The organism is Streptomyces sp. NPDC002138 (assembly GCF_040296485.1).
In the GTDB taxonomy this organism is placed as follows: Bacteria; Actinomycetota; Actinomycetes; order Streptomycetales; family Streptomycetaceae; genus Streptomyces.
In genome coordinates this window covers 170,240-214,517 of record NZ_JBEOXE010000005.1, presented here as the reverse complement: position 1 = coordinate 214,517, position 44,278 = coordinate 170,240, and the positions used below count along the sequence as shown (strand labels likewise).

Here is a 44,278-nt window from a genome sequence, read left to right as displayed (position 1 = left end):
GGCCCGGCGGCCGCCGGGCCGGACACGCCCGACGCGCCGGGGCCCCGCGGCGCCGACCCGGACTCCGCGGGGTCCCGGGCCGGTGACCCGGGCGGTGGCGCGGCGCGCGGGAGTCTGGAGCACGGGAGTCTGGAGCGGCACCTCGACGAGGCGCTCGCCCTGGTCAGCCGGGCCCCCACGGGCAAGGAGGGGGGCGGGCACCGGGCCACGGCCTGGCCGCGGGCCGGGCAGGAGGCGGCGCGAGCGGGTGCCGGGAGCCCCGTCCGCACCCACCACGCACCCCTCTCCGAGGCCCTCGGCGAGATCCTCGTGACCCCCCTGGACGCGCTGACCGACCTGCCGTCCTTCGACACCTCCGCCATGGACGGCTGGGCCGTCTCCGGACCCGGCCCCTGGACCCTGCGGCTCGGTGCCGGGGTCCTGGCGGGCTCCGACCGGCCGCGCCCCCTCGCCTGCGGTGAGGCCGTACGGATCGCCACCGGCGCCCGGGTCCCGGCCGACACCACCGCCGTGATCCGCAGCGAGCACGCGCACACCGTCGGCGATCCGGGCCGGCTGCACGCCGACCGCCCCGTGGTCACCGGCCAGGACATCCGGCCACGCGCCCAGGAGTGCCGCTCCGGGGACCTGCTGCTGCCCGCGGGAGCCCTGGTCACCCCGGCGGTCCTGGGGCTGGCCGCCGCCGCCGGGTACGACCGGCTCCACACCCGGCCGCGGCCCCGGGTGGAGATCCTGGTGCTGGGCGACGAGCTGCTCACCGAGGGCCGCCCGCACGACGGGCTGATCCGGGACGCCCTGAGCCCCATGCTCGGTCCCTGGCTCACCCGGCTCGGCGCCGACGTCATCGCCACCACCCGCCTCGGCGACGACCCCGAGGGCGCCGAAGCCCTCTACCGGGCCGTCACCGGCTCCGCGGCCGACGTGGTCGTCACCACCGGCGGCACGGCCTCCGGCCCCGTCGACCACGTCCACCCCGTGCTGGCCCGGGCGGGCGCCGAACTGCTGGTGGACGGAGTCGCCGTACGCCCCGGCCATCCCATGCTGCTGGCCCGGCTCGCCGACCGCGCCCCCGACCAGAGCGCCGTCCGGCACCTCGTGGGCCTGCCCGGCAACCCCCTGGCCGCCGTCTCGGGCCTGCTCACCCTCGCCGAACCGCTGCTGCGCGCGCTCGCCGGGCGCCCGCCCCGCCACCGCTACACGGTGCCCGTGCGCGACGACGTACCCGGCCACCCGTACGACACCCGGCTCGTCCCCGTCCTGATCACCGCCGACCACGCGGTGCCGCTGCACTACAACGGCCCGGCGATGCTGCGCGGGATCGCGGCCTCGGACGCGCTGATCGTCGTACCGCCGGGCGGTGTGCGCACCGGGCAGGACGTCGAGGTCCTCGACCTGCCCTGGGCCGCGGGGGGATGTTTCACGTGAAACTTCACGGCCAGGACGCGATGGCGCGCCAGGCGGACGAGAAGCTCGTCTCCCGGCGGATCAAGCTCCCCAAACGCGAGGTCACCAAGCCGCTGCGGCAGGTCACGCGGCGGCTGATGATGGCCCTGTTCGTGCTGTGCCTGACGGTGCTCCTCGTGTACGTCGACCGCGACGGCTATCACGACAACGCCAACGGCAAGGTCGACTTCCTCGACGCCGTCTACTACGCGACCGTGACCCTCTCGACCACCGGTTACGGCGACATCGTCCCCTACAGCGACGGCGCGCGCCTGGTCAACATCCTGCTGATCACGCCCCTGCGCGTGGTGTTCCTGATCATCCTGGTCGGCACCACTCTCGAAGTCCTCACCGAACGGACCCGGGAGGAGTGGCGGCTGAACCGCTGGAGGAAGAACTTGCGCGAGCACACGGTCGTCGTCGGCTTCGGCACCAAGGGCCGCTCGGCCCTGCAGACGCTGCTGGCCACCGGCCTCTCCAAGGAGCAGGTGGTCATCGTCGACCCCAGCGCGAAGGTCATCGACATGGCCAACGCCGAGGGGTTCACCGGCGTGGTCGGCGACGCGACCCGCTCGGACGTCCTGCTGCGCGCCGAACTCCAGAAGGCCCGTCAGGTGGTCATCGCCACCCAGCGCGATGACACGGCGGTCCTGGTCACCCTGACGGCCCGCCAGCTCAATCGCGGCGCAAAGATCGTGGCGGCGGTGCGCGAGGAGGAGAACGCGCCGCTGCTGCGCCAGTCCGGCGCGGACGCCGTCATCACCAGCGCGAGCGCGGCCGGGCGGCTGCTGGGCCTGTCGGTGCTCAGCCCCAGCGCGGGCACCGTGATGGAGGACCTGATCCAGCAGGGCAGCGGCCTGGACCTGATCGAACGGCCCGTCAAGAAGGCCGAGGTCGGCAAGCGGGTCCGGGAGACCGAGGACCTGGTGGTGAGCGTGCTGCGCGGCCACCGGCTGCTCGCGTACGACGACCCGCACGCGAGCCCGCTCCAGCCGACGGACCGGGTGATCGCCATCGTCCGCGCGGCGCCGCCCACCGCGCCTCCGGTGACGCTGGGGCCCGCCGAGTAGGCGTGGAGGCACGCACGCGCCCGAGTAGGCTCCGGCGCATGCAAGCGATCACCATTCCGCAGCCCGGCGGCCCCGAGGCCCTGGTCTGGGCCGATGTACCCGATCCCGTGGCGGCCGAGGGCGAGGTCCTCGTCGAGGTCGCGGCCGGCGCCGTGAACCGGGCCGACGTGCTCCAGCGACAGGGCTTCTACGATCCGCCGCCGGGCGCCTCCCGCTATCCCGGCCTCGAGTGCTCCGGCCGGATCGTCGCGCTCGGCCCGGGGGTGTCCGGCTGGTCGGTGGGCGACGAGGTGTGCGCGCTGCTCTCGGGCGGCGGCTACGCCGAGCGGGTGGCCGTACCCGCGGGTCAGCTGCTGCCCGTCCCGGCGGGCGTGGACCTGGTGTCGGCGGCCGCGCTGCCCGAGGTGGCGTGCACGGTGTGGTCCAACGTGTTCATGGGCCCGGGCAAGCACCTGCGGGCCGGGGAGACGCTGCTCGTGCACGGCGGTTCCAGCGGCATCGGCACCATGGCGATCCAGCTGGCCAAGGCGATCGGCGCCCGGGTCGCGGTGACGGCGGGCGGCCCCGAGAAGCTGGCGCGCTGCGCGGAGCTGGGCGCGGACGTCCTGATCGACTACCGCGAGCAGGACTTCGTGACCGAGGTCCGCGGGGCGACCGGCGGCGCCGGAGCCGACGTGATCCTGGACATCATCGGGGCGAAGTACCTGGCCCGGAACGTGGACGCCCTCGCGATCGGCGGCCGGCTCGCCGTGATCGGACTCCAGGGCGGCGCCAAGGCCGAACTGAACCTCGGCGCGCTGCTGTCGAAGCGGGCGAGCGTCAGCGCGACCTCGCTGCGGGCCCGTCCGCTGGAGGAGAAGGCGGCCATCGTCGCGGCCGTGCGCGAGCACGTCTGGCCGCTGATCGCCGACGGGCGGGTGCGCCCGGTGGTGCACGCCGCCTATCCGATGCGCGAAGCCGCCGAGGCCCACCGGGTCATGGAGTCCAGCGCCCACGTGGGCAAACTCCTGCTGACCCGCTGAGCCCCGGCGGTCGCGGTCCTACAGGCCTCGCAACAGGACCGAAGGGGACTCCACGCAGTCGGCGACGTACCGCAGGAAGCCGCCCGCCGTACCGCCGTCGCACACCCGGTGGTCGAAGGTGAGGGAGAGCTGGACGACCTTGCGCACGGCCAGCTCGCCCTCGTGCACCCAGGGCTTCGGGATGATCCGGCCGACGCCGAGCATGGCCGCCTCCGGGTGGTTGATGATCGGCGTCGAGCCGTCCACCCCGAACACGCCATAGTTGTTGAGCGTGAAGGTGCCACCGGTGAGGTCCGAGGGGGCCAGCCTCCCCGCGCGGGCCAGCTCGGTCAGCCGGCCGAACTCCGCCGACAGGCGCTCCGCGTTCATCGCCTGCGCGTCCTTGACCACGGGGACCATCAGGCCCCGCTCCGTCTGGGCCGCGAAGCCCAGGTGCACGGAGGGCAGCCGGACGATCTCGTTCGCCTCGAGGTCCACCCGGGAGTTCAGCTCCGGGTGGCGGGCGAGCGCCGCCGTGCAGATCCGGGCCAGCAGGGCCAGTACCGAGATCTTCGGTCCGCCCACCGCGTTCATCGCGGCCCGGGCCGCCATCAGTTCCGTCGCGTCGGCGTCCACCCAGCAGGTGGCGTCCGGGATCTCCCGGCGGCTGCGCGACAGCTTCTCCGCGACCGCACCGCGCAGGCCCTTGAGCGGGATCCGCTCCCCCGCGAGGGAGGGTACGGACGCCGGCGCCACCGGGGCCGCCACCGGCTCCGGTGCCCGCAGCGCCGCCTCCACGTCCGCGCGCAGGATCAGCCCCTCGGGGCCCGATCCGCTCAGGGCGCGCAGGTCGACGCCGTTGTCCCGGGCCAGCTTCCGCACCAGGGGCGAGATCACGGCGACGGGCCCGACGGCCACGGGTGCGGCAACGGGTGCGGCCACGGGTGCGGCCACCGCCGCGGGTGCGACGGCGGGGGCCGGGGTCCCCACGACCGTGGTCGCGGCCGCGGCCGCCGGGCGGATCCGGCGTCGCCGCGCCGGCCGTGAGTGGTCCGTCCCGTACCCGACCAGCACGTTCCCCGAGCCCGCGCTCTCCGCGTCGGCGGGGGCCGGATCGGGGCGCGCCGCGGTGGCCGAGCCGACCGCCACCGTGATCAGCGGTGCCCCGACGGGCAGTTCGGTGCCCTCCTCGCCGAAGCGGGCGGTCACCACGCCCCCGTACGGGCAGGGCACCTCGACCATCGCCTTGGCCGTCTCGACCTCGACGACCGGCTGGTCCACGGCGACCACGTCGCCCACCGCCACCAGCCAGCGCACGATCTCGGCCTCGGTCAGTCCCTCACCGAGGTCGGGCAGCTTGAACTCCAGCACCTGAGGCATCAGTTCTCCCACTGCAGGCGGGCCACGGTGTCCAGGATCCGGTCCACGCCGGGCAGGTGGTGCTTCTCCAGCATCGGCGGCGGATACGGGATGTCGAATCCCGTCACCCGCAGCACCGGCGCCTCCAGGTGGTGGAAGCAGCGCTCCATGATCCGGGCCGCGATCTCCGCGCCGGGGCCGCCGAAGCCGTTCGCCTCGTGGACCACCACGGCGCGCCCGGTCCGGCGCACCGCCGCGACCACCGTCTCCTCGTCGAAGGGCACCAGCGAGCGCAGGTCCAGCACCTCCAGGTCCCAGCCCTCCTCGCGGGCCGCCTCGGCCGCCTCCAGGCAGACCGGCAGGGAGGGCCCGTAGGTGATCAGGGTGGCGCTCGTGCCCGCCCGGCGGACCATCGCCTTTCCGATGCCCGGAACCTCCGTGGGCGCCTCGGGCGACCAGTCGGCCTTCGACCAGTAGAGCCGCTTGGGCTCCAGGAAGATCACCGGGTCGTCACTGGCGATCGCCGCGCGCATCAGCCCGTACGCGTCCTCCACGGTCGCCGGGGTCACCACATGCACACCGGGGGTGGCCAGGTAGTAGGCCTCGGAGGAGTCGCTGTGGTGCTCGACCCCGCCGATCCCGCCGCCGTAGGGCACCCGGATGGTGATCGGCATCGGCATCGCGCCGCGCGTGCGGTTGCGCATCTTCGCCACGTGCGAGATGAGCTGCTCGAACGCCGGGTAGGCGAAGGCGTCGAACTGCATCTCGACCACCGGCCGCAGCCCGTACATCGCCATGCCCACCGCGGCGCCCAGGATCCCGGCCTCCGCGAGCGGGGTGTCCGTACAGCGGTCCTCGCCGAACTCCTTCATCAGGCCGTCCGTGATCCGGAAGACCCCGCCCAGGGCGCCGACGTCCTCGCCCATGACGTGCACGGCCGGGTCCTCGGCCATCGCGTCGCGCAGCGCCCGGCCCAGGGCCTGCGCCATGGTCGCGGGCTTCGCCGCCGTCTTCTTCACCGGCTTGGCCGCCACCGTGGTCATCCTTCAGCTCCAGCTTCCAGCTCGGCGCGCAGCATCTCCGCCTGCTCCCGCAGCCGGTCGGTCTGCTCCGCGTAGACGTGCGCGAAGAGGTCCATCGGGTCGAGGACCGGGTCGGCGTTCATTCCCTCGCGCAGCGCGGCCGCCATGACCTCCGCCGCCTCCTTCGCCGCCTCGATGCCCTCGGCGTCCAGCAGGCCGCGGGCGGTCAGCTCGCGCTCCAGCAGATCCACCGGGTCGTGCGCCTTCCAGGCCTCCACCTCGGCGTCGGCGCGGTAGCGGGTGGCGTCGTCGGCGTTGGTGTGCGCCTCGATCCGGTACGTGACGGCCTCGACCAGGGTCGGACCGCCGCCCGCGCGGGCCCTCGCCACGGCCTCGGACAGCACCTCGTGCACGGCCGCGATGTCATTGCCGTCGACCAGCCGGCCCGGCATTCCGTACCCCACTGCCTTGTGGGCCAGCGTCGGGGCGGCGGTCTGCTTGGCGAGCGGGACGGAGATCGCGAAGCCGTTGTTCTGGACGAGGAAGACCACCGGGGCCTTCCAGACGGCCGCGAAGTTCAGCGCCTCGTGGAAGTCGCCCTCGCTGGTGCCGCCGTCGCCGACCATGGCCAGCGCCACCACGTCGTCGCCGCGCAGCCGCGCCGCGTGCGCCAGGCCCACCGCGTGCGGCAGCTGGGTGGCGAGCGGGGTGCACAGCGGGGCTATCCGGTGCTCCCGCGGGTCGTAGCCGGTGTGCCAGTCGCCGCGCAGCAGCGTCAGCGCCTGGACGGGGTCCAGGCCGCGGGCCACGGCCGCGAGGGTGTCGCGGTAGCTGGGGAAGAGCCAGTCCCGGTCCTCCAGGACCAGGGCGGCCGCTATCTCGCAGGCCTCCTGGCCGACGGTCGACGGGTACACCGCGAGCCGGCCCTGCCGGGTCAGCGCGGTCGCCTGCGCGTTGTAACGGCGCCCGCGCACCAGCTCGGCGTAGCACCGGCGCATCAGCTCCGGGTCGAGCTTCTCCGCCGCCGGGGTGCCGAGCACCCGGTACGGCTCGGGGTCCGGGAGCAGCGGGGCGGCATCCGTGCGGGGCCTCCAGGCGGGCGGCGGGGTCGGACGGTGGGACGCACCGGCACCGGGCAGCTCTTGGACCGTCATGGCGGAGTACACCTCCTCGTGGGAAGCGGGCAGGGCGGGCCCCGGGTGTGAGGCCCCTCACCTACCGATTGTTCGGTTTGCCGCGCAATTTGGCTACAGGCACCTCCAGGCTGTGGACAAAGTGGCGCCGGGGCCCTGGGATGGGTGCAGGACGTCCAGGAGAGGGAGGCATCGGGCAATGCCGGATGAACAAATGGCCGGAGCGGGCTGCGCACCGGCCGCCCCCGGGGGCCCGGCCGCGCCCGCGGCGCAGCCCGCGGGTCCGCCGCCCGCGCAGCCCGCGGGTCCGTCGCCGGACCGGTCCGCGGCGCCGCCCCGCCCCCTGGACCCGATCGACCGTTCGATCCTGCGACTGCTCCAATCGGATGGCCGCGCCTCGATACGGTCGGTGGCCGAGCAGGTCCACGTGTCGCGCGCGAACGCCTACGCGCGGATCAACCGGCTGATCGACGACGGGGTCATCCGGGGCTTCACCGCCCGCGTGAACCACGAGCGCGCCGGTCAGGGCGCCTCGGCCTACATCACGCTCAAGATCGTCCAGAACTCCTGGCGGACGGTCCGGGAGCAGCTGCGCGAGCTGCCGGGAGCGGTGCACATCGCCCTGGTCAGCGGGGATTTCGACGTGCTCCTGCTGGTCCACACGCCTGACAACCGCACCCTGCGCGAGCTGGTCCTGACCCGGCTCCAGTCGATCCCCGAGGTGCTCTCGACCCGCACCCTGCTGGTGTTCGAGGAGACGGACCTGCTGGCCCCGGACACGGGCGCGGAGCACGACGGACCGGCCCTCATCCCGGAGGAGTGAGCCGGTCAGCTGCGTGAGGCCGGACGCCGAAGGTCCTAGACGGTGCGCAGGCCGCCGAAGGCCATCCGGGCGACCGCGTCCGCCAGCTGGTCGGCGTCCCCGCCGGAGTGCGGGCGGTACCACTCGACCAGCGAGTTCACCATGCCGAAGAGCAGCCGGGTGGCGAGCCGCGTGTCGACGTCCGACCGCAGGTCCCCCTCGGCCGCGGCCGCCTTCAGCAGATCGGCGACCTGGTGATCGAACTCGCGGCGCCGCTCCAGCGCCCAGCGCTCGGTGCGGGTGTTGCCGCGCACGCGCAGCAGCAGCGTGACGTACGGCAGCTCCGCGACCAGCACCTCCACCGTGCGCCGCGTGACGTACTCGACCCGCTCCACGGCCCGGCCGCGCACCGCGCCCGGCTCCTCCAGGACGGCGAACAGCCCGTCCAGGGCGCGGCTGACGGCCCGGCGCAGGAGCTCTTCCTTGCCCGCGACGTGGTGGTAGATCGAGGACTTGGAGATTCCGGCCGCCTTGGAGAGGTGCTCCATGGAGGTGCCGTCGTACCCGCGCTCGTTGAAGACCTGCACCGCGACCGTCAGCAGGGTCTCCGGCGTGTACGTGTCCCGCCTGGCGGTGGTCATGCCCCGTCCTCCGCGTCGGCGGCGTCCTGCGCGTCGGCCGTGTCCTCCGCGTCGGCGGCGTCCTGCGCGTCGGCGGCGTAGCCCAGCCGGTACAGGGCGAGGGAGGGCGCGTAACGGCCTCCCGGGCAGCGCTCGTCGAGGTGGTGGAGGAGGTCGTAGGCCCAGTCCTGGCCGAGCCTGCCGTGCCACTCCGAGGGCCCGAGCGGGTAGTTGACACCGAGCCGCATCGCGGTGTCGATGTCCTCGGCGGTGGCCGCGCCGCGCGCGACCGCGTCCGCCGTGAGGTCGATGAGCATCGCGACGGTACGGGCGACGATCATGCCCGGTACGTCGCCGATGACGGACACCTTCTTGCCGAGCTTCTGGAACAGGCCGACGGCCTCGGCGAGGGTCTCCTCGGAGGTGTCCTCGCTGGCGGAGAGCGCGATCCGGGTGGCGCCCCGGTAGTCGAGGGCGAGGTCGAAGTAGACGACGTCGGCGAATTCGACCGAGGTCTTGCCGTCGGCGAGGACCAGCTGGCCCTCGCCGGGCAGCTGGATGTACGGGCCCCCGGTCTCGGTGACGGTGACCGCGATCCCGGCCTCCTCCATGAGGTCGACCAGCTCGGCGGCGGGGCCGAGGTCGCCGACGACGCTCACCGCGTCGGGGCAGGCCTGCGGCCCGGCGGTGTGCGGCTCCGGCCGCGGCCGCGCGTCCTCGGCCTTGCCGTACGGGAACCAGCCGTGCCCCGACTTGCGGCCGAGGCGGCCCGACTGGACGAGGCGGCGCTGGGCGAGGGAGGGCGTGAACTTGGGGCTGCGGAAGAAGGACTCCCACACCGAGCGGGTGACGGCCTCGTTGACGTCCTGGCCGATCAGGTCGGTCAGTTCGAAGGGGCCCATCCGGAAGCCGCCGCTCTCGCGCAGCACGGCGTCGATGGTGGCGGGGTCGGCGCCGCGCTCCTCGTACACCGCGAAGGCCTCGGCGTAGAAGGGGCGGGCGATCCGGTTGACGATGAAGCCGGGGGTGTCCGCGCAGCGGACCGGGGTCTTGCCCCAGCCCAGGACGGTCTCGTACGCGCGCCCGGCGGCGGCCGCGTCGGTGGCGAAGCCGCTGACGACCTCCACCAGCGGGAGCAGCGGGGCCGGGTTGAAGAAGTGCAGGCCGAGGAAGCGGCCGGGGTGGGCGAGGCCCGCCGCGAGTTCGGTGACGGAGAGGGAGGAGGTGTTGGTCGCCAGCAGGGCGTCCGGCGAAACCACCTCTTCGAGGGAGGCGAAGAGCGCGCGCTTGACGCCCGCGTCCTCGACGACGGCCTCGATCACCAGGGCGGCCCCGGCGAGGTCGGCGAGCGCGTGGGCCGACCCGATCCGGCCGATCGCGGAGTCCGCGTCGGCTCGATCCAGCCGCCCCTTGGCGGTCATCCGCTCGACCCGGTCCTGTACCGCGGCGCGGCCCGCGCGCGCGGCCGCCTCGTCGATGTCGTAGAGCAGCACCGGGTGACCTGCGAGAAGGGCGACCTGTGCGATGCCCTGGCCCATGGTGCCGGCACCGACGACCGCCACAGTGCGGGAGCGCTCGATTGCTGTCATGACCCGATCCTCCCGCACCGACTTATCCACAGGTCTGCCGGGCCCTCTTGTCCCGACCGATCGTTCGGTTACTCTAACTCCAGTCTGCTCTTCCCCGCCCTTCCTTGCCCGATCCGCTCGCTCGATCGCTTCCGATCCGGGTGAGCGATCCCGCCCGGCTCAACGAGGAGTTGGTCCCAGATGGCCGCCGCGCTCACCGTCCCCCAGCTGTCCGAGAAGCACCGGACCACGCTCGACCAGGCGCTGGCGGCCATCCGTAGCCGTGCCTACTGGTCCCCGCATCCCGAGCACCCCAAGGCCTACGGCGAGAACGCCGCGGCCGAGGGCCTCGCGGCCTTCGAGGCCGTCCGCGGCACCCGCTTCGACCTGGATCAGCCCGGCACCGACGGCTGGGCGGGCGGCGAGGTCTCGCCGTTCGGCCCGGAGCTCGGCGTCGAGTACCCGCACGCCGACCCGGACGTGCTGCTGCCGGCCATGAAGGCGGGCATGGGTGCCTGGCGCGACGCGGGGCCCGAGGTGCGCGCCCTCGTCTGCATCGAGATCCTGGCCCGGATCGGCGCCCGTACGCACGAGTTCGCGCACGCGGTCATGCACACCAGCGGCCAGGCCTTCATGATGGCCTTCCAGGCGGGCGGCCCGCACGCGCAGGACCGCGGCCTGGAGGCCGTGGTCTACGCGTACGAGGAGCAGACCCGGGTCCCGGGGCTGGCGGACTGGTCCAAGCCGCAGGGCAAGAAGGACCCGCTGGAGCTGACCAAGACCTTCACCCCCGTGCCGCGCGGCGTCGCGCTGGTCATCGGCTGCAACACCTTCCCCACCTGGAACGGCTACCCGGGCCTGTTCGCCTCCCTGGCCACCGGCAACCCGGTGCTGGTCAAGCCGCACCCGCGCGCCGTGCTGCCGCTCGCGCTCACCGTGCGGGTGGCGCGCGAGGTCCTCGCCGAGGCGGGCTTCGACCCCAACCTCGTGGCGCTGACCGTCGAGAACCCGGGTGAGGGCATCGCCAAGACCCTCGCGGTCCGCCCCGAGATCAAGCTGATCGACTACACCGGCTCCACCGCCTTCGGCGACTGGCTGGAGGCCAACGCCCGCCAGGCGCAGGTGTACACGGAGAAGGCGGGCGTCAACACCGTCGTCCTCGACTCCACCGACGACTACAAGGGGATGCTGGGCAACCTCGCCTTCTCGCTCTCCCTCTACAGCGGCCAGATGTGCACCACCCCGCAGAACCTGCTGATCCCGCGCGACGGCATCGCGACGGACGCGGGCCACAAGTCCTACGACGAGGTCGTGGCCGACCTGGCCCGCCAGGTCGAGGGCCTGCTGGGCGACGACGGCCGGGCCAACGCGCTGCTGGGCGCGCTGGTCAACCCGGACGTGAAGGCGCGGCTGGAGGCGGCGGCCGGGCTCGGCGAGGTCGCGCTGGCCTCGCGCGAGGTCGCCAACCCGGAGTTCCCGGACGCGGTGGTCCGTACGCCGGTGATGGTCAAGCTGGACGCGGGCAAGGCGGACCCGGAGGCGGCGTACCTCTCCGAGTGCTTCGGGCCGGTCTCCTTCGCGGTGGCCGTGGACTCGACCGCCGACGCGCTGGAGCTGCTGCGGCGCACGGTGCGGGAGAAGGGCGCCATGACGGTCGGCGCCTACACCTCCTCGGCCGACACCGAGCGGGCGATCGAGGAGGTCTGCCTGGAGGAGTCCGCGCAGCTCTCCTTGAACCTGACCGGCGGGGTCTTCGTCAACCAGACCGCCGCCTTCTCCGATTTCCACGGCTCCGGGGGCAACCCGGCCGCTAACGCCGCTCTGTGCGACGGGGCGTTCGTGGCCAACCGCTTCCGGGTCGTGGAGGTGCGCCGCCAGGCCTGAGCGGCTGCCCACTGGTCAGGCCTTCGGGCCGCCCCAGTGAAAGAGGGCCATGGCCACGCTGGTGGCGAGGTTGTAGCTGGAGACCTGCGGGCGCATCGGCAGGGACACCAGGTGATCGGCCCGGGCGCGCAGCTCGGGCGAGATGCCGTGGCGTTCCGAGCCGAAGGCGAGCAGGGCGTCGTCCGGGAGGGTGAGGGCGCGGATGTCCTCGCCCTCCGGGTCGAGCGCGTAGAGCGGCCCGGGCGGCAGCTCCTCCAGCTCCAGCCGGGCCACGGCGGTGGCGTAGTGCAGCCCGGCGCCCGCCCGGACCACGTGCGGGTGCCAGGGGTCGAGATCGCCCCGGGTCACCACCCCGGTGGCGCCGAAGCCCGCCGCGAGGCGGACGACGGCGCCGACGTTGCCGAGGTTGCGGGGGTTGTCCAGGACCACCACGGGCGCGCTGCGGGGCGTCCGGGCGAGCGCCTCGCGCAGGGCGTGCCGGCCGGGGCGTACGGCGAGGGCCGCGACCCCGGTCGGGTGCACGCGGGCGACCAGGTCGCGCAGCGGCGCCTCGCGCACGAGCCCGTCCAGGGCGGCCCGTACGTCCGGGGCCAGTTCGCCGGCCAGCTCCAGCAGCGCCGCGCGGTCCTCGGCGACGGCCAGGGGGATGTCCGCGCCGAAGCGCACGGCGTGCTTGAGCGCGTGGAACCCGTCGAGGAGCACCAGCTCCCCGCTCCCGGCGGCCTCCCGCCAGCTCCGTACCGTCTCCGCCGTCCCGGCCCCGTCTTCGCTGCTCATGCGGACGACCTTACGGCGCGGGCGCGTACGCCTCCGTCGCGGCCGAGGGTTCGGGATCCGCCGCGGCGGCCGGGAGTCCGGCGGTGCGGCCGGTCAGGGCGCGGGCCCGGGCCCCCACCCACACCAGGAACACCGTCGGCAGGAACACGGCGTCGGCGGCGATCATCGCCAGTGAGAAGAACGGCAGCCCGAGCAGCACCGCGATCCCGGCGTGCTCCAGCACCATCACGCAGAGCAGTGCGTTCTTGATCCGCCGGTTGAACAGCGTGAAGGGGAACGCGACCTGGACCGCCACCGTCCCGTACGTCAGCAGCATCACCAGCGTCCCGCCGGACGCCAGCATCCCCGACAGCCCGGGCCAGGGGGTGAAGTAGTCCAGCCGCAGCGGGTAGTACAGGGCGGTGCCGTCCTGCCAGCGCGAGCCCTGGATCTTGTACCAGCCCGCCGTGGCGTAGATCAGGCAGACCTCCGCCATGATCACCAGCAGCCCCGCGTTGTGCACCAGGTTGGCGATCACGTCCAGGGTCGCGCGCCGCTCGTCCCGCGGCTCTCCCCCAGCTACCGCTGGGAGGTGCCCCCGGCGCTCGAGCGTCCACCACAGGCCCTGGACCACCCACAGCGTCGCGAAGGCGGCGAGCCAGCCGGCGCCGGCCCCGTCCGTGAGGGCGGCATACGGCAGCACCAGGCCCAGCAGGACCCACAGCACCGGCCCGGCGGCCCCGGTGGACGCCGACCCGGTCCGGGCCGCGCGCCGCGCGTCCAGCGACCACACCCGCGCGCACCGGGTGAGCACCAGGTAGAGCGCCATGAGGTGGATGACGTTGTCCCCGCCGTCGCCCATGAACACGCTGCGGTTCTGCAGGGACAGCACCCCGGTCATGAACAGCACCGACATCGCCCGGGTGCGCCAGCCGACCAACAGCAGCGCGGCCGACCCGAGCGCGAGCGCGTAGACGATCTCGAACCACAGCGTCGAATCCGACCACATCAGCACGGTGAACGCGTGGTTCGAGCCGATCAGCCGCTCGGCCAGCTGCCAGCTCCAGGGGCCGTCGGGACCGTACAGCTCGCGCCGGTTCGGGAACTCGCGCAACAGGAAGAGCAGCCAGGTCGCGGAGAAGCCGATCCGCACGACGGCGCTCTGGTACGGGCCGAGCGCCTGCCCGGTGACCCGCGCCAGGCCACGGGCCGCGGCCGCGCGCACGGCGGCCGCGCGGGGGCTCACACGCTCGGCACGGTCCACCACGGCAGCTCCCGGTAGTAGGTCTGGGTGTCGGTCTTCTCCGTGCTCCACGGCGGCGCCGCGACCGAGGTCGTCGCGGAGCGCAGCTGGATCCGCAGGATCCGGTCCCCGTCCCGGGCCAGCCGGGCGACCGCGATCCGCTGGAGGTAGGCCTCGGAGAGCGCGCCGCGGTCGCCGTTCGGCTTGTTGTCGTCGTCGTGCGAGCCGGTGAAGAAGTCCCAGGCCCGGCGCAGCTCGTTCTGCTGCGTGTGGCTGGGGAGCGGATTGTGCCGTATGGCCTCGGCGTCCTGGGCGGACAGGTCGCGCCACCCGGTGGTGACCAGGTCCCCGACGGCGGTGCGGACCTGGGCGCGCGCCTCGACGGCGATGTTCTGCTGCAGCGGGTTCGGGGCGAAGAGCTTCCAGTTCTGTTCGAACTCGGGATAGATCCAGTCGTCCACCGTGCGCGCGTGCCGTTTGCTGACCGTGTTGGACGGTGCCACGTGCAGGAACACCATCGCCAGGTGCCAGCAGGCCGTGACGGCGACGGCGCCCAGCGCCAGGGCCGCGATGACCCGGTACGGGGTGGACAGACCGGCGATTCCGGGCGCCCGGGAGGGCTCCGCCGCGGGCGTTTCCGCGGCTTCGCGCTCGTTCGAAACCATCCCGCCCCGATCATCGGCCATCCACAGAGGTTGACACCCTACGGGCCGCCGACTCACCATTGAAGAGAATGAACCGAACGATCGGTCGGTCGGGCGGCAAGGCGACATCGGCAGGGGGCCGTGATGGTGACAGTGACCCCGGAATCGGGGCGGGGCATGGCCCTCGCGGCAGGCCTGACGGCGCAGCTGGTGGCGTCCTTCGAGGCGGCCGTCGCGGCCGAGGAGCGCGTCGAACCGCGCGACTGGATGCCCGACGAGTACCGGGCCTCGCTGGTCCGCCAGATGGCCCAGCACGCCCATTCGGAAATCATCGGCATGCAGCCCGAGGCCAACTGGATCACCCGCGCGCCCTCGCTGCGCCGCAAGGCGATCCTGATGGCCAAGGTGCAGGACGAGGCCGGGCACGGCCTCTACCTCTACAGCGCAGCCGAGACCCTGGGCACGAGCCGCGACGAGCTGCTCGACAAGCTCCACGCGGGCAAGCAGAAGTACTCCTCGATCTTCAACTACCCCACCCTGACCTGGGCCGACGTCGGCGCCATCGGCTGGCTCGTGGACGGCGCGGCGATCACCAACCAGGTGCCGATCTGCCGCTGCTCCTACGGTCCGTACGCCCGGGCCATGGTCCGGATCTGCAAGGAGGAGTCCTTCCACCAGCGCCAGGGGTACGAGCTGCTGCTCGCCCTCTCGCAGGGCACCGAGGCGCAGCACGCCATGGCGCAGGACGCGGTCGACCGCTGGTGGTGGCCCTCCCTGATGATGTTCGGCCCGCCCGACGACGAGTCGGCGCACTCCGCCCAGTCGATGGCCTGGCGGATCAAGCGGCACACCAATGACGAGCTGCGCCAGCGGTTCGTGGACATCGCCGTCCCGCAGGCCGAGTCGCTGGGCCTGACCCTGCCCGACCCGGACCTGAAGTGGAACGAGGAGCGCGGGCACCACGACTTCGGCGCGATCGACTGGTCGGAGTTCTGGGACGTGCTCAAGGGCAACGGCCCCTGCAACGAACAGCGCATAGGCCAGCGCCGCCGGGCGCACGAGGACGGTGCGTGGGTCCGCGACGCGGCCGTGGCCCATGCCGCGAAGCACACCGCACAGAACGAGGAGGCACGGGTATGACGCAGAACTGGCCGCTGTGGGAGGTGTTCGTGCGCTCGCGCCGCGGGCTCTCGCACACGCACGCGGGGAGCCTGCACGCCCCCGACGCGGAGATGGCGCTGCGCAATGCCCGCGATCTCTACACCCGGCGGGGCGAGGGCATCTCGATCTGGGTGGTCCCCTCGACGGCGGTGACCGCGTCCTCGCCGGACGAGCGGGACCCGTTCTTCGCCTCGGCCGCGGACAAGCCGTACCGCCACCCCACCTTCTACGACATCCCGGAGGGGGTGCGTCACCTGTGACCACCACGTCGCAGCGGCCCGGCACGTCAGCGTCGGACCTGTCCCCGGCTGACGCGTCCCAGCCGGACGCCGTGTACGCCGCCGCCCTCGCCCTGGGCGACGACGCGCTGATCCTCTCCCACCGCCTCGGCGAGTGGGCGGGCCACGCGCCCGTCCTGGAGGAGGAGGTCGCGCTGGCGAACATCGCCCTCGACCTGCTCGGCCAGGCCCGCGTCCTGCTCTCCATGGCGGGTGACGAGGACGAGCTGGCGTTCCTGCGCGAGGAGCGCGCCTTCCGCAACCTCCAGCTGGTCGAGCAGCCGAACGGCGACTTCGCCCACACCATCGTCCGCCAGCTCTTCTTCTCCCTCCACCAGCAGCTGCTCTTCACCGAGCTGGCCGCCGGGGACGGACCCTTCGCGCCGCTCGCGGCCAAGGCCGTCAAGGAGATCGCCTACCACCGCGACCACGCCGAGCAGTGGACCCTGCGGCTCGGCGACGGCACCGAGGAGAGCGGGCGCAGGATGCGGACCGCCCTGGACGCCCTGTGGAAGTTCACCGGCGAGATGTTCCAGCCGGTGGCCGGCCTGGAGGTGGACTGGTCCGCCCTGGAGGGCCGCTGGCTGGCCGCTCTGGGCGAGGTGCTGGAGCGGGCGGGCCTCGCGCTGCCCGAGGGGCCGCGCACCGGGGCCTGGGCCGCCGGAGCCGGCCGCCAGGGCCTGCACACCGAGACGTTCGGGCGGATGCTCGCGGAGATGCAGCACCTGCACCGCAGCCACCCGGGGGCGTCGTGGTGACCGCGACCCGCCTGGAGGAGGAGCTGGCGGCGCTCGCGGGCTCCGTTCCCGACCCCGAGCTGCCCGTGCTCACCCTGGCCGAGCTGGGCGTGATGCGCGGCGTGCGGATGGCCGAGGACGGGAGCGCCGAGGTCACCCTCACCCCGACCTACACCGGGTGCCCGGCGATCGAGGCCATGGCCGCCGACATCGAGCGCGTCCTGCACGGCCACGGCATCGCCGAGGTGAGCGTGCGGACCGTGCTCTCCCCCGCCTGGTCCACCGACGACATCAGCGCCGAAGGCCGCCGCAAGCTGGCCGAGTTCGGCATCGCCCCGCCCCGGCCGCACGCGGCGGGCGGACCGGTGTCCCTCAGCCTGTCGGTCCGCTGCCCGCAGTGCGGGTCCACCGACACCGAGCTGCTCAGCCGTTTCTCCTCCACCGCGTGCAAAGCCTTGCGGCGCTGCGTCTCCTGCCGCGAGCCGTTCGACCACTTCAAGGAGCTGTAGATGACCGCGGCCCGGCACGGCGCGTTCCACCCGCTGACGGTGATCGAGGTCGAGAGGCTCACCGACGACTCGGTCGCGCTCACCCTGCGGGTGCCGCCGGAGCTGCGCGAGGAGTACCGGCACGCCCCGGGCCAGCACCTGACCCTGCGCCGCCGCCCGGCCGATGGCCCGGAGGTCCGGCGCACGTATTCGATCTGCTCGGCCGCCCCGGCCGCCGACGTCCCGGGCCCGCAGTGGCTGCGGGTCGGGGTGCGGCTGGTGGAGGGCGGCGAGTTCTCCACCTTCGCCCACAAGGAGATCGCCGCCGGGGACGTGCTCGAGGTGATGGTCCCGGCCGGCCGCTTCGTGCTGGATCCGGCCGCGGCGCCGGCCGCCGCGCACTACGCGGCCGTCGTCGGCGGCAGCGGGATCACCCCGGTGCTGTCGATCGCCGCGACGCTGCTCGCCGCCCGGCCCGACGCCCGGTTCTGCCTGGTGCGCAGTGACCGTACGGCGGCCTCGACGATGTTCCTGGAGGAGGTCGCCGACCTCAAGGACCGTCATCCCGAGCGGTTCCAGCTGGTCACCGTCCTGTCCCGGGAGGAGCAGGAGGCCGGGCTGCCGTCCGGGCGGCTGGACGAGGAGCGGCTGACGGCGCTGCTGCCCGCGCTGCTGCCGGTCGGCGAGGTCGCGGGCTGGTTCCTGTGCGGGCCGTACGGCCTGGTCCAGGGCGCGGAGCGGGCGCTGGGCGCGCTCGGTGTCGCCCGGACCCGGATCCACGAGGAGATCTTCCACGTCGAGGACGCCCCCGCCACCGCGGTGGCGGCTCCCGCCGGTCCGGGCGGGGCGGCCGCGCTCAGCCGGGTCACGGCCCGGCTCGACGGCCGCTCCGGCACGTGGCCCGTCCAGGACGGCGAGTCGCTGCTGGACGCGGTGCTGCGCAACCGCGCGGACGCGCCGTACGCCTGCAAGGGCGGCGTGTGCGGCACCTGCCGGGCGTTCCTCGTGACGGGCGAGGTCCGGATGGACCGGAACTTCGCCCTGGAGGAAGAGGAGACGGAGGCCGGGTTCGTGCTGGCCTGCCAGTCGCACCCCCTGACGGAGGAAGTGGAGATCGACTTCGACCGCTGAGGCGGCTTCGTGCCGGTACTCCCTCGGGCACTGCCTCCTGTACTCCTGTGCTTTTTCAGGAACGTGTTCTATCTTGACGCACCGTCAGACAGAACACATCCGGTGCGCGCGGGAGGACAGGCAGTGGACTTCACCTTCACCGAGGAGCAGCAGGCCGCGGTCGAGGCGGCGAAGGCCGTCTTCGCGGACGTCGCGCCCGACGGCGTGCCCAGCCCCGCGCTCACTCCGGGCGCCGTGGCCGACGAGTTCGACCGGCCGCTGTGGGCCAGGCTCGCCGCCTCGGACCTGATCGGCCTGGTCCTGGACCCCGCGCACGGCGGGGCGGGGCTCGACGCCATCGCCCTGTGCCTGGTGCTGCGGGAGGCGGCGAGGGTGCTGGCCCGGGTGCCGCTGCTGGAGCACTGCGCCACCGCCATGGCCGTCCAGGCCCACGGCGGCCCGGAGCTCCGCGCCGCCCTGCTGCCGGGAGCCGCGCGGGGCGAGAGCGTCCTGACCGTCGCCGCCCACGGCCGCTCCGGCCACGACCCGGCCGAACTGGCCGTCACCGCCCGCCCGGACGCCGACAGCGCGACCTGGACCCTGGACGGCGTACAGACGGCCGTTCCCTGGGCGCACAGCGCCGACTGGATCGCCGTCCCGGCCCACACCGGCGAGGCGGACGCGGTCATCGCGCTGGTCCCGCGCACCGCCGACGGCCTCGCCCTCGCCGACCAGTTCTCCACCAGCGGCGAGAAGATGGCCGAGCTGACCCTGGACGGCGTACGGGTCCCCGCGAGCCACCTCATCGACGCGCCCGGCGCCTGGGAGCGGCTGCGCCAGCTGCTGGCGACCGGCACCTGCGCCCTGGCTCTCGGGCTGGGCGAGGGCGTCCTGACCATGACCAGCCAGTACACGAGCAAGCGCGAGCAGTTCGGCTTCCCCGTCGCCACCTTCCAGGCGGTCGCGGTACAGGCCGCCGACCGGTACATCGACCTGCGCGCCATGGAGGTCACCCTCTGGCAGGCCGCCTGGCGGCTGGACCGGGCGACCGGCGGCGCGGGCGGCCCGCTGCCGAGCGCCGGCGACGTGGCGGTGGCCAAGATCTGGGCGTCCGACGGGGTCCGCCGGGTCGTCCAGACCGCCCAGCACCTGCACGGCGGCTTCGGCGCCGACACCGACTACCCCCTGCACCGCTACCACGCCTGGGCCAAGCAGCTGGAGCTCCAGCTCGGCCCGGCCGCGGCCCACGAGGAGGCACTGGGCGACCTGCTGGCCGCCCACCCCCTCGCCTGACCGCGGCTCCCGAGCGGGATCAGAGGACGAAGGCCGGGTTCCCGTTGTCCGTCACCATCGGGCGCCCGGCGGCGTCCCAGGCCTGCATCCCGCCGTCGATGTTGACGGCGTCGATCTCCTGACGCACCAGGTACTGGGTGACCTGTGCGGAGCGCCCGCCGACCCGGCACATCACGTGGACCCGCGGAGTGCCCTCGATCGAGTCCATCGCCTCGGTCAGCTCGCCGAAGCGCGCCACGAAGTCGCTCATCGGGATGTGCAGCGCACCCTCGACATGGCCGGCCGCCCATTCGTCGTCCTCACGGACGTCGAGGACAAAGCCTTCGGAGGGCACCGCGGCGGCGTCCACCGAGGGAAGCGGTCCGAAGTTCATAGCTGTCGCCTTCTCTCGTAACAGGGATGCTCAGAACCTATCCGAACCCGACCGGTCACCCGGTGAGCCCGGCCAGCTCCGCCTCGCGCTCGGAGACCTGCCCGAGCAGCTGCTCGGCGATCTCCTCCAGCAGCCGGTCCGGGTCCTCCGGCGCCATCCGCAGCATCGACCCGATCGCGCTGTCCTCCAGCTCCCGGGCCACCACGGCCAGCAGCTCCTTGCGGCGCGCGAGCCACTCCAGCCGGGCGTACAGCTCCTCGGTCTCCGAGGGCCGCTCCTCCTTCGGCGCCGGACCGGCCGCCCATTCCTCGGCCAGCTCGCGCAGCAGCGGCTCGTCGCCCCGCCCGTACGCGGCGTTCACCCGGGCGATGAACTCGTCCCGCCGGGCCCGCTCCGTGTCGTCCTGGGCCAGGTCCGGGTGCGCCTGGCGGACCAGCTCGCGGTAGAGGCGACGGGCCTCCTCGGCCGGGCGGACCCGCTCGGGCGGGCGCACCGGCTGATCGGTGAGCATGGCGCCGGCGTCGTCGGAGATGCCGTCCGCGTCCAGCCAGTCGTGGAACAGCTCGTCCACGCCGGGCATCGGCATGACCAGTGCCCGCGCGTCCTGCGCCTTGCGCAGGTCCTCGGGATCGCCGGTCCGGGCCGCCTTGGCCTCCGCGATCAGCGCGTCGAGCTCGTCGAGCCGCGAGTACATCGGGCCGAGCTTCTGGTGGTGCAGCCGGGAGAAGTTCTCCACCTCCACCCGGAAGGTCTCCACCGCGATCTCGAACTCGATCAGAGCCTGCTCGGCGGCGCGCACGGCCCGTTCCAGGCGCGCCTCGGGACGGTCGTCGGCCGGTGCGACACCCGCCCCGGGGCGCTCGTCGTCGTGGGCCGAGGCGTCCCCGGCAGTCTGCTCGTTCACCCGGCCACCCTACGGCCCGCCCGAAGACCGTGTTTCACGTGAAACATCCCTCAGACGCCCCACTCGGCCGCGACCCGCCCGGACCGCACCGCCGCCACCAGATGCGCGTGATCGGCCTCACTGCGGTCCGCGTAGGCCACCGCGAAGGCGGCCATCGCCTCGTCCAGCTCCTCGTTCTTGCCGCAGTACCCGGCCAGCACCCGCGGGTCGGCGCTGTGCGCGTGCGCCCGCGCCAGCAGCGCGCCGGTCATCCGCCCGTAGTCGTCGATCTGGTCCACGGCGAGCGCCGCCGGGTCGACGCTGCCCTTGCGGTTGCGGAACTGGCGGACCTGGAACGGCCGGCCCTCGACCGTGGTCCAGCCGAGCAGGATGTCGGAGACGACCTGCATCCGCTTCTGCCCGGCCACCACCCGGCGGCCCTCGTGGTCCTCCGGCGGGGCGTCGAAGCCCAGCGCCGACAGGTGCGGCAGGAGCACCGAGGGCCGCGCCTCCTTCACCTGGAGCACCAGCGGCTCGCCCCGGTGGTCCAGCAGCAGCACCACGTAGGAGCGGGTGCCGACGCTGCCGGTGCCCACCACCCGGAAGGCCACGTCGTGGATCGCGTACCGGGCGAGCAGCGGCAGCCGGTCCCCCTGGAGCGTGTGCAGGTACGGACCCAGCGAGGCCGCGACCGCCGCCGCCTCACCGTCGCCGACCCGCCGCAGCACCGGCAGCGCGTCCACGAAGCGGCGGCCGCCGTCGGGGGCGACCTCGGTGGACTTGGCGGCGAACCGCGCGCTGGTGTTGTTACGGGCCTTCTCCGACACCCGCTCCAGCGTCCCCAGCAGATCCCGGGCGTCCGTGTGGGAGACCAGTTCCTCGTCGGCGATGGCGTTCCAGGCGTCCAGCGCCGGGAGCTTGGCCAGCAGCCGCATCGTGCGCCGGTAGGCGCCGACCGTGTCCAGCGCGGCCGCCCGGCAGGTGTCCTCGTCGGCGCCCGCCACCCGTCCGGCCAGCACCAGCGAGGTCGCCAGCCGCTTGAGGTCCCACTCCCAGGGTCCGAAGACCGTCTCGTCGAAGTCGTTGAGGTCGATGACGAGCCGCCCGCGGGCATCGCCGTACAGCCCGAAATTGGCCGCGTGGGCGTCTCCGCAGATCTGCGCCCCCACCCCGGTCACCGGCGTCCCCGCCAGGTCGTGGGCCATCAGCCCGGCCGCCCCGCGCAGGAACGCGAAGGGGTTCGCGGCCATCCGCCCGACCCGGATCGGCGTCAGCTCCGGCACCCGCCCGACGTTGGACTCCTCCACCGCCCGCACCGCGTCCGGCCGGTCGGCCGCGGCCTCGAAGCGCGCGTGCGCGGCCCGCGGCACCCGGGTCCGCAGCGCCTTGCCCTCGGCCCTCGGCGAACCCGCGCCCGCCGCCACCGTCCGCGCCGCGTATCCGGCGACCTCGGGTATCCGCTCGGCGGGCGCCGCCTTCGCCGCGGCCCCGCCCCGGGCCCTGCCGTTCGCCCTGGTCGTCGCCTTCGCCGTCGCCGTCGCCTTCGTCGCGCCCCGGTCCGGTACCGCCGCCATGTGTGCCGCCCCCGCTAGATCACGTGCCCGGCTGAACCGCCGCACGTCTGGATCACTGTTCGTCCGGATCACTGCCCGTCCGGACCACGTCCGGATGGATCACGTCCGTCCGCGGATGACCGTACCGATCGGGACAGAGCCGGGGAAGGGGGGTCAAGGGGTGCGTCAGAGCCCGGCGTCCCGCGCGAGCAGCGCCGCCTGCACCCGGTTCTCACACTCCAGCTTCGCCAGGATCCGGCTGACGTAGGTCTTCACCGTCGCCTCGCTCATGTGCAACCGCCGCCCCGCGTCCGCGTTCGATAGCCCCTCGCCCAGCAACGCCAGTACCCCGCGCTCCCGTTCGCTCAGCGCGGCGACCCGGCGCCGCGCGTCCTCGCCCCGCCCCGCCGCCCGGCCCGAGGCCAGCTGGTCCACGACGTGCCGGGTCGCCGCCGGGGAGAGGTAGGCGTCCCCGGCCGCGGCCGCCCGTACCGCCCCGATCAGCTCGGCCGGCGCGGAGTCCTTCAGCAGGAAGCCCGCGCTGCCCTCGGACAGCGCCCGCAGCACGTTCTCCCGCTCCCCGAAGGTCGTCAGGACCAGCGCGCGCACCGAAGGCACCGCCCGCGCCAGCTCCCCGAGCGCGCTCAGCCCGTCCATGACCGGCATCTGGATGTCCAGCAGCACCACGTCGGGCACGTGGGCGCGCGCCAGCTCCACGGCGTCCCGCCCGTTCGCGGCCTCGGCGACCACCTCGATGTCCGGGGCGGACGTCAGGATCATCCTGATCCCGGCCCGGATGAGCGGCTCGTCGTCGGCGATCACCACTCTGATCACCTTGGCGCTGGCCCCGCTCACCCCGGTCATCCGCTCACCCCAGCCATCCCCGTCGTCCCTACTGCCTGGTCTCGTACGCCTGCTTCTCCACGAGCCTGCCGTCCTTGAAGCAGAACCGGAAAACGCTGTCCGTGTTCAGGTCGGAGTTCCCGGCGGCCAACAGTGCCATGCAGTGCGAACCCTCCGGCACCGGCGGGCCCTTGCTCTCCAGCCCCTCGGTCAGGATGCTGCCCCCGCTGGGCAGCCTCCCGCGCAGTGCGTCCTCCGGCTCGCCCAGCCGGGCCGAGTCGAAGTCGGCCCGGCTGATCGTCACATCGCTGGCGGAACCCACCAGCAGCGCCACGGCGGCCCCGAGCACGATCAGCAGCACCACCAGCGCCGCGACCGCGATCCCGCAGCCCAGGGCGACGCCTCCGGTGCGGCCGCGCCCCCGCGTCAGTTCCCGGTCGACCGCGGCCCAGTCCACCGGCGCGACCGCGCCCCGGAGCAGCGGCGCGCGCAGCTGCTGCCCGAAGTCGTCGGCCACCGCCTCCGCGCCCGTCTCCTGCGCACCGGCCGGTTCCGTCCCGTACGGCAGCACTCCGGCCACCCGGAAGCCGCCGTCCTCGGTGGCTCCGGCGTGCACCATCCCGCCCACGAGCCGGGCCCGCTCGCGCAGCCCCGTCAGCCCCTGGCCGCCCGAGACCACCTCGCCCGGGCCGGAACCGGCCGCCGGACCGTTGGCGATCTCGACCACGAGCGAGTCGTCCTCGTACCGCAGCTCGACCGTGATCACGGCGCCCGGCGCGTGCTTGTAGGCGTTGGTGAGCGACTCCTGGGTGATCCGGTACGCCGCGTGGTCGCAGGCCGCGACGAGCGGCCGCGGCTGCCCCGCGGTGGTCAGCCGTACGTCGGTCCCCGCGGCGCGCGCCGCCTCCACGATCCCGGCGATCCCGGCCACCCCGCGGGCCGCGGGACCCGCCGACTCCTCCACCGGCAGCGGCGCCTCGACCCCGTCCCGCAGGATCCCGACGACCTCCCGCAGCTCGTGCATGGCCGCGACCGAGGCCTGCCGCAGCACGCCCACCGCCTCACGCTGCCGCTCGGTCAGGACCGGATCGACCTCCAGCGCACCGGTGTGCACCGAGATCAGGGCCAGTTGGTGCCCCAGGCTGTCGTGCATGTCCTGGGCGATCCGCTGCCGCTCGCGCAGCCTCGCCTGCCCGGCGACCATCGCCCGCTCGCGCATGAGCTGGGCGTTGCGCTCCTGGAGGGCGCGCAGCAGCGTACGGCGCTGGGACCAGTACCGGCTGGCGAGCGCGGGCATGACGGTCGTCGCCAGGAACATCAGGGTGGCGAAGACGATCACCAGCACGGCCCGGCCCTGGGACCAGTCCTTGAGCACGCTGAACCCGATCGAGGCGACGAAGGCCGCGGTGAAGGCGCCGAAGGCCCGCACGACCCCGCTGACGCGCCGCCCCGCCGACCAGCCGAGCAGGATCGTCACGAGGAACGCCCCGGGCAGATACGCGCCCACCGCCGAGCCCACCACCAGCGTGAGCACCGGCAGCCGGCGGCGCAGCAGGGTGAGCACCAGCACGGACGCGGCGCTGCCCAGCATCCGCAGGGCGGAGCCGTTGTCCAGCTCCTCGACGCCCAGACCGAGCATCACCAGCACGGCCACGAGCACCAGATCGCCCGCCAGTGTCCGCGGGGTCCACGGCTCGGGCCCCCTCAGCCAGTCCAGGCCCGCACGCATCCTCGCCGTCGCATTCACGCCCCGACCCTAGACAGCGCCCGCGCGGCCCGGCCGCTCTCTTTCGTCGCGCCCGCGCCGACGAAAGTCGGTCGGCCGCAGTCCGACGGGAACGACACAAACGAAGAAGCCCCGCAGATCGATGATCTGCGGGGCTTCTCACACGTGGGCGAGGGGGGATTTGAACCCCCACGTCCCGAAGGACACTGGCACCTGAAGCCAGCGCGTCTGCCGTTCCGCCACTCGCCCGAGTAGCTCTCCAGTGGCGTTCCCTTGCGGGCCGTTCCCCTGGCGACATCGGAACATTAGCACGTCGGAGGGGGTGGATTCACATCGCTTTCCCCAGCCGACGGGCACGGTCCCGCCAGCCCCTCCCGGACAGCGCTCCGGGTGCGGGACACTGTCCTCTGAGCGACCCTACGATCCCTTGTGAGGACCGACACTCCTCGGCACGGGCCCGGAGGGGAACCAGCCGAATCCGCCACGCGTGGATACGATCAGTAAGCAGTACAGGGCGACAACGACGGAGGAGGTGCCCCATGGGAGTCCTGAAGCGGTTCGAGCAGCGACTCGAAGGTCTGGTGAACGGCACCTTCGCCAAGGTCTTCAAGTCCGAGGTCCAGCCGGTCGAGATCGCGGGCGCGCTTCAGCGCGAGTGCGACAACAACGCGACCATCTGGAACCGCGAGCGGACCGTCGTCCCCAACGATTTCATCGTGGAGCTGAGCACCGGCGACTACGAGCGGCTCAGTCCCTACTCCGGTCAGCTCGGCGACGAGCTGGCCGGCCTGGTGCGGGACTACGCCAAGCAGCAGCGCTACAGCTTCATGGGACCCATCAAGGTCCACCTGGAGAAGGCGGACGACCTCGACACCGGTCTGTACCGGGTCCGCAGTCGCACGCTCGCCTCCAGCACCTCCCAGCCGCAGGCCGCCCAGGGTCAGGCGCAGGGCCCCGGCCCTGCGCCGGGCCGGGCTCCGGGGGGTGCCGGCGGTTACGGGTATCCCCCCGTCTCCGCCCCGCCCCGGCCGCACAACCCCCCGGGCGAAGCCCCGCGGGGCCCGGGTCCCGGCCCGCAGCCGGGTTCCGGCGGCGCCACGCGCTGCTGGATCGAGATCAACGGCACCCGCCACCAGATCTCGCGCGCCACGCTCGTACTCGGCCGGAGCACCGAGGCCGATGTGCGGATCGACGACCCCGGCGTCTCGCGCCGGCACTGTGAGATCCGGACCGGGACGCCTCCATCGATCCAGGATCTCGGGTCCACCAACGGCATCGTGGTGGACGGGCAGCACACCACCCGCGCTACGCTCCGCGACGGCTCGCGGATCGTCGTGGGCAACACCACCATCATTTACAGGCAAGCCGAAGGGTGAAGCGGGGGCAATGTCAGAGCTGACCCTTACGGTCATGCGGTTGGGTTTCCTGGCCGTTCTGTGGCTGTTCGTCATCGTGGCCGTCCAGGTCATCCGCAGCGACCTCTTCGGAACGAGAGTGACGCAGCGCGGCTCCCGCCGCGGCGGCGACAGTCGCGCGCCGCAGCAACAGCAGCAGTCGGGCGGCGGCCGTCAGGCCGCGCCACCGCAGCAGCGCCAGCGCCGCGGTGCGCCGACCAAGCTGGTCGTGTCCGAGGGCACCCTCACCGGTACGACGGTCGCCCTCCAGGGCCAGACCATCACGCTGGGCCGGGCGCACGACTCCACGATCGTGCTGGACGACGACTACGCCTCCAGCCGCCATGCCAGGATCTATCCCGACCGGGACGGCCAGTGGATCGTCGAGGATCTCGGGTCCACCAACGGCACGTATCTCGACCGGACCCGGCTGACCACCCCGACGCCCATTCCTCCGGGCGCCCCGATCCGCATCGGCAAGACCGTCATCGAGCTGCGGAAGTAGTACGAGAATGAGCGAGCGGAGCGAGCGAGCCGCGGAGGTCCGTCCCCCTGGGGCGACGGACCCGCGCGCGCTCCCGACCGGAGGGTGGGCAGTGTGGCTCGAGACCGGTTGTACCCGGAGGCATCGTCGACTGGGCAGGTGCGCATGAGTCTGTCCCTGCGGTTCGCCGCCGGATCGCACAAGGGCATGATCCGCGAGGGCAACGAGGACTCCGGCTACGCCGGCCCCCGTCTCCTCGCGATCGCCGACGGCATGGGCGGTCAGGCGGCCGGCGAGGTCGCGAGTTCCGAGGTGATCTCCACCCTCGTCCAGCTCGACGACGACGTCCCCGGCTCCGACATCCTGACCTCCCTCGCGACCGCCGTGCAGCGCGCGAACGACCAGCTGCGCGTCATGGTCGAGGAGGACCCCCAGCTGGAGGGCATGGGCACCACGCTCACCGCCCTGCTCTGGACCGGTCAGCGACTCGGCCTGGTCCATGTCGGCGACTCCCGTGCCTACCTGCTCCGCGACGGCCTCCTGACCCAGATCACCCAGGACCACACCTGGGTGCAGCGGCTGGTGGACGAGGGCCGGATCACCGAAGAGGAAGCCACCACCCACCCCCAGCGCTCGCTCCTGATGAGAGCCCTGGGCAGCGGTGAGCACGTGGAACCCGACCTCTCGATCCGCGAGGTCAGGACCGGCGACCGCTACCTCATCTGCTCCGACGGCCTCTCCGGCGTGGTCTCCCACCAGACCCTGGAAGAGACCCTCGCCGACTACCACGGCCCCCACGAGACCGTGCAGGCGCTGATCCAGCTCGCCCTGCGCGGCGGCGGTCCGGACAACATCACCTGCATCGTCGCGGACGTCCTCGACACCGACGCCGGTGACACCCTCGCCGCCCAGCTCAACGACACCCCGGTGGTCGTGGGCGCGGTCGCCGAGAACCAGCACCAGCTCTTCGACGGCGGCAACGCCATGCAGACCCCGGCCGGCCGCGCCTCCGGGCTCGGCCGCCAGGGTTCCCCGCCGCCCGGCGCCTTCGGGCCCCCCGGCAGCGGCGAGGCCCCCGGCTACGGCGCCGCCCCCGACGCGGGCTACGGCGGCGGAGCCGGCGGTCAGTACGGCAGCTTCGGCGAAGCCGACGGGTACGACGGTGACTCCGCCTACGACGACACGTACGACCACCCGCGCAGGCGCCGCAGCAAAGGGCGCAAGTGGACGACCCGTACGCTGATCCTGCTCATCGCGGTCGGCCTGATCGGCGGCGGGCTCTACGCCGCCCACCGCTGGACGCAGACGCAGTACTACGTCGGGGTCAAGGACGATCACGTCGCGCTGTACCGGGGCATCAGCCAGAATCTCGCCTGGATCAAACTCTCGTCGATCGAGACGGACCAGCCGGACATCGAGCTGAAGTACCTGCCGTCCTACAAGCGCAAGCTCGTCGAGGACACCATCAGCGAAGGCAGTCTGGACACCGCCCGCAAGAAGATCGACGAACTCGCCGTACAGGCGTCCGCCTGCAAGAAGGACGAGGCACGGCGCGCCGCCGAGGGGCAGAACAACCAGACACCGGCACCCGGTCCCAGCCTGACTCCCGAGGAGCAGAAGCTGGTCAGCCTGTGCGGGAAGCAGTAGACAGACGCGGGCACAGGGGGCCTGCCACACCATGAGCGTTGTCACCAACACGACCACCATCGGCGCCATCGAGCTGCCGAGCCGGCGCAACACCGAGCTCGCGCTGCTGGCGTTCGCCGTGGTCATCCCGATCTTCGCCTACGCCAACGTGGGCCTCGCGGTGCACGGCAAGCTGCCTCCAGGCATGTTCGCGTACGGGCTCGGGCTCGGCCTGCTGGCCGGCCTGGCCCACCTCGTCGTACGCCGGTACGCCAAGTACGCCGACCCGCTGCTGCTTCCGCTGGGCACCCTGCTCAACGGCCTGGGCCTGGTCTTCATCTGGCGCCTGGACCAGTCCGAGCGGCTCCAGAACCTGGCGAAGCGGCAGTTCGGCGGATTCTCCCCCTCGGCGCCGAACCAGATGTTCTACACGGCGGTCGGCCTCGCCCTGTTCGCCGGCGTCCTGCTGCTGCTCAAGGACCACCGCACGCTCCAGCGGTTCACGTACATCTCGATGGCGGTCTCGCTCGTCCTGCTGATCCTGCCCGTCATCCCGGGCCTGGGAGCCGATGTCTACGGCGCCAAGATCTGGATCAGCCTGGCCGGGTTCTCCATCCAGCCCGGTGAGTTCGCGAAGATCATCATCGCGGTCTTCTTCGCCGGGTACCTGATGGTCAAGCGCGACGCGCTGGCCCTGGCGAGCCGCCGCTTCATGGGGCTCTACCTGCCGCGCGGCCGCGACCTCGGTCCCATCCTGATGATCTGGGCCGTGAGCCTGCTCGTCCTCGTCTTCGAGAACGACCTGGGCACCTCGCTGCTCTTCTTCGGCATGTTCGTGATCATGCTGTACGTCGCCACCGAGCGCACGAGCTGGATCGTCATCGGTCTGCTCATGAGCGTCGTCGGCGCCGTCGTGGTCGGCACCACCGCCAGCCACGTCAAGGTCCGCGTCACCGCCTGGCTCGACCCCTTCGCCTGCTACGCCACTTCCGGCGCCTGCGAGCAGGTCGGCCAGTCCCTGATGAGCTTCGGCTCCGGCGGGGTCCTCGGCACCGGCCTCGGCCAGGGCCACTCCGACCTGATCCTCTTCGCCGCCAATTCCGACTTCATCTTCTCCACCGTCGGCGAAGAGCTCGGGCTGGCCGGCGTGATGGCCTTCCTGCTGCTCTACGGCCTGATCATCGAGCGGGGCGTCCGTACGGCCCTGGCCGCCCGCGACCCCTTCGGCAAGCTCTTCGCGATCGGCCTCTCCGGCGCCTTCGCCATCCAGATCTTCGTCGTCGCGGGTGGCGTCATGGGCCTCATCCCGCTCACCGGCATGACCATGCCCTTCCTCGCGTCCGGCGGTTCCTCCGTCCTCGCGAACTGGGCTCTCATCGGGATCCTCATCCGGATCAGCGACACGGCTCGCCGCCCTGCCCCGGCCCCGGCCCCGTCCCCCGACTCCGAGATGACCCAGGTGGTCCGTCCCTCATGAACAAGCCCCTGCGCCGCATCTCGATCTTCTGCGGGCTGCTCGTCCTCGCCCTGCTGCTGCGGACCAACTGGCTCCAGTACGTGCAGGCCGAGGACCTCAGCACCCGCAAGGAGAACCGCCGGGTCCAGATCGCCCAGTACGCCTCGGAGCGCGGCAACATCATCGTCGGCGGCCAGCCCATCACCGGCTCGGTCACCACCAACGGCAGCGACTACAAGTTCAAGCGCACCTACCTCGACGGACCCATGTGGGCGCCGGTCACCGGGTACGCCTCGCAGGCCTTCGGCTCCAGCCAGCTCGAATCGCTCGAGGACGGCATCCTCACCGGCAACGACGACCGGCTGTTCTTCGACCGCACCATCGGCATGTTCACGGGCGAGAAGAAGCAGGGCGGCAACGTCGTCACGACGCTGAACGCCGACGCCCAGAAGGCCGCCTTCACCGCCCTCGGCAACAAGAAGGGCGCGGTCGCGGCCATAGACCCGCGCACCGGCGCGATCCTGGCGCTGGCCAGCACCCCCTCGTACGACCCCTCGACCTTCGCGGGCAACTCCAAGGCCGACGAGAAGGCCTGGGTCACGCTGAAGGACAGCGAGGACAAGAACCTGGTCAACCGCGCCCTGCGCGAGACCTACCCGCCCGGCTCGACCTTCAAGGTCGTCACCGCGGCCGCGGCGCTGGAGAACGGTGTCGTCTCCGACATCAACGCGCCGACCGACACCCCCGAGCCGTACATCCTGCCGGACACCAAGACCCCGATGGTCAACCATGCCGCCGGGTGCGAGAAGGCCAGCCTCCTCAGGGCCCTCGAGGTCTCCTGCAACTCCGTCTTCGCCAACATGGGCAACAAGGTGGGGCGGGACAACATGGTGAAGACGGCCGAGAAGTTCGGCTTCAACAACGACAAGATCGACACCCCGGTCCGCGCGTTCGCGAGCGTCTACGACAAGACCATGGACAAGCCGGGCAACGCCCTCAGCTCCATCGGCCAGTTCAACACCGCCGCGACCCCGCTCCAGATGGCCATGGTCACCGCCGCGATCGCCAATGACGGCAAGCTGATGAAGCCGTACATGGTCGAGCAGGTCACCGCCCCCAACCTCGACGTCCTGCAGAAGCACGAGCCGGAGGAGATGAGCCGCCCGCTCTCCGCCGCGAACGCGCAGAAGGTCCAGCAGATGATGGTCGACGTCGTCGAGAACGGCACCGGTACCGGCGCCAAGATCAAGGACGTCACGGTCGGCGGCAAGACCGGCACCGCGCAGCACGGCGAGAAGAACGCCAAGCGCCCCTACGCCTGGTTCATCTCCTACGCCAAGACCGACAAGGGCGCCCCCGTCGCCGTCGCCGTGGTGATCGAGGACAGCGCGGCCGACCGCGAGGACATCACCGGCGGCGGCCTCGCCGCCCCCGTCGCCCTCGCCGTCATGAACGCCGTGCTCAAGAGCCAGGGCTGAGCCGGAGATGGCCCCGATACGGTCCGACCGCGCGCGGTGTCCGCGCGCCCCGCACGACGGGCCCGCAGTGATCCGGATCACGGTCCCGTCCCACGTGGGAGCGCACGGTACCGGTCCGGTATCGGCCTGTGGTCACGGACCGATCGGCGACACACGGCCGGTAGCCTTTGCGCGAACAGCGCACCGCCGGACCTCACACGGGTGCGGTCGGGACTGACGGAGAGGGCTGGAACGTTATGGAAGAGCCGCGTCGCCTCGGCGGTCGGTACGAGCTGAGCCATGTGCTCGGCCGCGGTGGCATGGCCGAGGTCTACCTCGCCCACGACACCCGGCTCGGCCGTACCGTCGCCGTCAAGACACTGCGCGCGGACCTCGCCCGCGACCCGTCCTTCCAGGCACGGTTCCGGCGCGAGGCCCAGTCGGCCGCCTCGCTCAACCATCCCGCCATCGTCGCCGTGTACGACACCGGCGAGGACTACGTCGACAACATCTCCATCCCGTACATCGTGATGGAGTACGTCGACGGCTCCACCCTGCGCGAGCTGCTGCACTCCGGCCGCAGGCTGCTGCCCGAGCGCACCCTGGAAATGACCATCGGCATCCTCCAGGCCCTCGAGTACTCCCACCGCGCCCAGATCGTCCACCGTGACATCAAGCCCGCGAACGTCATGCTGACGCGCACCGGGCAGGTCAAGGTGATGGACTTCGGCATCGCCCGCGCCATGGGCGACTCCGGCATGACGATGACGCAGACGGCCGCGGTCATCGGCACCGCCCAGTACCTCTCCCCCGAGCAGGCCAAGGGCGAGCAGGTCGACGCGCGCTCCGACCTCTACTCCGCGGGCTGCCTGCTGTACGAGCTGCTCACGGTCCGGCCGCCGTTCATCGGCGACTCCCCGGTCGCCGTCGCGTACCAGCACGTGCGCGAGGAACCGCAGCCGCCGAGCAATTTCGACCCCGAGATCACGCCCGAGATGGACGCCATCGTCCTCAAGGCCCTGGTCAAGGACCCCGACTACCGCTACCAGTCCGCCGACGAGATGCGCGCCGACATCGAGGCCTGCCTCGACGGCCAGCCCGTCGCCGCGGCGGCGAACATGGGCGCGGGCTACGGCGCCTACGGTTACCCGGACCAGAACCGCGGCGGCTACGACCAGCCGACCACCGCCCTGCGCACCACCGACGCCGGCCAGACCTCGATGATGCCGCCGATGCCGCCCGGCGGCGACGGCGGTTACGGGTACGGCGACCAGGGCCACGGCGGTTACGACCAGGGGCCGCGCCGCCGCCAGAAGAAGAGCCGGGCCTCCACCGTCCTGCTCGTCGCGGCCGGGGTCCTCGTCCTGGTCGGCGCGATCCTGATCGGGCGCTCGCTGTTCAACAACACCGCCGACAACCGGCCGTCCGTGCCGAAGCTGGTCGGCGAGACCTTCGACGTCGCGAGCGGGCGGGCGACGAACGTCGGGCTGAAGATCGAGAAGGAAGCCGAGGAACCCTGCGACAGCCAGCCCAAGGGCAACGTCTGCTCGCAGAACCCGGCCCCGGACCTCAAGGTCGACAAGAACACGGTCATCAAGGTCAAGGTGTCCACGGGCGCTCCGAAGGTCCAGGTCATCGATGTGATGCGGCTGCCCTTCGACCAGGCCGAGTCGGCGCTCAAGGCCAAGGGCTTCCAGGTCGAGCGCAAGAGCGAGGAGTCCGACAGCACCCCGGGCACGGTGCTCCGCCAGGACCCGAAGCCCGGCAGCTCGGTCGAGAAGGGCTCGACCATCACGCTGACCGTGGCCAAGGAGCCGTCGAAGTCGATCGTTCCCGACCTGACGGGCAAGACCAAGGAGCAGGCGGTCAAGCTCCTGAACGACGCCAAGCTCAAGCTGGGCAGCACCACGGAGGCCGATTCCTCGGCGCCGCCGAAGACGATCATCGGGCAGGCGCTGGACCCCGGTGCGCAGGTCGAGACGGGGACCGCCGTCAACGTCACCATCGCCAAGGCCGCCCAGGCGACCACCGTGCCCTTCCTGGCCGGCAAGACGCTGGCCCAGGCGCGGCAGGAGCTGACGGCACGCGGGCTGAGCATCGGCGCGGTCCTGTCCGGCCCCTCGGACGAGAACGCGGTGATCCTGAGCACCGACCCGGGCTTCGGTCAGCCGGTGGCCGCCGGTGCCGTGATCAACGTCAACACGATGCCGGGCCAGCAGGGCGGCAACAACCAGGGGACCGGGCTCCTCGGCGGGATCGGCAACCGCCGCTGAAACCGCCGCTGACCGGCCCGGGCGACGCCGGGCCCGTACACGGCCCGTACACGGCATGAACGCGGGAAGCTCTGGCCCTAGGGCCAGAGCTTCCTGTGCGTGCGGCACGCGGTCCCCCAGGGGCCTTCCCGGGCGCCGGTTCAGCGCAGCTCGGGCGGCGGGGTCCGCCGGGCGTCCACCTTGTCCGTACGGACCAGCTCGCCCCACACGATGTACCGGAACTTCGAGGTGTAGACCGGCGTGCAGGTCGTCAGCGTGATGTACCGGCCGGGAGCGGTCTTCCCCGACTCCTTCGGGACCGGGCTGATCACGTCCGTGTTGTACTTCGAGGTCTGGCGCAGCTCGGCGAACACCTTGTAGACGTACCAGGCGTCGCGGGTCTCGAAGACGACCGCGTCGCCCGTCTTCACCTTGTCGATGTCGTGGAACTTCGCCCCGTGTCCGTCGCGGTGCGCGGCCAGCGTGAAGTTGCCCTGCTTGTCCCACGGCAGCGCGGACTTCACCGGATCCGTGTAGTACCCGGCCACGCCCTCGTTGATGACGTCGGACCCGGTCCCGCGCTTGACGAGCACCTCGCCGTTCTTCATCGCCGGCACGTGCAGGAAGCCGATGCCGTCCCCGGTGTCGAGGGCGCCCGCCGCCTCGGGGGTCGCCGGGGGCGGGGCCGCCTGCCACTGGCGGCGGACCGAGTCCCCGCGCCGCGAGGCGTCCCGGTCGGCGAGGACGTTCGTCCACCACAGCGAGTACGCGACGAACAGGGCGAGCACCAGGCCCACGGTGATCAGCAGTTCGCCCAGCAGGCTGAGGAAGCCCGCGAGCAGGCTGCGGCTGCCGGCGGGGGCGCGGGGGGCGGCGCGGCGGGCACGTGACACTGCGGGTTCGTCCTCTGCGGTCTTGCGGGCGATCGGGCTACGGGGGTCCTGCGGGCGTCACCGCTGCGCGAGCGCGGGCGGAACGCCCTTGTCACGGGGGCGTTCGTCGACCATCTTCCCCCATACGATCAGCCGGTACGTGCTGGTGAATTCAGGGGTGCAGGTCGTCAGCGTGATGTACCGTCCGGGAGCCGTGAAGCCCGATCCCTCGGGCACCGGCTTGATCACGGAGACGTTGGCCGGCGGGGTCTGCGCCAGCACCGAGGTCATCTCGTAGGTGTAGTAGGCGTCCCGGGTCTCCACCACGACCTTGTCCCCGGCCTCGAGGCGGTTGATGTAGCGGAACGGTTCGCCGTGGGTGTTGCGGTGGCCCGCCAGCGCGAAGTTCCCCTGCTTGTCGGACGGCATCGCCGACTGCGGCGATCCCTCGCCGCCGTAGTGCCCGACCATGCCCCGGTCCAGCACCTTGGGCTTGCTGATCCCCTCAGCGACCGGAACCTTCACGTCCAGTTTGGGGATGTAGAGGATCGCGAAGCCCTGGCCGGGCGAGAACGCCGCGACCGGCGGCGCCGCCTTGTCGGTGTCCCAGCCGCTGCGCAGCGAGCCCGCGGCGCCGTTCGCCTGCCGCTCGGCCAGTACGTTCGTGTACCAGAGCTGGTAGGTGACGAAGAGCAGCATCACCAGGCCGAGCGTGATGAAGAGCTCCCCGGCGAGCCGGCTCGCGACCACCACCGGGCCGCCGCCGGGCCGCCGCCGGGCGCGTCGGCGCGTACCGCCACCACCCCGGGAGCCAGCACTCGCGGAGCCGCCGCCCGCGGAGCCGCCGCCGGGGGGCCCGCCGCCCGGGGCGCCGCCCGCCCTGCGGCGTCTGCCGCCGCGCCGGGAAGCGCGCTTGGCCTCTTCCTGAGCGGCCCTGCGCCGCGCGGCCCGGCCCCCGGGGGGCGCGGGCGGCGCGAGGGCGGTCACGCGACGGCCTTGCCCACCACCGGCGCCAGTCCCACCGAACGGTCCACCGCGTCCGCGTCACCGCAGCGCACCAGCCAGTTGGCGAGCATCTTGTGGCCCCACTCGGTCAGCACCGACTCGGGGTGGAACTGCACGCCCTCGACGTCGTGCTCACGGTGGCGCAGCCCCATGATGATCCCGTCCTCGGTCCGCGCCGTGACCTCCAGCTCGTCCGGGAGCGTCAGCGGCTCGGCGGCGAGGGAGTGGTAGCGGGTCGCGGTGAAGGGCGACGGCAGGCCGGCGAACACACCCTGCCCGTCGTGCACCACCGGGGAGGTCTTGCCGTGCAGCAGCTCGGGGGCGCGGCCGACGACCCCGCCGTAGGCCACCGCCATCGACTGCATGCCGAGGCAGACGCCGAAGACCGGGACGCCGGTGTCCGCGCAGTGGCGGACCATGTCGACGCAGACCCCGGCCTCCTCGGGGGTGCCGGGCCCCGGGGAGAGCAGCACGCCGTCGAAACCGTCCTGGGCGTGGGCCAGGGAGACCTCGTCGTTGCGCAGGACCTCGCACTCGGCACCGAGCTGGTAGAGGTACTGGACCAGGTTGAAGACAAAGCTGTCGTAGTTGTCCACGACCAGAATGCGCGCGTTCACCCGGTGGCTCCCGATCCCTCGTCGACGGTCACATCGTTGAACGGAAGGAGCGGCTCGGCCCACGGGAAGACGTACTGGAAGAGCACGAACACCACCGCGAGGATCAGCATGAGGGAGATCAGCGCGCGTACCCACGCGTTGCCCGGCAGATGCCGCCAGATCCAGCCGTACATGCCGTCCGCGTCCCTTTCCCTTCGCGTACCGCGGGAGCGGTACCGCAACAGCCTAAAGGCACCGGGCTCGCGGGGTGGGTCAGCCGGGCAATCCCTCCGGTTTCCCCTGTGCGGCCGCCCTGGTCCCGGTGAGTTCGGCCCAGACGATCAGCCGGTGGCTGTGGCCCCATTCCGGATCGCAGGTGGTCAGCGTGAGATAGCGGCCGGGCGAGGTGAAGGGCGACTTGCGGGGGACGGGATCGACCACGGCGACGTCGGTCGGCAGGGTGCGCAGTGGCTGGTTCCGGATCGTGTAGGTGTACCAGGCGGTCGCGTCCTTGACGATCACCAGATCGCCGGGGCGCAGCTCGGGAAAGTCCTTGAACGGATCGCCGTACGTGCGCCGGTGTCCAGCCACTGAGAAATTCCCCCCGTCGCCCGGGAAGGCGGTGCCCGCGTAGTGGCCGAGGCCCTTCTTGAGGACGTCGGTCGCGGTGCCCTCCAGGACCGGCTTGCTCCAGTCCGGTCCGAGGCGCGGGATGTACATCTCGGCGAAGGCCTGTCCCTGCACGGGGGCGGGGGCGGGGGCCGGCGTGGAGGTGGGGGCGGGAGTGGAGGTGGGGGCGGGCGCGGGCGCCGGAGCGGAGGAGGGGGCCGGGGCGGCTCCCGTGGCCGCCGCGGGCGCCTCCGCCGACCAGCGGCTGTGCAGCCGGTCGCGCTCGGTGTCCATGGCCCGGTCGGCCTTGACCCCGGTCCACAGCAGGACGTACCCGACGAACAGCACGATGACCGTGCCGACGGTCAGGCACACCTCGCTGAACGTCCGCACCAGCAGGCGCAGTACGGTCCGCGCGGGCGGGCGCCCCGGCCGTCGCGGCTCAGGACGCGGATGCGGATGCGGACGCGGACTCCACGGGCTTCGCATAGTGGAGGTCCACTGTGCCGGAGTACCCCGGAAGTGTCAGCGCCTTCTGCTCCTCGACTTTCCAGCCCAGCCCGTAGGCGTTGACGTACAGCTGGTAGTTCTGGATCGCGGGCGAGGCGGCGATCGCCTTGCGCAACGCGCCCGGGTCGCCGATCGCCGTGATCTTGTACGGCGGCGAGTACACCCGGCCCTGGAGGATCAGGGTGTTGCCCACGCAGCGCACGGCGCTGGTGGAGATCAGCCGCTGGTCCATGACCTCGATGCCGCGGGCGCCGCCCTGCCACAGGGCGTTGACCACGGCCTGCAGGTCCTGCTGGTGGATCACCAGGTCGTTGGGCTGCGGCTCGGGGACATTGGGGATGCGGGCGGTGGCGTTCGGCGGGGCGTCGTTGAGGGTCACCGAGACGGCCCTGCCGGAGATCTCCTCGGTGCCCGCGGCGGCGCGCAGGGCGGCGAGTTTGGCGTCCTCGGCCTTGGTGCTGCCGTCGTCGCGTTCGGCCAGCGCGTCGACCTGGCGGCGGACGGCGGCGGTGTCCGTGTCGAGTTGGGCGTTGTTCTGGCTGCGCTCGTGGATGAGGTCCGACAGCTTCAGGAGGGAGCCGTCCGTGCGGATGTTCGTACCCTTGGACGTGTTGAAGCTGGTGACGAAGATCAGGCCGGCCAGGGCGAACACGGCGGCCGTCAGCAGCCGGACCGGTCTGACCCGGCGACGGGGACCCGCGGAGGAGTCGTCGGAATTGCTCAACGTACCCTTCTCCTTCAACGCCACAGACCCACTACGCTAACGGACGCCCGGGGGAGGCAAGGTCCCCAGCGCATCGACAGGAGAGACCCTCGTGCCGAAGTCACGTATCCGCAAGAAGGACGATTACACCCCGCCGCCGACGAGGCAGGCGCAGACGATCAGGCTGACGAACCGCAGCTGGGTGGCTCCGGTGATGCTGGCGTTCTTCCTCATCGGTCTTGCCTGGATTGTCGTCTTTTATGTGACCGACACCCAGCTGCCGATCGAATCTCTTGGCAATTGGAACATTGTGGTCGGTTTTGGCTTCATCGCGGCAGGCTTCGGCGTCTCCACGCAGTGGAAGTGACCGCATCGCGGCGCGGCGGTGGCCGGGCGGTAGCAGAGCAGTAACGGCGGTCTGAAGCAAGCTCTCCCCACGAGTTATCCACAGCGTCATCCACACCTGAGGAAAAAGGCAGAAGATCTGTGGATAACTCTGTGGAGGGTTGACGCCGGTGTGACTTTTCCAGGTGGTCCGAGGCCTCTCGCAAGGCCTCAGACCAGCTCGGCCGTCCGGATGACGACGACGGCCACCACCAGCAGGAACACGGCCGCACAGGTCCCCCACTGGACCAGCGCCCGCCGCTTCCCGGGCGCGGCGGAGGGCAGCAGCATGCCCAGACCGGCCAGGGCGCCGGTGACCAGCCCGCCGATGTGCGCCTGCCAGGAGATCTCCCCGGTCCCGCCGATCGGTACGAAGGTCAGCAGCAGCATGAGCAGGACCATCACGGCGATCGGGCGCATGCTGTACCGCATCCGCCGCATCAGCACGACGGTGGCTCCGAGCAGCCCGAAGATGGCCCCGGACGCGCCGAGCGTCGGCATGTTCGGCGGGGTCAGCAGGTAGACCAGCGCACTGCCGCCCAGCCCGGAGAGCAGGTACACGGCGAGGTAGCGGGCCCGGCCCAGGGCGGCCTCCAGCGGAGCGCCCAGGAACCACAGGGCGGTCATGTTGCCGATGATGTGCCACCACGCCTCGTGCAGGAAGACCGAGGTCAGCAGCCGGTAGTACTGCCCGGTGGACACGCCTTCGAGGGGGCCGCCGAGGTAGTCGACGTAGCGGCCGATCAGCTCCAGCGGGACCAGCACCGCCGGGGCGGCCAGCGCGGCGAAGAACACCGCGACGTTGATGCCCAGCAGGACCTTGGTGACCAGGGCGGTGTCCGCGACCACCGCCCCGCCCGCGAGGGTGCGCGGGGTGTTGGCCGCCGCGCCGTGGCCCGTACCCGAGCCGGAGCGGACGCACTCGGGGCACTGGAAGCCGACCGAGGCGCTGATCATGCAGTCCGGGCAGATCGGGCGCTCACAGCGGGCGCATCTGATCCCGGTCTCGCGGTCCGGGTGCCGGTAGCAGCCCGGCGCCCGCCCGGTGTCCGGCCGGTCGGTGTCCATCGGTCCCCTCCCTCGCGGCGGTGCCGTCTTCGTAACGAGTACGGACGGGCGGGGGGCATGGTTCCCGCGGCGCGGGTCAGCGCTCCTCGATCACCACGGCCTTGATGACCACGTCCTCCACGGGACGGTCGGTGCGCGGGTTGGTCGCGCTGGACGCGATGGCGCTGACGACGGCCTGGCTGGCCTTGTCGGTGATCTCGCCGAAGATCGTGTGCTTGCGGGTCAGCCACGCGGTGGGGGCGACCGTGATGAAGAACTGCGAGCCGTTCGTGCCCGGGCCCGAGTTCGCCATGGCCAGCAGGTACGGCTTGGTGAAGGCCAGGTCGGGGTGGAACTCGTCGGCGAACTGGTAGCCGGGACCACCGGTGCCGTTGCCGAGCGGGTCGCCGCCCTGAATCATGAAACCGCTGATCACACGGTGGAAGACGGTGCCGTCGTAGAACGGGTCCGTGGTCTTCTGACCGTCCGTGGGGCGGGTCCATTCACGGTCGCCCTTGGCCAGTTCCACGAAGTTCCGGACGGTCTTCGGGGCATGGTTCGCCAGCAGCTCGATCTCGATGTCGCCCTGGCTCGTCTTGAGAGTGGCGAAAAGCTTCGCGGCCACGAATCTGCCTTCCATCGTCATCACGGGTCGGCCGAATCTTCCCACGGAGTGCTCCGGGAAGAGGAAATAGGCCACTCGGATGCCCTGTCGGCCATGCCACGGTGCGGCAACACAGGCATGATCCGACAAAGGGTGGAAAGGTGAACTGTGTCCGCCACCGAGGAGGAGGAATCCCGTGACCCGCAAGGACAGCGTGCACGCCGCGGCCGAGAGCGCGAGGGACAGCATGCGGCACGCAGCGGAAGTGGTGGCGCCGTACGCAGGAACCGCCAAGGACGCCGCCGCGCACTACGCGCACGAGGCCAACGTACGGCTGACACCGAAGGTTTCGTACGCCGCCGGTGAAGCGGCCCGCCAGGCCCGCACCGCGTACGACAGCCATCTGCACCCCCACGTGATGTCGGCGCGCGCCCACGTGCCGCCGCATGTGGACCGGGCGGCGACGCGCGCCGTGATCCGGACCCGCAAGGCCGCGCGGCAGGCCGCCGACTACACGGCGCCAAAGCTCGAGAGCGCCCTCGCGGCCGCGCAGCCCGTGGCCGAGGAGGCCGCTGCCCGGTCGACCGCCGCCCTGGCGGCGCTGCGCGGGCAGGTGTCGGCGCAGGAGGTGCAGAAGCTGGTCCGGCGCCATGAGCGGCGGGCGCGCCGCGGCCGGCTGTTCAAGGGCCTCGCGCTGGCCGGCCTGCTGGCCGGTGGCGCGTTCGCCGCGTGGAAGTGGTGGGACCAGCAGTCGAACCCGGACTGGCTGGTCGAGCCGCCCGCGGCGACGGAGCTGTCGTCGCGCGGCGGCGAGCCGGCGAGCTTCGACGACGAGCTGGCGGCCAAGGAGCGCTCGGCGGCGGACGAGCAGCAGGAACAGCAGCCGTAGCGGCTGCGCCGACGGATCCGTCCGTACGGCGCCGGGGCCCGGATCCGTGGGTGGATCCGGGCCCCGGCGTCGTGTCGGCGGGCGGGTCAGTTGGGGAGGGTGAGCACCATGCCCGGGCGGATCAGGTCCGGGTTGGAGCCGACGACGCCCTTGTTCATGGCGTACAGCTCGCGCCAGCGGGCCTCGTTGCCCAGCTCGCGGCGGGCGATGGCGGAGAGGGAGTCACCGGGCCGGACCGTGTAGGTGCGCTTCTTGGCGGCGGGCGCGGGCTTGGGGGCTGCGGCCGCGGGCGCGGGCGCGGGCCGGTGCGGCGCGGCCGCGGCCGGCTTCGGGGCGGCCGGAGCGGGCTTGGGCGGAGTGACCTGGGCGGCGGACCGGGCCTGGGCCGCCATCCGGTCCGCGGCCTCCCTGGTGGCCGTGGCGGACGTGTCGGTGTACCTGGTGGCGGTGTCGGCGGGTGCGCTCGCCGCGGGCCCCGAGGAGGCCGCGGCCTGCTGTTCGACCTGCTCCTTGGCCTTCTCAGCGGCGTCGTGCGCCTTCTTCTTGTCGGACTTGAGGAAGTCGAAGATTCCCATGGTGTGAACGCCTCCGGCGTGGTGTGCCCCCTGGCTCGATGCCTTCATCCACTGTCGGCCACGGGGCGCCGCCCGGCCGTGTGACTACGCCATACGAGCTACTGGCGGGCGCGGCGGGCCGGGCGCGGGCTCTCGCTCGGGACCGCCAGGTCCCCCTCCACCAGCAGGTTCAGCACGCGCATCAGGGCCGCCCGGTCGGCGTCGGTGAGGGAGCCGACGGCCTCGGCGTGCACCCGGTCCACGATCCGGGTGCTCCGCGCGGCCATCTCCGCGCCCGCCTCGGTGACCGCGATGATCCGCGCGCGGCGGTCCCGGGAGGAGGGCCTGCGCTCGGCCAGACCGGCCTTCTCGAGGGCGTCGACGGTCACGACCATCGTCGTCTTGTCCATGTCGCCGATCTCCGCGAGCTGGATCTGGGTGCGCTCCTCCTCCATGGCGTGCACCAGCACGCAGTGCATGCGGGCGGTCAGGCCGATCTCGTCGAGGGCGGCCGCCATGCGCGTGCGCAGGACGTGGCTGGTGTGGTCCAGAAGGAAGGAGAAGTCGGGCTCGGTCCGCTTGGGCGCCATGGCTGTCATGGATCCAGCCTAACAACTAGGTCCGAAATAAATAGTCTGCAACGGAACTATCTGCTACGGTCCTTCCTATCGCCCCCGCCACACCACACCCGCCGAGGGGGGCCACCGAACGGAGAGCTCGATGCCTGCCGCGCCCGCACCCTCCTCCGCCCCTCCGAAGGCCACGGCCGAGATCCGCACCGCCGCACCGGCCGCGGTGTCCGCCCGCCCGGCCCACGGGCTGCGCTCCCGCTGGACCGCCCTCGCCGTCCTCTCCACCGGCATGCTGATGACCGTCCTGGACGGCAGCATCGTCACGGTGGCCATGCCCGCCATCCAGAACGACCTCGGCTTCTCCCCCGCCGGGCTCAGCTGGGTGGTGAATGCCTACCTGATCGCCTTCGGCAGCCTGCTGCTGCTCGCCGGGCGGCTCGGGGACCTCATCGGCCACAAGCGGATGTTCCTGGCCGGGACCGCCGTCTTCACCGGCGCTTCCCTGCTGGCGGGCTTCGCGGGCTCCCCCGAACTGCTGATCGCCGCCCGCTTCCTCCAGGGGGTGGGCAGCGCGATGGCCTCCGCCGTCAGCCTCGGCATCCTGATCAACCTGTTCACCGAGCCCCGCGAGCGGGCCAGGGCCATCGCGGTCTTCTCCTTCACCGGCGCGGCCGGGGCCTCCCTCGGCCAGGTGCTCGGCGGAGTGCTCACCGACGCCCTCGACTGGCACTGGATCTTCTTCATCAACCTGCCGATCGGCCTGGCCGCGCTGCTGCTGGCGCTGCCCGCCCTCCCGGCCGGCCGTGGACTGGGCCTCGGCGCGGGCGCCGACGTACTCGGTGCGGTGCTGGTGACCGCGGGTCTGATGCTCGGCATCTCCACCGTGGTCAAGGTCGAGCAGTACGGCTGGACCTCCGCGCACACCCTCGGGCTGGGCGCGCTCTCCCTGGCCCTGCTCGCCGCGTTCACCGTCCGGCAGGCCAAGGCCCGTACCCCGCTCATGCCGCTGCGGATCTTCCGGTCCCGCACCGTGGTCGGCGCCAACCTGGTCCAGATGCTGATGATCGCCGCGCTCTTCTCCTTCCAGATCCTGGTCGCCCTCTACCTCCAGAAGGTCCTCGGTTACGGCGCCGCCGCCACCGGGCTCGCGATGCTCCCGGCCGCCGTCGTGATCGGCGTGACCTCCCTCGGCGTCTCGACCCGGCTGATCTCCCGGTTCGGTGGACGCACGGTCCTGATCACCGGCCTCGTCCTGCTGCTGGGCGGCCAGCTGCTGCTGACCCGGCTGCCGGTGCACGCCGATTACGTCACCGACCTGCTGCCCGTGATGCTCCTCGCGGCGGGCTTCGGCCTGGCCCTGCCGGCCCTGACCGGGCTGGCGATGTCGGGAGCCGGCGCCGAGGACGCGGGCCTGGCCTCGGGTCTGTTCAACACGACCCAGCAGATCGGCATGGCGGTGGGCGTCGCCGTCCTCTCCACCCTGGCGGCCTCGCGCACCGAGTCCCTCACCCGCTCCGGACACACCGCGGCGCAGGCCCTGACCGGCGGCTACCACGTGGCCTTCGGGATCGGCTCCGGGCTGCTCCTGCTGGCCGTCGCCCTGGCCGCGACCCTGCTGCGGCCGGAGCGCCGCGCCTGAGCCCTCCGCCTGATCGGACCCCGCGTCAGAAAACCTCTGCGGCCCGTTGTTTCACGGTTTCACGTGAAACAACGGGCCGCAGAGGTTCGTCGTGCCGGAGCGGGGACTACGCGCCGGCCGCGGCCGGCGCCGCGGCGGGCTCCTCGGCGGTCTTCTCCTCGGCGGTCCTCTCATCGCCCGCCCGCTCGGTGGCGGGAAGCCTGAGCACCTGGGCCAGCACCGCCACCACGACGCCCACGGCCAGCGCGATGCCCACGAAGAGCAGGCTCATCCCGTGTCCGGTGAACATCCCGGCCAGAGCGGGCCCCAGGGTGTAACCGGCGGAGATGGCGATGCCGTAAAGGGCGTTGACCCGGCCGCGGTTGGCCTGGGTGGCGGCGGCATTGACCAGGGTGGGCACCACCACCGAGTAGAAGGCCGCGCCGATGGACGCGAGAGCCGCGCCGACGCACACCAGCACGATCACCACGGTCTCCGAGGAAACGTGGGCAGCCAGCAGGAGCAGCCCCCAGAACACCGACCAGGACAGCGCCGCGATCGCCAGCGATACCCGGTGCGGCAGGCGCTTGATCACGGAGAGCAGGGCGACCTGGGCCACCACGGCGAACACCGTGTCCACCACGAAGATCACGGCC

At 72.3% G+C, this 44,278-nt stretch carries 43 protein-coding genes, 1 tRNA gene and 1 pseudogene (1 of these 45 only partly in view); 20 read left to right on the top strand and 25 right to left on the bottom strand.

Annotated elements, in window-relative coordinates; genetic code table 11:
• From ABT084_RS05230 to ABT084_RS05220, 3 genes are all read left to right on the top strand, one after another.
• Positions 1-1,425: molybdopterin molybdotransferase MoeA (locus ABT084_RS05230; RefSeq protein WP_351038306.1), on the top strand; the 1,425-nt coding region annotated here is incomplete at its 5' end.
• On the top strand, positions 1,413-2,513 hold the full coding sequence (locus ABT084_RS05225) for a potassium channel family protein (protein WP_351038305.1): 1,101 nt from the start codon (positions 1,413-1,415) through the stop codon (positions 2,511-2,513). The genes ABT084_RS05230 and ABT084_RS05225, both read left to right, overlap by 13 nt.
• A gap of 38 nt (positions 2,514-2,551) precedes the next feature.
• The gene (locus ABT084_RS05220) at positions 2,552-3,535 is read left to right on the top strand and encodes an NAD(P)H-quinone oxidoreductase (RefSeq protein ID WP_351038304.1); all 984 of its coding nucleotides are present in this window, start codon (positions 2,552-2,554) and stop codon (positions 3,533-3,535) included.
• Between the two features lie 18 nt (positions 3,536-3,553).
• Here ABT084_RS05220 and ABT084_RS05215 read toward each other — a convergent pair whose 3' ends face one another.
• The 3 genes from ABT084_RS05215 to pdhA are packed head-to-tail and all read right to left on the bottom strand — an operon-like array spanning position 3,554 to position 7,049.
• On the bottom strand, positions 3,554-4,894 hold the full coding sequence (locus ABT084_RS05215) for a dihydrolipoamide acetyltransferase family protein (RefSeq protein WP_351038303.1): 1,341 nt from the start codon (positions 4,892-4,894) through the stop codon (positions 3,554-3,556).
• Positions 4,894-5,916: an alpha-ketoacid dehydrogenase subunit beta gene (locus tag ABT084_RS05210; RefSeq protein WP_351038302.1), complete on the bottom strand. Its 1,023-nt coding sequence runs from the start codon at positions 5,914-5,916 to the stop codon at positions 4,894-4,896. Before ABT084_RS05210 ends, ABT084_RS05215 begins: the two co-directional genes overlap by 1 nt.
• The gene (pdhA, locus tag ABT084_RS05205) at positions 5,913-7,049 is read right to left on the bottom strand and encodes a pyruvate dehydrogenase (acetyl-transferring) E1 component subunit alpha (RefSeq protein WP_351038301.1); all 1,137 of its coding nucleotides are present in this window, start codon (positions 7,047-7,049) and stop codon (positions 5,913-5,915) included. The genes ABT084_RS05210 and pdhA overlap by 4 nt, the downstream gene beginning before the upstream one ends.
• A 178-nt stretch (positions 7,050-7,227) precedes the next feature.
• Between pdhA and ABT084_RS05200 the strand changes: the two genes are divergently transcribed.
• Positions 7,228-7,851 (top strand): Lrp/AsnC family transcriptional regulator, encoded by a 624-nt coding sequence (locus tag ABT084_RS05200; protein WP_351038300.1) that lies wholly within the window; start codon positions 7,228-7,230, stop codon positions 7,849-7,851.
• A gap of 35 nt (positions 7,852-7,886) precedes the next feature.
• On the opposite strand, the gene ABT084_RS05195 is transcribed toward ABT084_RS05200, so the two are convergent.
• Both ABT084_RS05195 and ABT084_RS05190 read right to left on the bottom strand, forming a co-directional pair.
• Positions 7,887-8,471, bottom strand: coding sequence for a TetR/AcrR family transcriptional regulator (locus tag ABT084_RS05195; RefSeq protein WP_351038299.1), 585 nt, complete (start codon positions 8,469-8,471; stop codon positions 7,887-7,889).
• Complete coding sequence (locus ABT084_RS05190) at positions 8,468-10,039, bottom strand: 3-hydroxyacyl-CoA dehydrogenase (protein WP_351038298.1); 1,572 nt, start codon at positions 10,037-10,039, stop codon at positions 8,468-8,470. Before ABT084_RS05190 ends, ABT084_RS05195 begins: the two co-directional genes overlap by 4 nt.
• Positions 10,040-10,219: 180 nt before the next feature.
• Here ABT084_RS05190 and paaN point away from each other — a divergent pair, with 180 nt between their 5' ends.
• Positions 10,220-11,902, top strand: a complete 1,683-nt coding sequence (paaN, locus tag ABT084_RS05185; protein WP_351038297.1) for a phenylacetic acid degradation protein PaaN — start codon at positions 10,220-10,222, stop codon at positions 11,900-11,902.
• Positions 11,903-11,917: 15 nt separating this feature from the next.
• On the opposite strand, the gene ABT084_RS05180 is transcribed toward paaN, so the two are convergent.
• Genes ABT084_RS05180 through ABT084_RS05170 form a run of 3 tightly spaced genes read right to left on the bottom strand, consistent with a single transcriptional unit; the run spans position 11,918 to position 14,587 of the window.
• The gene (locus tag ABT084_RS05180; protein WP_351038296.1) at positions 11,918-12,679 is read right to left on the bottom strand and encodes a TrmH family RNA methyltransferase; all 762 of its coding nucleotides are present in this window, start codon (positions 12,677-12,679) and stop codon (positions 11,918-11,920) included.
• Positions 12,680-12,689: 10 nt separating this feature from the next.
• Positions 12,690-13,925, bottom strand: a complete 1,236-nt coding sequence (locus ABT084_RS05175) for an HTTM domain-containing protein (RefSeq protein WP_351038295.1) — start codon at positions 13,923-13,925, stop codon at positions 12,690-12,692.
• The gene (locus ABT084_RS05170) at positions 13,901-14,587 is read right to left on the bottom strand and encodes a DUF5819 family protein (RefSeq protein WP_351038294.1); all 687 of its coding nucleotides are present in this window, start codon (positions 14,585-14,587) and stop codon (positions 13,901-13,903) included. Before ABT084_RS05170 ends, ABT084_RS05175 begins: the two co-directional genes overlap by 25 nt.
• A 135-nt stretch (positions 14,588-14,722) precedes the next feature.
• Between ABT084_RS05170 and paaA the strand changes: the two genes are divergently transcribed.
• The 6 genes from paaA (at position 14,723) to ABT084_RS05140 (ending at position 19,612) form a co-directional block, all read left to right on the top strand.
• The gene (gene paaA, locus ABT084_RS05165) at positions 14,723-15,685 is read left to right on the top strand and encodes a 1,2-phenylacetyl-CoA epoxidase subunit PaaA (RefSeq protein WP_351038318.1); all 963 of its coding nucleotides are present in this window, start codon (positions 14,723-14,725) and stop codon (positions 15,683-15,685) included.
• Positions 15,682-15,966: a 1,2-phenylacetyl-CoA epoxidase subunit PaaB gene (gene paaB, locus ABT084_RS05160; protein ID WP_351038293.1), complete on the top strand. Its 285-nt coding sequence runs from the start codon at positions 15,682-15,684 to the stop codon at positions 15,964-15,966. Before paaA ends, paaB begins: the two co-directional genes overlap by 4 nt.
• Positions 15,967-16,004: 38 nt before the next feature.
• Positions 16,005-16,742 carry a 1,2-phenylacetyl-CoA epoxidase subunit PaaC gene (paaC, locus tag ABT084_RS05155; RefSeq protein WP_351038317.1) on the top strand — a complete coding sequence of 246 codons (738 nt, stop codon included), beginning with the start codon at positions 16,005-16,007 and terminating at the stop codon, positions 16,740-16,742.
• Positions 16,736-17,230 carry a 1,2-phenylacetyl-CoA epoxidase subunit PaaD gene (gene paaD, locus ABT084_RS05150; protein WP_351038292.1) on the top strand — a complete coding sequence of 165 codons (495 nt, stop codon included), beginning with the start codon at positions 16,736-16,738 and terminating at the stop codon, positions 17,228-17,230. Before paaC ends, paaD begins: the two co-directional genes overlap by 7 nt.
• Positions 17,231-18,340 carry a 1,2-phenylacetyl-CoA epoxidase subunit PaaE gene (paaE, locus tag ABT084_RS05145; RefSeq protein ID WP_351038291.1) on the top strand — a complete coding sequence of 370 codons (1,110 nt, stop codon included), beginning with the start codon at positions 17,231-17,233 and terminating at the stop codon, positions 18,338-18,340.
• A 123-nt stretch (positions 18,341-18,463) separates the two neighbouring features.
• A complete protein-coding gene (locus ABT084_RS05140; protein WP_351038290.1) occupies positions 18,464-19,612 on the top strand; it encodes an acyl-CoA dehydrogenase family protein in 1,149 nt (382 codons plus the stop codon).
• A gap of 19 nt (positions 19,613-19,631) precedes the next feature.
• Here ABT084_RS05140 and ABT084_RS05135 read toward each other — a convergent pair whose 3' ends face one another.
• The 6 genes from ABT084_RS05135 to ABT084_RS05110 form a co-directional block, all read right to left on the bottom strand.
• Positions 19,632-19,985, bottom strand: coding sequence for a rhodanese-like domain-containing protein (locus ABT084_RS05135; protein WP_351038289.1), 354 nt, complete (start codon positions 19,983-19,985; stop codon positions 19,632-19,634).
• A 55-nt stretch (positions 19,986-20,040) separates the two neighbouring features.
• A complete protein-coding gene (locus ABT084_RS05130) occupies positions 20,041-20,889 on the bottom strand; it encodes a hypothetical protein (RefSeq protein ID WP_502968836.1) in 849 nt (282 codons plus the stop codon).
• A gap of 50 nt (positions 20,890-20,939) precedes the next feature.
• Positions 20,940-22,442: a DUF2252 domain-containing protein gene (locus tag ABT084_RS05125; RefSeq protein ID WP_351038288.1), complete on the bottom strand. Its 1,503-nt coding sequence runs from the start codon at positions 22,440-22,442 to the stop codon at positions 20,940-20,942.
• A 165-nt stretch (positions 22,443-22,607) separates the two neighbouring features.
• The gene (locus ABT084_RS05120) at positions 22,608-23,285 is read right to left on the bottom strand and encodes a response regulator (RefSeq protein WP_351038287.1); all 678 of its coding nucleotides are present in this window, start codon (positions 23,283-23,285) and stop codon (positions 22,608-22,610) included.
• A gap of 28 nt (positions 23,286-23,313) precedes the next feature.
• On the bottom strand, positions 23,314-24,993 hold the full coding sequence (locus tag ABT084_RS05115) for a sensor histidine kinase (RefSeq protein WP_351038315.1): 1,680 nt from the start codon (positions 24,991-24,993) through the stop codon (positions 23,314-23,316).
• A gap of 163 nt (positions 24,994-25,156) precedes the next feature.
• Positions 25,157-25,239 (bottom strand) — tRNA-Leu (locus ABT084_RS05110).
• A 290-nt stretch (positions 25,240-25,529) separates the two neighbouring features.
• On the opposite strand from ABT084_RS05110, the gene ABT084_RS05105 reads away from it, so the two are divergent.
• The 6 genes from ABT084_RS05105 to pknB all read left to right on the top strand — a co-directional run bounded on the left by ABT084_RS05105 (position 25,530) and on the right by pknB (position 33,680).
• Complete coding sequence (locus ABT084_RS05105) at positions 25,530-26,366, top strand: FHA domain-containing protein (RefSeq protein WP_351038286.1); 837 nt, start codon at positions 25,530-25,532, stop codon at positions 26,364-26,366.
• Between the two features lie 10 nt (positions 26,367-26,376).
• Positions 26,377-26,889, top strand: a complete 513-nt coding sequence (locus ABT084_RS05100; RefSeq protein ID WP_351038285.1) for an FHA domain-containing protein FhaB/FipA — start codon at positions 26,377-26,379, stop codon at positions 26,887-26,889.
• Between the two features lie 144 nt (positions 26,890-27,033).
• The gene (locus tag ABT084_RS05095; protein WP_351038284.1) at positions 27,034-28,515 is read left to right on the top strand and encodes a Stp1/IreP family PP2C-type Ser/Thr phosphatase; all 1,482 of its coding nucleotides are present in this window, start codon (positions 27,034-27,036) and stop codon (positions 28,513-28,515) included.
• A gap of 31 nt (positions 28,516-28,546) precedes the next feature.
• The gene (locus ABT084_RS05090; protein WP_351038283.1) at positions 28,547-29,971 is read left to right on the top strand and encodes an FtsW/RodA/SpoVE family cell cycle protein; all 1,425 of its coding nucleotides are present in this window, start codon (positions 28,547-28,549) and stop codon (positions 29,969-29,971) included.
• A complete protein-coding gene (locus ABT084_RS05085; RefSeq protein ID WP_351038282.1) occupies positions 29,968-31,428 on the top strand; it encodes a peptidoglycan D,D-transpeptidase FtsI family protein in 1,461 nt (486 codons plus the stop codon). Before ABT084_RS05090 ends, ABT084_RS05085 begins: the two co-directional genes overlap by 4 nt.
• Before the next feature lie 236 nt (positions 31,429-31,664).
• Positions 31,665-33,680, top strand: coding sequence for a Stk1 family PASTA domain-containing Ser/Thr kinase (pknB, locus tag ABT084_RS05080; RefSeq protein ID WP_351038281.1), 2,016 nt, complete (start codon positions 31,665-31,667; stop codon positions 33,678-33,680).
• A gap of 140 nt (positions 33,681-33,820) precedes the next feature.
• Here pknB and ABT084_RS05075 read toward each other — a convergent pair whose 3' ends face one another.
• From ABT084_RS05075 to ABT084_RS05050, 6 genes and pseudogenes are all read right to left on the bottom strand, one after another.
• Positions 33,821-34,552: a class E sortase gene (locus tag ABT084_RS05075; RefSeq protein WP_351038280.1), complete on the bottom strand. Its 732-nt coding sequence runs from the start codon at positions 34,550-34,552 to the stop codon at positions 33,821-33,823.
• Between the two features lie 57 nt (positions 34,553-34,609).
• Positions 34,610-35,503, bottom strand: a pseudogene (locus tag ABT084_RS05070) (class E sortase); the annotation flags it as partial.
• Positions 35,504-35,514: 11 nt separating this feature from the next.
• Entirely contained in the window at positions 35,515-36,153 is a 639-nt protein-coding gene (locus ABT084_RS05065) for an aminodeoxychorismate/anthranilate synthase component II (protein ID WP_351038279.1), read from the bottom strand.
• Positions 36,150-36,326: a hypothetical protein gene (locus ABT084_RS05060; protein ID WP_351038278.1), complete on the bottom strand. Its 177-nt coding sequence runs from the start codon at positions 36,324-36,326 to the stop codon at positions 36,150-36,152. The genes ABT084_RS05065 and ABT084_RS05060 overlap by 4 nt, the downstream gene beginning before the upstream one ends.
• 79 nt (positions 36,327-36,405) lie before the next feature.
• Positions 36,406-37,140 carry a class E sortase gene (locus ABT084_RS05055; protein WP_351038314.1) on the bottom strand — a complete coding sequence of 245 codons (735 nt, stop codon included), beginning with the start codon at positions 37,138-37,140 and terminating at the stop codon, positions 36,406-36,408.
• Between the two features lie 43 nt (positions 37,141-37,183).
• Positions 37,184-37,975, bottom strand: a complete 792-nt coding sequence (locus ABT084_RS05050; protein ID WP_351038277.1) for a DUF881 domain-containing protein — start codon at positions 37,973-37,975, stop codon at positions 37,184-37,186.
• Between the two features lie 91 nt (positions 37,976-38,066).
• Here ABT084_RS05050 and crgA point away from each other — a divergent pair, with 91 nt between their 5' ends.
• Positions 38,067-38,321: a cell division protein CrgA gene (crgA, locus tag ABT084_RS05045; RefSeq protein ID WP_053675547.1), complete on the top strand. Its 255-nt coding sequence runs from the start codon at positions 38,067-38,069 to the stop codon at positions 38,319-38,321.
• Positions 38,322-38,509: 188 nt separating this feature from the next.
• On the opposite strand, the gene ABT084_RS05040 is transcribed toward crgA, so the two are convergent.
• The gene (locus ABT084_RS05040) at positions 38,510-39,406 is read right to left on the bottom strand and encodes a rhomboid family intramembrane serine protease (RefSeq protein ID WP_351038276.1); all 897 of its coding nucleotides are present in this window, start codon (positions 39,404-39,406) and stop codon (positions 38,510-38,512) included.
• A 76-nt stretch (positions 39,407-39,482) separates the two neighbouring features.
• Positions 39,483-40,010, bottom strand: a complete 528-nt coding sequence (locus tag ABT084_RS05035) for a peptidylprolyl isomerase (protein ID WP_351038275.1) — start codon at positions 40,008-40,010, stop codon at positions 39,483-39,485.
• A 175-nt stretch (positions 40,011-40,185) separates the two neighbouring features.
• On the opposite strand from ABT084_RS05035, the gene ABT084_RS05030 reads away from it, so the two are divergent.
• Positions 40,186-40,878 (top strand): DUF5324 family protein, encoded by a 693-nt coding sequence (locus tag ABT084_RS05030; protein ID WP_351038274.1) that lies wholly within the window; start codon positions 40,186-40,188, stop codon positions 40,876-40,878.
• 86 nt (positions 40,879-40,964) lie between these two features.
• Here ABT084_RS05030 and ABT084_RS05025 read toward each other — a convergent pair whose 3' ends face one another.
• Complete coding sequence (locus ABT084_RS05025; protein ID WP_351038273.1) at positions 40,965-41,453, bottom strand: LysM peptidoglycan-binding domain-containing protein; 489 nt, start codon at positions 41,451-41,453, stop codon at positions 40,965-40,967.
• Positions 41,454-41,551: 98 nt separating this feature from the next.
• On the bottom strand, positions 41,552-42,031 hold the full coding sequence (locus ABT084_RS05020; protein WP_351038272.1) for a MarR family winged helix-turn-helix transcriptional regulator: 480 nt from the start codon (positions 42,029-42,031) through the stop codon (positions 41,552-41,554).
• A 121-nt stretch (positions 42,032-42,152) separates the two neighbouring features.
• On the opposite strand from ABT084_RS05020, the gene ABT084_RS05015 reads away from it, so the two are divergent.
• Positions 42,153-43,643, top strand: a complete 1,491-nt coding sequence (locus tag ABT084_RS05015; protein ID WP_351038271.1) for an MFS transporter — start codon at positions 42,153-42,155, stop codon at positions 43,641-43,643.
• Between the two features lie 106 nt (positions 43,644-43,749).
• Here the strand turns inward: ABT084_RS05015 and ABT084_RS05010 are convergent, their stop codons facing one another.
• Positions 43,750-44,278, bottom strand: partial view of an MFS transporter gene (locus ABT084_RS05010; RefSeq protein ID WP_351038270.1) — the 3' end only. Its footprint extends 740 nt past the window's final position; only the last 529 of its 1,269 coding nucleotides appear in the window; its start codon lies beyond the right edge, outside the window — the gene reads right to left on this strand; the stop codon is at positions 43,750-43,752.

Coding starts and splice junctions, on each gene's coding strand:
- ABT084_RS05105 (WP_351038286.1), top strand. CDS start 25,530: ATGGGAGTCCTGAAGCGGTTCGAGCAGCGACTCGAAGGTCTGGTGAAC.
- pknB (WP_351038281.1), top strand. CDS start 31,665: ATGGAAGAGCCGCGTCGCCTCGGCGGTCGGTACGAGCTGAGCCATGTG.
- ABT084_RS05115 (WP_351038315.1), bottom strand. CDS start 24,993: ATGCGTGCGGGCCTGGACTGGCTGAGGGGGCCCGAGCCGTGGACCCCG.
- ABT084_RS05015 (WP_351038271.1), top strand. CDS start 42,153: ATGCCTGCCGCGCCCGCACCCTCCTCCGCCCCTCCGAAGGCCACGGCC.
- ABT084_RS05025 (WP_351038273.1), bottom strand. CDS start 41,453: ATGGGAATCTTCGACTTCCTCAAGTCCGACAAGAAGAAGGCGCACGAC.
- ABT084_RS05085 (WP_351038282.1), top strand. CDS start 29,968: ATGAACAAGCCCCTGCGCCGCATCTCGATCTTCTGCGGGCTGCTCGTC.
- ABT084_RS05060 (WP_351038278.1), bottom strand. CDS start 36,326: ATGTACGGCTGGATCTGGCGGCATCTGCCGGGCAACGCGTGGGTACGC.
- paaN (WP_351038297.1), top strand. CDS start 10,220: ATGGCCGCCGCGCTCACCGTCCCCCAGCTGTCCGAGAAGCACCGGACC.
- ABT084_RS05180 (WP_351038296.1), bottom strand. CDS start 12,679: ATGAGCAGCGAAGACGGGGCCGGGACGGCGGAGACGGTACGGAGCTGG.
- ABT084_RS05170 (WP_351038294.1), bottom strand. CDS start 14,587: ATGGCCGATGATCGGGGCGGGATGGTTTCGAACGAGCGCGAAGCCGCG.
- ABT084_RS05135 (WP_351038289.1), bottom strand. CDS start 19,985: ATGAACTTCGGACCGCTTCCCTCGGTGGACGCCGCCGCGGTGCCCTCC.
- ABT084_RS05090 (WP_351038283.1), top strand. CDS start 28,547: ATGAGCGTTGTCACCAACACGACCACCATCGGCGCCATCGAGCTGCCG.
- ABT084_RS05215 (WP_351038303.1), bottom strand. CDS start 4,894: ATGCCTCAGGTGCTGGAGTTCAAGCTGCCCGACCTCGGTGAGGGACTG.
- ABT084_RS05040 (WP_351038276.1), bottom strand. CDS start 39,406: ATGGACACCGACCGGCCGGACACCGGGCGGGCGCCGGGCTGCTACCGG.
- ABT084_RS05190 (WP_351038298.1), bottom strand. CDS start 10,039: ATGACAGCAATCGAGCGCTCCCGCACTGTGGCGGTCGTCGGTGCCGGC.
- ABT084_RS05095 (WP_351038284.1), top strand. CDS start 27,034: ATGAGTCTGTCCCTGCGGTTCGCCGCCGGATCGCACAAGGGCATGATC.
- ABT084_RS05100 (WP_351038285.1), top strand. CDS start 26,377: ATGTCAGAGCTGACCCTTACGGTCATGCGGTTGGGTTTCCTGGCCGTT.
- ABT084_RS05225 (WP_351038305.1), top strand. CDS start 1,413: ATGTTTCACGTGAAACTTCACGGCCAGGACGCGATGGCGCGCCAGGCG.
- ABT084_RS05210 (WP_351038302.1), bottom strand. CDS start 5,916: ATGACCACGGTGGCGGCCAAGCCGGTGAAGAAGACGGCGGCGAAGCCC.
- pdhA (WP_351038301.1), bottom strand. CDS start 7,049: ATGACGGTCCAAGAGCTGCCCGGTGCCGGTGCGTCCCACCGTCCGACC.
- ABT084_RS05125 (WP_351038288.1), bottom strand. CDS start 22,442: ATGGCGGCGGTACCGGACCGGGGCGCGACGAAGGCGACGGCGACGGCG.
- ABT084_RS05200 (WP_351038300.1), top strand. CDS start 7,228: ATGCCGGATGAACAAATGGCCGGAGCGGGCTGCGCACCGGCCGCCCCC.
- paaA (WP_351038318.1), top strand. CDS start 14,723: ATGGCCCTCGCGGCAGGCCTGACGGCGCAGCTGGTGGCGTCCTTCGAG.
- ABT084_RS05120 (WP_351038287.1), bottom strand. CDS start 23,285: ATGACCGGGGTGAGCGGGGCCAGCGCCAAGGTGATCAGAGTGGTGATC.
- ABT084_RS05020 (WP_351038272.1), bottom strand. CDS start 42,031: ATGACAGCCATGGCGCCCAAGCGGACCGAGCCCGACTTCTCCTTCCTT.
- paaB (WP_351038293.1), top strand. CDS start 15,682: ATGACGCAGAACTGGCCGCTGTGGGAGGTGTTCGTGCGCTCGCGCCGC.
- ABT084_RS05220 (WP_351038304.1), top strand. CDS start 2,552: ATGCAAGCGATCACCATTCCGCAGCCCGGCGGCCCCGAGGCCCTGGTC.
- paaE (WP_351038291.1), top strand. CDS start 17,231: ATGACCGCGGCCCGGCACGGCGCGTTCCACCCGCTGACGGTGATCGAG.
- ABT084_RS05195 (WP_351038299.1), bottom strand. CDS start 8,471: ATGACCACCGCCAGGCGGGACACGTACACGCCGGAGACCCTGCTGACG.